This window comes from Solwaraspora sp. WMMD1047 (assembly GCF_029626155.1).
Taxonomy (GTDB): domain Bacteria; phylum Actinomycetota; class Actinomycetes; order Mycobacteriales; family Micromonosporaceae; genus WMMD1047.
In genome coordinates this window covers 3,081,991-3,137,500 of record NZ_JARUBL010000001.1, presented here as the reverse complement: position 1 = coordinate 3,137,500, position 55,510 = coordinate 3,081,991, and the positions used below count along the sequence as shown (strand labels likewise).

The window sequence follows — 55,510 nt, the reverse complement described above, 5'->3', positions numbered from 1 at the left end:
TCCAGCTCCTCGATCTCGCCGGCGCTGCGGAAACTGAAGTAGCGCAGGTACCGGCCGACGTCGCGGTCGTCGGCGTTGATCCAGAACTGGTAGAAGGCGTACGGGCTGGTCAGCTGGGGGTCCAGCCAGACGGCGCCGCCCTCGGTCTTGCCGAACTTCGTCCCGTCCGCCCGGGTCACCAGCGGCGTGACGAAGGCGTGCACCGGGCCGGCGCCGCGGCGTCGGACGTAGTCCACCCCGGCCGTGATGTTGCCCCACTGGTCGGATCCGCCGAACTGCAGCACGCAGCCGTACCGCCGGTGCAGCTCGAAGAAGTCGTTGGCCTGCAGCAGCTGGTAGCTGAACTCGGTGAAGCTGATTCCGCTCTCCAACCGGCTGCGCACCACGTCGCGGGCCAGCATCCGGTTGACCGGGAAGTGCTTACCGACGTCCCGGAGGAACTCCACCACCGACAGCTGCCCGGTCCAGTCGAGGTTGTTGACCGGGCGGGCGGCGTTCTTCCCGTGGAAGCTGACGAAGGGGGCGAGCTGTTCCCGGATCCGGTCGACCCAGCCGGCCACCACCTCCGGCGGGTTGAGCACCCGCTCCGCACTCTCCTTGGGGTCGCCGATCTGCCCGGTGGCCCCGCCGACCAGCAGCAACGGGCGCAGTCCGGCCTGTTGCAGGCGGCGGGCGGTCAGCACCTGCATGAGGTGGCCGACGTGCAGGCTCGGGCCGGTCGGATCGAAACCCACGTAGAACGTCGCCGGCTCGGCGAGCCGGCTGCGCAGCCCGTCGATGTCGGTGGAGTCCTGGATCAGGCCCCGCCACAACAGGTCGTCGATCAACGACGGCGGATGGGCGGCCGCCGGGGAAGGAATGCTGCTCTCGGTCACCACGGAATTCTCCCCCATCACCATCGACCGACCGCACCGGGTTTTCCCGCCCGCCGACCTGCGGGGGGTGTGCGGGCAGCAGGTGAGCGTCCGCGGGTGGGTAAGCTCGCCGATTGGATGATCATCGTGTGAGGGGGACGCCGGTGCAGACGCCCGACTTCACCGGCGGATTCGCCGGCCTGCTCGGTCTTCGCTTCGACGAGGCGAACGCCGACCGGGTGGTGATCAGATGGCGGTGCCGGCCCGACCTGCTCCAGCCGTACGGCCTTCTGCACGGCGGTGTCTACTGCGCGGTCGTCGAGACGGCGGCCAGCGTCGGTGCCACGCTCTGGCTCGGCGGGCGCGGGAACGTGGTGGGGGTGGCGAACCAGACCGACTTCCTCCGAGCCGTCCGCGACGGCGAGCTGACCGCCGTCGCCACCCCGGTGCAGCGGGGCCGCAGCCAGCAGCTCTGGCAGGTGGAGATCGCCGACGAGCGGGACCGGCTGGTGGCCCGGGGCCAGGTACGCCTGCAGAATCTCTCCTCGCCGCCCCGCCCAGCCAGACCGAAATAGATCAGCGACCGAACGCCCAGGAGCCGGTCGACCGCACCGTCAGGAGCCGGTCGACCGCACCGTCAGGAGCCGGTCGCGGCGTCCACGGCGGGTTCGCTGTTGCTGTCGCTGCGCTCCGCCGGCCGCAGCCGGATCGCCGTGATCGCGTGGTTCTGCACCTGGACCACCTCCAACGCCCAATCGTCGAGATGGACCCGCTCCCCCGGCCCCGAGGGGATCCGGCCGAGCTCGGTGAGCACCAGTCCGGCGACGGTGGTGTAGTCACCGCCCGGCCGGCCGGGCAGCTCGACGCCGATGTCGGTCAGGTCGTGCACCGGGAAGGTGCCGGGGAGCAGGAACGAGCCGTCCGGGTCGCGCCGGACCGCCCGCACGTCCCGGTCGGTCTCGTCGTAGATCTCACCGACGATCTCCTCCAGCACGTCCTCCATCGTGACGATGCCGTCGACCGCGCCGCGCTCGTCGACCACGAAGGCGATGTGCTGGCGTTCCGCCTTGAACTGCCGCAGCGCCTCCACCACCGGCAGCGAGTCGGGCAGCATCATCGGCGACCGCGCGCACTCGTCGACCGGCCGGTCGCCCGGCACCCCCACCAGGTCGCGCAGGTGCACCACCCCGACGGCGTCGTCGAGCAGCCCGTGCCGGACCACCGGCGCCCGGGAATGCCCCGACGCGGCCAACACGATCCGGGCGGCGTCGGCCGTGGTGCCGCTGTCCAGGGAGAAGACCTGCAGCCGGGGCACCAGCACCGCCCGCAGCCGGCGGTCGGCGATCTCCACCGCGCCGGCGATGATGGTCTGCTGCTCGACGGTCAGCCCGTGGTGGCCGGCGACGATGTCCCGCAGCTCGTCCGGGCTGATCTCGTCCCGCTGTGGTTTGGGATCCACCCCGACGAGCCGGACCGCCAGGTCGCTGGTGGCGCCGAGCGCCCAGACCGCCGGCCGGGAGAGGCTGGCCAGCAGGTCGAGCGGGCGGGCGACCACCAGCGCCCACCGCTCGGCCCGCTGCATGGCGATCCGCTTGGGTGCCAGTTCGCCGAAGACCAGCGTCACGAAGGTGAGGACGAGCGTCACCAGGATCACCGAGACCGGTTCGGCCGCCGTACCGAGCGGGCTCAGCAGCGGCGCCACCGGCCGGGCCAGGGAGACCGCCGCGGCCGCCGAGGCGAGGAAGCCGGCCAGGGTGATGCCGATCTGGATGGTGGCGAGGAACCGGTTGGGGTCCTTGGCCAGTCGGGCCAGCACCCGCCCCGAGCGGCTGGCGCGTTCGAGCCGTTGGAGCTGGCTCTCCCGCAACGACACCAGGGCCATCTCGCTGCCGGCGAAGGCGGCGTTGAGGACGACGAGCACGCCGACCAGGGCGAGTTGCGTCCAGTACGTCTGCACTTCCGGGTCTCCTCACAGCTGTCCGCCACCGGCCCGGACGACCGGTTCCAGCGGTACGCGGTGATGTGCCAACTTGCCCCACCACGGTCGGCGCCAATCCTGCCAGCGAGCGACACCGGGCGTCCCGGTAGCCTCGGTCGGGTGGCCGCCCGCTTCGACGTGCTCGTCTTCTCGCGCACCACGGGTTTCCGCCACGACAGCATTCCGGCCGGCATCGAGGCGGTCCGGGAGATCGGCGCGGCGGCCGGGTTCGGGGTCGACGCCACCGAGCATCCGGCCGCCCTCGCCGGGGGTGGTTTGGCACGGTACCGGGTGCTGGTGTTCCTGAACACCAACGGCACGGTGCTCGATCCGCCCGGTCGCCGCGCCGTCGAGGCGTACGTGCGCGGCGGCGGCGGCTTCGTGGGGGTGCACTCGGCGGCCGCCACCGAGTACGACTGGCCGTTCTACGGCCGGCTGGTCGGCGCGTACTTCGACCGGCACCCGGACGTGCAGCCGGCCGTGGTGCGGGTGGCCGACCCGGACCATCCGGCCACGGCGGGGCTGCCGGCGCGCTGGCGGCGGACCGACGAGTGGTACGACTTCCGGGCCGCCCCGGCGGCCGGCACCCGGGTGCTGCTGACCGTGGACGAGTCGACCTACCGCGGTGGTGGGATGGGCGCGGAGCATGCCATCGCCTGGTGCCACGAGTCGCTCGGCGGCCGGGCGTTCTACACCGGACTGGGTCACACCGTCGCCGGGTACTCAGATCCGGACTTCCGGGCCCATCTGGCCGGCGGTATCCGCTGGGTTGTCCGCCCCGGTTGATCGTTGCCGACCCTTTACATTCCTCACAGGAAGGCTTTGTAACGTCAGTTCGATGGGCTGGAAAGATCAATTCACCGTGCGCCTCGCCAGGTCGACCGGAGTGCAGGTCGTTCGACGCGACGGCCGACCGAAACTGATCAGGCGCCCCGAGCGACTCCTGCATCGGCCGGTTTTCATCTTCTCCTCCGTCCGGTCCGGCTCGACCCTGCTGCGGATGATGCTGAACAGCCACTCCGCGATCTACGCGCCGCACGAGCTGCACCTGGGCAAGCTGCGGGCCACCCTCAACGACCGGTACGTCCGGGAGAGCTTCGCCGAGCTGGGCTGGGACGAGAACGAACTGACCCATCTGCTCTGGGACCGGGCCCTGGACGCCGCGTTGCAGCGCAGCGGGAAGACCGTGCTGGTGGAGAAGACCCCGAACCACGTCTTCATGTGGAGCCGGATCGCCAGGTGTTGGACCGATGCCCGGTTCATCTTCCTGCTGCGGCATCCGGCTTCCGTCTTCGACTCGTGGGCGCGGGCCCGCCCCCAGCAGAGCGCCGAGGAGACCGCCGCCAGCGTGCTCAAGTACGGCCGCAGCGTGCAGGAGGCCCGCCAGATGCTGCCCGGCTGCACGGTCCGCTACGAGACCCTGGTCAGCGAACCCGAGGCGGAGACCCGCCGGATCTGCGAGTTTCTCGAGCTGGAGTGGGAGCCGGCGATGCTCGACTACGGCAGCAAGTCGCACGGCTCGATCAAGGCCGGGCTGGGTGACTGGACCGACCGGATCCGCACCGGCAAGGTGCAGGCCCCCCGCGAGGTGCCGGCCGTCGAGCTCACCCCCGAGTTGCGGGACCTGGCGACCAAGTGGGGCTACCCGCTGCCGGCCCGGCCCGCGACCCAGCCGCCGACCCAGCCCGGCCCGGCCGACTGACCACCAGCCGGGTCGCGACCGGACCGGAGCGGCTAACCGATCGGGAGGCGGCGTAGTCCGGCGCCGCCCCCGGTCACCTGGAACAGCTCCACCCGGTTGGCGCCCTCGACGAACAGCGGCTCGGTGATCAGCCCGGCGAAGCGCAGCCGCTCTTCCCGGTCGCGTCCGGCGAGCGCGACGGCGCCGATCCGTCCGTTCAGGGCGATCGCCACCGGGGTGTCCGGCGCGATCGTCTCCGGCAGCGACCCGTACGCCAGTGCCGGGAGGTCGCCGCCGGCCGGCCGCACGTCGGCGTACTCGGCGTGGTTCTCCAACGTCACCGTCGGCCCGCCGTCGGTGACCGGCAGCTCGTCGACCGCCCGCCCGATCAGGCTCAGCTCCGGGATGTCGGGCAGCACCGGCCGGGTGTCGGCGCCCTGCCGGACCGTGGCGAAGTGGGCCGGGTCGCGGATCGTGACGGTGTCGCCGGGTGCGTTGGCGAACCTCTTGTCGCCGGTGGTTCTCGGCGGACCCAGCGCCGATACGCCGTCCACCGGCCAGGGCAACCGCACCTGGGTGTGCTCGGCCACCGTCGGCACCAGGTCCACGTGCTCCCAGTTGCGGTCGTCGACCCGGCCGGCGCGCTGTCCGGGTTCCTTGACCAGCAGCGGCACCCAGGCCAGCTCGGCGGCGGCGCGCTGTTGCGGGTCGAGGGTCCGGGGCGGAGTTCCGTGGCTGAAGCTGACCCCGTGGTCGGAGGTGACGATGATCAGTGATTCGTCGTACTGGCCGGTGGCCCGCAGCGCGCGCATCGTCTCGCCGAGCAGGCGGTCGGTGTAGCCGACCTGTTGCAGGTGGCGTTGGTGCGCCAGCCGCGCCCACCAGCGGCCGTCGATCGGCAGTCCGCGCGGCCCCTGGTAGCGCTGCCCGGAGGGCAGGTAGGCCCAGGGCGAATGCGGCATCAGCAGGTGCAGGAAGCGCAGCGTCGGCTCGGTCGTCGGCCGCAGGCTGGCCAGGAACTCGGTGAACCGGGCCGGCTGACTGTCGCCCAGCCGGTTCATCCGGAACTCCGGTCCGACGTCGGGGTCCCGGTCACCCTCCCGGATGTCCTCGCCCAGCGTCCGCTCCTGGAAGGTGGCCATCGGGTCCCGGGTGCTCTCGTACGGCGAGGCGAGCTCGCCGAGGAGCGCGGCGCTCTCCCGCAGCATCGTGGTCACCCCACCGCGGGGTTGACCGGGCCGGCCGGCGCACCGCTCGGGCGGGCAGAGCTGGGTGATGTTCTCCCATGCCTCGATGCGGTAGGCGTCCCCGAGCAGGGTGAACAGGTTCTCCGGATGGCGCGAGAAGTGCGGCGCGACCGGTTCGGCGCCGGGATAGCGGCCGGTCAGCATCGCCGGTACCGCGAAGGTGGTGGTGCCGCCGACCGCGGTGGCGTTGCGGTACCACGTTGCCTCGTCGGCGAGCCGACCGAAGTTCGGCAGCCGCTCCCGGTCGATCTCGCCGGCGTCGTCGAGCAGCGACATCAGGGGCAGTTCGTCGAAGACCAGGATCACCACCGGCGGATGCGGACCCACCGACTGTCCCGCGGCGACCGACGCGCCGCCGGCCTGCAGCACCACCGGGGACGCCGCCGAGGTGAAGACGAAGAGCAGCCCGAAGACCAGCGGTCCGACCGAGGCGACCCGCAGCACCTGGCGCGGCACGCTGAACCGGGTGCAGCAGACCGCCAGCGCGGCGCCGGTCAGCGCGGCCAGCAGGGCCAGCGGGAGGCCGCGTACGCCGGTGGTGGCCTTGCCGACCTGGACGGCGAGGATCGCGAACAGGATGCCCAGCACGACCGCCTGCGCCGCCGAGCGGACCCGCCGGCCGGCCAGCCGGGCGGTGGCGCCGAGCCCCCACAGCACCAGCGCCGGGGTCAGCGTCACCGCCGCCACCAGCAGCAGGATGTCGCCCACGCCGGCGCGGTGGAAGATGAAGTAGTCCGGGCTGCGCCCGAAGACGTCCAGCAGCGGCTGGGTGACGGCCATCCCGCACAGGGCACTGATCTCCAGGAACGCGAGCAGCTCCCAGCGCAGCCGACCCCGGCCGGTGCCCCGGCCCGGTGACGGCTCGGGATCCGGCCGCGTCGAGTCGGGTGAATCGGTGGTCATCGGCTCAGCCACCGTTGAACTTCTATCACACTGACCTGCGGATCCGGCGGGGATCGCGAATCAGCGACGCGGTGGTCGCCATCGGCCGGTCGTCGGTGCCCGCCTGCGTACCATGCTGGCACGCGACAGTCGGCAGTGGAGGGCGCGGTGACCGGAATCGAGCTGGCCGGCCGGTTCTACCGGTCGGTGGTGGGGCCGTTGCTGGCCGGGCAGCCGCACGCGGCCGCCCTGCTGGGTCCCGGGTCCGAGGTGCTCGGGTACGACGACGAGGTCTCCACCGACCACGACTTCGGCCCCCGGCTGCAGCTGTTCCTGCCGCCCGGCACCGATCCCGACCCGGTCCGCGCGCTCCTGGACCGGTTGCCCGAGCGGTTCGACGGCTACCCGGTGACGTTCCCGGCCCGGGCGCCCGGCGCGGACGGCCCGCCGGGTCGGCCGGGGCACCGGGTGCTCGTCGACACGGCGCCGGACTACTTCACCGCCCGGCTGGGCGTCGATCCGGCCGCCGGGATGGCGCTGGCCGACTGGCTGCTCACCCCGACCCAGCAACTGGCCGCCCTGACCCGGGGCGCGGTCTTCCACGATCCGGCCGACGAACTCGGCGTCCGGCGCCGGGCGCTGCGGTGGTACCCGCCCGACGTCTGGCGGTACGCGCTGGCCGCCGGCTGGCTGCGCGTCGGACAGGCGGAGGCGTTCGTCGGCCGCACCGGCGGCACCGGCGACGACCTCGGCTCCCGGCTGCTGGCCGGCCGGATCGCCCGGGACCTGGTCCGGCTCTCCTTCCTGGTGGCCCGGGTGTGGGCGCCGTACGACAAGTGGTTGGGCCGGGCCTTCCGCGAGCTTGCCGTCGCGACGGCGCTCGATCCGCCGCTGCGCGCCGCGCTGGCCGCCGCCGACTGGCGGGAGCGGGAGGCGGCGCTCTGCGCCGCCGCGAGCGGGCTGGCCGCCGCCACCAACGAGCTCCGGCTGGCGGACCCGGTCGATCCCGCTCCCCGCCGCTTCCACGACCGTGACATCCGGGTGCTCGGCGCGGAGCGGTTCACCACCGCGCTCACCGGGTCGATCGTCGACCCGCAGGTGCGGGCGCTGCTGACCCGGCTCGGCGGGCGGCCCGACGGATCGGTGCCCGCGCTGCCGGGCACCATCGACCAGGCGGTCGACTCGGTCGACGTGCTCACCCACCCGGCGCGCTGCCGGGCGGCGGCCGGTCTGCTCGGCCTGCCCCTCGTCTGATCGGCCGCGGTCGATCATCATCGGTCGCTGACATGCAACGGTTCGGTCGCTTTCGACGTCCAATCGGGGACCACCAACTACCGTTGTGGCCATAACTCAAGGAGGCGTGATGCGCGGAAACCGGCAGATCATGACGGCTGTCCTGGTTTCGCTGCTGTTGGCCGGCTGCGCCGGGTCGGCCGACGACGGATCGGCGACGGCGACCCCGTCCGACGCTCCGGGCGCGGCCGACGCGGAACCGGTCGCCCTGATCGGCCTCTGGGCCGTCGAGGAGGCGGCCCAGGAGGAGGCGGGCGCGGTGCTACGCGTCGCTCCGACCGAATTGTCCCTGTGGCGCGACTGCGGCAACCTGTCCGGTTCCTGGCGGGCCGACACCGGCGGCCTGTTCGTCGCCGCCGTCTACGGCGCCAGCGGATGCGAGCTCGCCGAGGAGCCGACCCCGGCCTGGCTGCGCGAGGCCACCTCGTTCCGGACCGCCGGCGAGGACCGCCTGCTGCTCAACGTCCAGGGTGACGTGCTGGCCCGGCTGGCACCCGGCGGGAAGCCGGAGCCGGCTCCCGACATCCTGCCGGAGCAGGCCGAACCGCCGGTCGTCACCGACGAGGTACGCCGGGCGTTCGCCCCGCCCGCTCCGCTGCCGGCCGACCTCACCCCGCTGCCGGCCCCGGAGGCGCTGCTCGGCCGTTGGGTACCAGCCACCGGTCCGACCGGTGCACCGGACCCCGCGTTCGTGGAGCTGACCGCCGACGGCAGCTGGCGCGGTTCGGACGGCTGCAACGCCCTGGGCGGGCGCTGGGTCGCTGCGTCCGGCGGCCCGCTGCTGGCCACCAGCGGCGCGAGCACGCTTGTCGGCTGCGACAACGTGCCGATCGCGCAGTGGCTGTCGGAGGCGTCGCAGGCCGGCCTGGACGGGGACGTTCTGGTGCTGGTCGACGCCAAGGGCACCGAGCTCGGCCGGCTCAGGCCGGCCGGCTGACCGGTGTCCCCAGCCGCGGGCGGCACCGCGCCGCGGCGGGGGATCCTCCCCGGCCCCTGGCTGCCACCAGGTGGGACCGGCTCAGATCGGACGACGGATCAGCCGCGCCGCCACTTCTGGTTGGCCCCGCCGGTGCACTCCCAGATCGCCAGCCGGGCGCCGTCGGCGCTGTTCCAGCCCTGCACGTCGACGCACTTGTTGGCCTGCGGATTGACCAGGTCGCCCGCGCCGCTGAGGACGAACTGCTGGGCCGGGTTGCCGCTGCAGTTGGCGAGCTGCACGACCGCGCCGTTGGCGGTCGACCCCCAGGCGACGTCCATGCAGAGCCCGAGCGCCCGCACGGTGCCGTCCCCGGCGAACGTCCAGTTCTGGGCGTTGGTGCCGTTACAGGTCCACAGCTGCAGGTACTGTCCGTCGACGCCGTTGGAGTTGGGCACGTCGATGCACTTGTCGGCGTACCCGATCAGCCGGCTGGCGCCGCCGCCCCCGGTGGTGGTCAGCGACAGGCCGTAGGCGCCGAGGATCTCGTTGACCGGCTGGTAGACGGTGGTGCCGCCGGTGCTGCAGTTGCCGCCGGCCCCGGAGGTGACGCCCTGCGCCTGGTCACCGGCGAGGAACGAGCCGCCGGAGTCCCCCGGCTGGGCGCAGGCGGTGCTGCTGACCAGCCCGTAGACGTACGAACCGGAGTAGTTGACGGTCACGTCGCGGGCGGTGATGGTGCCGCAGCGCCAGCCCGTGGTGCGGCCGGACCGGCAGACCGAACTGCCGACGGCGGCTTCCCGCGACCCGGCCACGCTGGCTGTGCCGCCGCTGTAGTTGTTCACCACCGGCCGGGGCACCCAGTTGGCGTTGGTCTGCACCCAGGCGTAGTCGTTGCCGGGGAACGACGAGCCCCGGAAGGTGCCCTGGGCGACACCGCTGCCGGTGGTCGGGCTGCCGACCCCGCCGCAGTGGCCGGCCGTGACGAATCCACCGGCGACGGCGAACCCGACCGAGCAGAGCGTGTTGCCGTTGATGGTGTACTGGTCGCCGCCGCGCAGGTCGTAGACGGGTCGGTAGGCGTGCGGGGAGACCACGGCGCGCACCGATCCGGCCGGCACCCCGGCGGATTCGGCGAACTCACCGGCCGCGGCGGCGTCGGCGGCCTGGATCACCACGCTGTTGCTGGCCGGGTCGACGTACCAGGAGTGGATGGCGGGCCCGGCCTGGCCCGCGGACCGGGCGCCGGCGGCGGCCCGGCTGGCGGCGGCCGCGTGCCGGTCCAGGGTGGACTTGACCCGGGCCAGGTCGGCCTCGGGGCGGGTGACGAGCTGCGGTCGGGCGCCGGCCGCGCGGATCTGCGCGGTCCGCGCGGGGTCGGTCACCGCGACGACCAGGGTACGGCCGTCGGCGGCCAGCCAGGAGCCGCCGTACGCTCCGCCGAGTTCGGCGCGCAGGCGCCGTTCGGTCACCGGGGCGGCGGCCTCGGCGGCGAGCCGGGTGGCGACCTGGTCGGCGGTCAGTCCCAGGTCGCGGCGCAGGGCGGCGAGCTGGTCGGCGGGCAGTGCGGCGCCGGCGGTCGTCCGCCCGGTCGACGGGGGCTGCGGCGCGGGTTCCGCCGCCGCGGTGCCGGTGGGCACGGTGGTGAGGGTGGCGGCCACGAGCAGGCCGAGGGCGGCGCTCAGCGTTCGATTCATCCTTCGGTTCCTCCGGGAGGCGGGATGGTATCCAGACCGTGAGAGCGCTCTCTGAAAGGAGAGTTTACTAATAATCGATGGCCTGTCAACATCCACTTCGGTCTATGACGGACCTCCCGGCGTGCCGCGACCGCGGCCGGCGGCCCGGAAGGGCGGTGTTAAAGTCCCGCAGGTGACCGACGCTGACGTACATCTGGCGGCCCAACCGCGCCTCGACACCCTGGTGACCGAGTTCCCGACCGAGGCCCGGCGGCTGCGCACCGAGTACGCCGGGACGGCCTGGATCGGCGACCGCCCTGGCGACGAGACCGGGATGATGGGACCGCAGTACCAGCACCGGACCGTCGATTCCCGACTGTTCCTGCCGGACACCCACTGGTACGACATCGACGCCCTCGAGGACGTCGAGGTGCAGGTGACGGTCGGCATCCTCCAGGTGCCCGGCACCGGGCGCGGCACCCAGGGCCTGGTCGGCGCGATCGCCGAGCCGTCCGCCGACTTCTTCGAACACCCGGACGGCCTGCCGGGCGCCGGCGTCTGCCTGGACCTGCGCGGCGAGATCTGGTCCAACCTCGGCCTGAGCTACCGGATCACCGTGCTCTGCGCACCGACCGCCGTGCTCGGGGCGGGTGCGTCAGCCGACGACGCCACGGAGACCGACGCCTGACGCCGCCGCAACCGGACCGCCCACGGCGAAGGCGAACTGAACTCACGATGTGAAGTTCCGTGATTGCTTACCGCGATATAGTCGCGGATCGAAGTACTCTTCTCGCTGTGCGTTACTCCTGGACGGGCCGGTGGCGCACGCCCCTGGCCGGCGTACTGACACTGATGGTGCTGCTGACAACGGCCTGTGGGACGGCCGAACCATCCGGACCGGAGCAGCCCACCGCCGGCCGGCTGACCATCGACGCGGATACCCTCACCTCCGACCGCGCCCTCGCCCACCGGCTGAACGACTCGCTGACCTTCGTCGACCCGGTCACCGGCCAGCAGGAGGAGCAGCTCACCCTGGTCGAGCCCGAGGGAGTGACCGATGTCGAGGTTCGCGACGCGACGCTGCTGGACACCGAGTCGGAGACCCTGGCGGTCTTCTTCTACCAGGCCAATCATCCACCCGACGGGCTCAGCCCGCGGCGCAGCGAAGCGCGCCTGCAGGTGCACTCCCGGGCCACCGGCCAGCCGATCCACGACGCGGCGGTGCGGCTGCCGGCCGAGGTCGCCGACCGCGGCTGGTCCGGCGTCGAGCTGGTCGGCACCGATCCGCGGGGGTACGCGGCGTTCGGCCTGCGCAATCCCCGCCTCCCGGTCGACCACCCGCTGCTCGTCGTCGCCCTCCAGCCGCACCTGCGTGGCTGGACGGCGACGGACCGGGACTGCTGCGCCCGGGTCGCGGCGCTCGCGGTCGGTGCCGGGGTGCTACTGACCTCGCGCCTGACCTCCGCAGCGGTCGAGCTGCGTGGCTATGACGTCGCCACCGGCCGCCCGCTCTGGACCCACCGGTACGCCCACCGGGCGAAATCGGCCGACCACCCGCAGTGCGCGGTGCCCCGCGACGACACGTTCGTGGTGATGGGCCGGCACGTACCGCTGGTGGTCCGGGCCGACACCGGCGAGACCGTCGTGGCGCGGACCGGGAACACCTGCATGCAGGTGGACCCGCTGGGCTCCACCGCGGTGGCGACCGACGACGGCGTCGCCGGCTACGACCTGGCCGACGGCAGGCGGCTGTGGCACCTGCCGCCGGACCAGACCACGGCGCTGCGGCTACGGGTCCACTCGGTGTACCAGGACCGGGTCTACGTCAGCACCGAGACCGAGCGGCTGGTGCTCGACGCCCTGGCCGGTCGGGAGGTGGCCCGCGACTGGGAACTGGCCCCGTACCGGCGCCACGACGGCTGGTTCGCCGCGTACACCCCACTGCGCCTGACCGGGGTCGCCTACCCCGGCACCGGACCGACCCCGGAACCTGAACCGCCCCCCGGAGCCGGACCGACCGCCGGACCCTGACCGGCCCCAGCACCCTGACCGGCCTCCGGACCTCGGCCGGCTCCCGGACCCGGACCGGCCCGGCCGCGTCGCGGCGTGTGCCGGCGGTAGGCGCTGACGGTGGGGTCGCCGGCGATCCAGAACCGCCACGGCAGGTCGTGGGCGGCGGCGACGCCGACCCGCGGTCCCACCGCGATCTCCGCCGCGCCGACCGGCCGGGTCGGTGGGGTCAACCGCAGCGGACCGGTGCCGTCCACCATCGACGTGCCGTTCGCCTCCGGCCCCACTCCGAGCGCCGACCCGAGCCGGGCCGGCCCGCGCGCCAGATCCCGGTCGGCGACCCCGCCGCGTCGCAGCCGGGCCAACTCCAGCCCGTCGACCACCTGGCCGGCGCGCATCAGCACCGCCGCCGCCTCACCCACCCGGCCGCAGACGATGTTGAAGCACCAGTGCATCCCGAAGACGAAGTAGGCGTACGCGGAACCGGCCGGACCGAACATCACCCGGGCCCGCGGTGTCGGCCCGCGGTGCGCGTGCGACGCGGGATCCTCACCCGTGCCCGCGTACGCCTCGACCTCGGTCAGCCGGACCCGGACCCCGTCGCCGGCGACCTCCCACCCCAGCAGCGACCGCGCGGTGGCGGCGATGTCGGCGGCCGGCGCCCGCAGCCACGAGTAGTCCGAGTAGTCCACCCCGCCAGCAAACGCCGCCGCCGCCCGATCCACAACCTCGGTGCCCGCTGGCTACCCTGGCCCGATGCGGATGCCGAGACGGTACCGGCGGCGGTCGGCGCGGGTGCTGCTGATCGACCGCGCGGACCGGATCCTGCTGCTGCACAGCGGCTCGACCGAGCTCGGGTACTGCTGGCTGACCCCCGGCGGCGGGGTGAACCGGTGGGAGTCGGTACGCCGGGCCGCCGCCCGGGAACTGCGCGAGGAGATCGGCCTGGTGGTGCCCGCCCGGACGCTCGCGGGCCCGATCGCCAGCACCTCCGGGCACGCCGACCTCGGCTGGGCCCGAGGGCTGTTCCGCGACGACTTCTTCGTCCACCGCGTCGACGGCCACCGGGTCGACACCCGGCGGATGGAACAGCTGGAACGCAGCCACCACGCCGGGCACCGCTGGTGGAGCGTCGAGGAGCTGTCCGGTACCGCCGACACCGTCTACCCGCTCGGGCTGGTGCCCCTGCTCACCGAGGTGGTGGCCGGCCGGCTACCCGACCGGCCGGTCCAGCTGCCCTGGCACCACTGACCCGCGGCGGCGCCCGGGTGCTGCCCGGCCCGGCCGCCCGGGACCGCGCGCCGGGGAGCCGACCCACGGGACGCCGCGGCGCAAAATGGGTGGACCGACCGGTCCGGGCTGCGCAGGATGCGATCATGACCGATCTCCCCGACTGGTGGCTCGACGAGCAGGCGCACGCCGGCGCCGAACACCTGGACCCGGCGTACGTGACGGGCTACGAACGCAAGGCCGGCCATGACCCGGCGCCCGAGTTGGAGCTGCTGCGCCGGCACGGGTTGGCCGCGGACGCCACCCTGATCGATTACGGCGCCGGGACCGGCCGGTTCGCGCTGGCCGCCGCCGCGCACTGCGCCCGGGTCGTCGCCGTGGAGGTGTCGCCGGCGATGCTCGGCCAGCTCCGCGCCGCCGTGGCCCGCTCCGCCGCGACGAACGTCGAGGTCGCGCCGGCCGGCCTGCTGTCGTACCGGCACACCGGGCCGCCGGCCGACCTCGCCTACAGCCGGCACGCGCTGCACCAGATCCCGGACTTCTGGAAGGCGGTCGCGCTCACCCGGATCGCCGCGGCGCTGCGGCCGGGCGGGCTGTTCTACCTGCGCGACCTGGTCTACGACTTCGAGCCGGCCCAGGCCACCGAGCGGGTCGAGGCCTGGCTGGCCGGTGCATCACCGTCGGCCGCGACCGGTTGGACCAGAGAAGAGCTGGCCGAACACGTACGCGGCGAGCACAGCACGTTCAGCTGGCTGCTGGAGCCGATGCTGGAGCGGGCCGGCTTCACCATCATCGAGGCCGACCGCGCCGACTATCCGGGCGTCTACGCGGCATACCTCTGCGTACGCCGGTAGCCCGTCCGCGTACCCGGCGGGGGCCGTAGCCGAGCGGTGGCCCGCAACGCCCGGATCTCGCCTGCGCAGCCGGCCTACCATCATGATCGGAAGGACATCGGGCACGCCTCGACGGGTCAGGGCGTGCCGAATGTCCTTCCGATCATGGCCCCCGCACGGCGAGCCGGGCCGAGCCGGCGCCCGCCGGTGCGAGCGGTCAGGTCCCGGGGTCGGTGGCCCAGGCACGCCAGCCGGCGAGCGCCTCGGTGGCGGCGGCGAGCTGGTCGGCCACCGGACCGGGGCCGGTGGACCCGGCCGTGGTCCGGGCGGCCAGCGCCGAGCCGACCGAGAGCACCTCGCGCACCGACGGGTCGAGGTGGTCGCTGACCAGCCGCAGGTCGTCGTCGGAGACGTCGTCCAGCGCGCAGTCGCGGGCCACGCAGAGCGCCACCAGCCGGCCGGTGATCTCGTGCGCGTCGCGGAACGGCACGTTGCGCCGGACCAGCCAGTCCGCCACCTCGGTGGCCAGCGAGAAGCCGACCGGGGCGGCGGCGGCGAGCCGGTCCACCCGTACCGTCATGGTGGAGATCATCCCGGTCAGCGCCGGCAGCAGCAGTGCCAGCGTGTCCACCGCGTCGAAGGCCGGCTCCTTGTCCTCCTGCATGTCCCGGTCGTAGGTCAGCGGCAGCCCTTTGAGCATGGTCAGCACCGCCACCAGGCCGCCGACCAGCCGGCCGGACTTGCCTCGGGCCAGCTCGGCGATGTCCGCGTTCTTCTTCTGCGGCATGATCGACGAGCCGGTGGCGAAGGCGTCGTCCAGCTCCACCCAGCCGAACTGCTGCGAGGTCCAGAGCACCACCTCCTCGCCGAGCCGGGACAGGTGCACCCCGAGCAGGGCGGTGCAGAACAGGAACTCGGCCACGAAGTCCCGGTCGGCGACGGCGTCCATCGAGTTGGCGAACGACTCCCGGAAGCCCAGCTCCTTGGCGACCGCGCCGGGGTCCAGCGGCAGCGACGAGCCGGCCAGCGCGCCGGCGCCGAGCGGGCTGACCGCCGTCCGGTCGTCCCAGTCGCGCAGCCGCTCCAGGTCGCGCAGCAGCGGATGTACGTGGGCGAGCAGCCAGTGCCCGAAGGTGACCGGCTGGGCGTGCTGCAGGTGGGTCATCCCCGGCGCCGGGGTGTCCAGGTGCCGGCCGGCCTGCTCCACCAGCGCGGCGGCCAGCTCGGTCAGGTCCCGGGCCACCATCCGGGCGTGGTCGCGCAGGTAGAGCCGCAGGTCGGTGGCGACCTGGTCGTTACGGGACCGGCCCGCCCGCAGCTTGCCACCGAGGCTGCCGAGCCGCTCCAGCAGGCCGCGCTCCAGCGCGGTGTGCACGTCCTCGTCCTCGACGGTCGGCCGGAAGGTGCCGGTGCGGACCGCCGCCTCCAGGTCGTCCAGCGCGGCGAGCATCCGACCCAGCTCGTCCGGGTCGAGCAGGCCGGCGGCGGCCAGCACCCGGGCGTGCGCCCGGGAACCGGCCAGGTCGTACGGCGCGAGCCGCCAGTCGAACTGGACGCTCACCGAGAGCCGGGCCAGCGCCTCGGCGGGGCCGCCGGCGAACCGGCCACCCCACAGGCTGGTCCGGTTCGGTCCGCTGGTGTTCTCGGTCAGGCTGCGGTCGTCCACGCCCTCTATCTTGGTGGTCACTGCCGCGGGCCGGACAGCCGGGCGTCCCGGGCCGCCGCCATCTTGCTGGGCAGGCTCCACAACTGCACGAACCCCTTCGCCTGGGACTGGTCGAAGGTGTCGCCGGTGTCGTAGGTGGCCAGGCCGAAGTCGTAGAGGCTGGCCTCGGAGCGCCGGCCGGTGACGACCGCCCGGCCGCCGTGCAGGGTCAGCCGCACCTCGCCGGAGACGTGCCGCTGGGTGTCGTCGATGAACGCCTCCAGCGAACCCTTCAGCGGCGAGAACCACAGGCCGTCGTAGACCAGCTCGCCCCAGCGCTGGTCGACGCCCTTCTTGAACCGGGCCACGTCCCGCTCGACGGTGACGTTCTCCAGCTCCTGGTGGGCGGTGATCAGGGCGATCGCGCCGGGTGCCTCGTACACCTCGCGGCTCTTGATGCCGACCAGCCGGTCCTCGACCATGTCGAGCCGGCCGACCCCCTGGGCGCCCGCGCGCCGGTTCAGCTCCACGATCGCCTGGTACGGGGTGACCGTCTCGCCGTCGATCGCCACCGGTACGCCGCCGGCGAAGGTGATCACGACCTCGTCGGGGTCGCGCGGCTCGGCCGGGTTCGCGGTGTAGGAGTACAGCGCCTCGATCGGCGGGTTCCAGATGTCCTCCAGGAAGCCGGTCTCCACCGCGCGGCCCCACAGGTTCTGGTCGATCGAGTACGGCGACTTCGCCGTCACGTCGATCGGCAGGCCCTTCTCCTCCGCGTACGCGATCGCCTTGTCCCGGGTCCAGGCGAAGTCGCGGGCCGGCGCCACCACCTTCAGCTCAGGCGCGAGCGCGGCCAGCCCGGCCTCGAACCGGACCTGGTCGTTGCCCTTGCCGGTGCAGCCGTGCGACACGATCGTGCCCTTGTACTTCTTCGCCGCCGTCACCAGGTGCTTGACGATCAGCGGCCGGGACAGCGCCGACACCAGCGGGTAGCGGTCCATGTAGAGGGCGTTGGCCCGCACCGCCGGCAGGCAGTAGTCGGCGGCGAACTCCTCCCGGGCGTCGACCACCTCCGACTCCGCCGCGCCGCAGTCCAGCGCCCGCTGCCGGATCGCCGCCAGGTCCTCGCCGCCCTGCCCGACGTCGATCGCCACGGCGATCACCTCGGCGCCGGTCTGCTCGGCCAGGTACGGGATGGCCACGGAGGTGTCCAGCCCTCCGGAGTACGCCAGGACGACGCGCTCGGTCATGATGTGGTGCTCCCCTCAACGGTGTCAGATGAATCAAGCCGGTCGGCCCCGGCGGCCCAGCCGGCGAGCTTCTCCCCCAGCGCGGCGCCGCCGGTGGCCTCCCGGGCCACGACGAGAATGGTGTCGTCGCCGGCGATGGTGCCGACGACGTCGGGCAGGCCGGCCCGGTCGAGCGCGCTGGCCAAATAGTGCGCGGCGCCCGGCGGGGTGCGCAGCACGGCGATGTTGCCGCTGGCGTCGACGCCGGTGAGCAGCTCGTGCAGCAGCCGTTGCAGCCGCGCCGGGGCCTGCTCGGCGTCGCGCAGCGGGCGCTTGCCGTCCTCCGGGATCAGGTAGACGGCCGGCCCGTCGCCGCCGCGCACCTTCACCGCGCCCAGCTCCTCCAGGTCCCGCGACAGGGTGGCCTGGGTGACCTGGACGCCGTCGCCGGCCAGCAGCTCCGCCAGCTCGGTCTGCGAGCGGACCGCCTTGTCCCGGATCAGCTCGACGATGCGGGCGTGCCGGGCGGTGCGGGTCAGCGGCCCGGTCACCGCGGTGCTCCCCCGCCCGACCGCGCCAGCAACCAGGTCAGCAGCGCCTTCTGCGCGTGCAGCCGGTTCTCCGCCTGGTCGAAGACGGCGCTGTGCGGGCCGTCGAGCACCTCGTCGGTGATCTCCTCGCCCCGGTGGGCGGGCAGGCAGTGCAGCACGATCGCGCCGGTCGCGGCCCGCGCGACCAGGGCCTTGTTGACCTGGTACGGCCAGAACGGGGTGGCCCGGTCCAGCCCGTCGCCCTCCTGCCCCATCGACGTCCAGGTGTCGGTGGCGATCACGTCCACCCCGTCGGCCGCCTCGGCCGGGTCGCGCAGCACCCGTACCGACCCGCCGGTGTCGGCGGCGATGGCGGCCGCCCGCTCCACCACGGCCGGCGCCGGGTGGTGCCCGGCCGGCCCGGCGACCCGCACGTGCATGCCGGCGGTGGCGCCGGCCAGCAGGTAGGAGTGCGACATGTTGTTGGCGGCGTCGCCGACGAAGGCCAGCCGGCGCCCGGCGGTGCCGCCGAGGCGTTCCCGGATTGTCTGCAGGTCGGCCAGCAACTGGCAGGGGTGGAAGCCGTCGGTGAGCGCGTTGACCACCGGCACGCCGGCGCCGGCGGCCAGCTCGGCGATCCGTTCGTCGCCGTGGGTACGCAGCACGATCGCGGCGACGTAGCGGGACAGCACCCGGCCGGCGTCGAGCAGCGACTCGCCCCGGCCGAAGTGGGTGGCCTGGGTGTCCACCACGATCGGGTTGCCGCCGAGTTCGGCGATGCCGACGTCGAAGGAGAGCCGGGTCCGCAGGCTCTGCTTGTCGAAGAGCACGGCCACCGACCGGGGGCCGGCCAGCGGCCGGTGCCCGAACCGGTCGGCCTTCATCCGGTCCGCGAGGTCGAGCACCGCCGCCTGCTCGGCCGGGCTCAGGTCGTCGTCGCGCAGGAAGTGCCGGGTCACGACCGGACCTCCCCCGGCGCGGCGGCGTCCAGGGCGGCCGGCAGCGCGGCCAGGAAGGTGTCGACCTGGCCGGCGGTGAGGATCAGCGGCGGGGCGAGCCGCAGCACGCCGGGCTGCACCGGGTTGACCAGGATGCCGGCGTCGCGCAGCGCGCCGGCCACCGCCCCGGCGACCGGTTCGGCCAGGGCGATGCCGAGCAGCAGCCCGGCGCCGCGTACGTCGGCGACCAGCGGATGCCCGAGCGCCTCGACGCCGCGCCGGATCCGCTCGCCGATCCGCTTGACGTGGTCGAGCAGTCCCTCGCTGGCGATGGTGGAGACCACCGCCAGGGCCGCCGCGCAGCTGACCGGGTTGCCGCCGAAGGTGCTGCCGTGCAGGCCCGGGCCGAGCAGGTCGGCGGCCGGGCCGAAGGCCAGGCAGGCGCCGATTGGCAGCCCGCCGCCGAGCCCCTTGGCCAGGGTGATCACGTCCGGTTCGATGCCGTCGGCCTGGTGGGCGAACCAGTGGCCGGTGCGGCCGACGCCGGTCTGCACCTCGTCGAGCACCAGCAGCGCGCCGTGCGCGGCGGTGATCCGGCGGGCCTGGGCGAGGTAGCCGGCGGGCGGCACCACCACCCCGTTCTCGCCCTGGATCGGTTCCAGGATCACCATCGCGGTGGCATCGGTGACGGCCGCCGCCAAGGCTTCCACGTCGCCGTACGGGACGTGGGTGACCTCGCCGGGCAGGGGCCGGAACGGGTCGGCCTTGGTCGGCTGGCCGGTCAGTGCCAGGGCGCCCATGGTCCGGCCGTGGAAGCCGCCGTCGGTGGCCACGACGTGGCTGCGGCCGGTGCGCCGGGAGAGCTTGAACGCGGCCTCGTTGGCCTCCGCGCCGGAGTTGGCGAAGAACACCCGGCCGGGGCGGCCGACCAGGGCCAGCAGCAGTTCGGCCAGGGCCACCGGCGGCTCGGCGACGTAGAGGTTGGAGACGTGCCCGAGGGTGGCCACCTGCCGGGAGACGGCGGCGACCACGGCCGGGTGGGCGTGCCCGAGGGCGTTGACGGCGATCCCGCCGAGCAGGTCGAGGTACTCGCGGCCGGCCTCGTCGGTGACCACCGCCCCGGCGCCGCCGACCAGCGCCAGCGGCGGGGTTCCGTAGTTGTCCATCATGGCCTGCCGCCACCGGTCGACCAGCGTGGTCATGCCGCTCCCTCTTCCGTGCCGTCGCTTGCGGTGCTGTCGCTGGCGCTGCTGTCGCCGTTCGGGCTTCCCGGGGCGACCCTCTCCGGGACGACCATGGTGCCGAAGCCCTCGGAGGTGAAGACCTCCAGCAGGGTGGAGTGGGCGACCCGGCCGTCGACCACGTGCGCGGCCGGCACCCCGCCGCGCACCGCCCGCAGGCAGGCCTCCATCTTGGGCACCATGCCGGACTCCAGCCGGGGTAGCAACGCGGCGAGCCGGTCGGTGCCGATCTCGGAGATCAGGCTGCTGGTGTCGGGCCAGTCCGCGTACAGGCCGGGTACGTCGGTGAGCACGACCAGTTTGCGGGCCCGCAGTGCCACGGCGAGCGCGGCGGCGGCGGTGTCGGAGTTGAGGTTGTGCAGGACCCCGTCGACGTCGGGCGCCACCGTGGAGATGACCGGGATCCGGCCGGCGGCGATGATGTCGGCCACCGCCGAGGGGTTCACCGCGTCCACGTCGCCGACCAGGCCGATGTCGACCGGTGCGCCGTCGACGTAGGCGGGCCGGCGCACGGCCGTGAAGAGCCGGGCGTCCTCGCCGGAGAGCCCGACGGCGAACGGCCCGTGCTCGTTGATCAGGCCGACCAGTTCCCGACCGACCTGGCCGACCAGCACCATCCGGACGACGTCCATCGCCTCCGGGGTGGTGACCCGCAGCCCGCCCTTGAACTCGCTGGCGATGCCGAGCCGGCCGAGCATGGCCGAGATCTGCGGCCCGCCGCCGTGCACCACCACCGGCTTGAGGCCGGCGTAGCGCAGGAAGACCATGTCGGCGGCGAAGGCCCGCTGCAGCGCGGGGTCGACCATCGCGTTGCCGCCGTACTTGATCACGACGGTGGCGCCGTGGAAGTTCGCCAGCCAGGGCAGCGCCTCGATCAGGGTGGCCGCCTTGGCCTGGGCGGCGGTCAGGTCCCGGGTCAGCATCATCATGTCGAGTACGCCGAGTTCTCGTGCACGTACGCGTGTGACAGGTCGTTGGTCCAGATGGTGGCCGTCTCGGTGCCGGCGTGCAGGTCGATCCGGATGGCCACGTCCCGGGCGAGCAGGTCGACCTTGTGCCGGCTCTCGCCGGCGGTGCCGCCCTGGCAGACCCAGACCCCGTTCACCGCGATGTCGATGGCGTCCGGTTCGAAGACGGCGCCGGTGGTGCCGACGGCGGCCAGGATCCGGCCCCAGTTCGGGTCGTTGCCGAACAGGGCCGTCTTGACCAGGTTGTTGCGGGCCACCGCCCGGCCGACCTCGACCGCGTCGTCTTCGGTGTCGGCGCCGACCACTTCGATGGCGACCTGCTTGGTGGCGCCCTCCGCGTCGGCCACGAGCTGCTGGGCCAGGTCGTGGCAGGCCGCCGTCACGGCGGCGGTCAGCTCCTGCTGGGTCGGCTCGATCCCGGACGCGCCGCTGGCCAGCAGCAGCACGGTGTCGTTCGTGGAGAGGCAGCCGTCGGAGTCGACCCGTTCGAAGGTGACCCGGCTGGCCGCCCGCAGCGCCTCGGCCAGCGCGTCCGGTCCCGCGACCGCATCGGTGGTCAGCACGCTGAGCATGGTGGCCATCGCCGGCGCCAGCATCCCGGCACCCTTGGCCATCCCGCCGACCGTCCAGCCGGTGCCGGAAACCACGGTGGTCTTCGGCCGGGTGTCGGTGGTCATGATCGCTTCGGCGGCGGCCAGGCCGCCGTCGCGGGCCAGCCCGCGCACCGCCGACCGGACCCCGGGCAGCAGCTTCTCCATCGGCAGCCGCTCGCCGATCAGCCCGGTGGAGCAGATCGCCACCTCGCCGGCACCGAGCCGCAGCCGGGCGTTGGCGCCGGTCAGGGCGGCGGCGGTGTGTTCGGCGGTGGCGTGGGTGTCCTGGAAGCCGGCCGGGCCGGTGCCGGCGTTGGCGCCGCCGGAGTTGAGCAGCACCGCCCGCACCACGCCGCCCTTGACCACCTGCTGGGTCCAGAGCACCGGCGCGGCCTTGACCCGGTTGGCGGTGAAGACCCCGGCCGCGGTGGCGTCGGGTCCGTCGTTGACGACCAGGGCGATGTCGCGGGCACCGCCGGACTTGAGCCCGGCGGCGACTCCGGCGGCCCGGAATCCCCGCGGCGCGGTGACGGTCATGAGACTGCCTCCCGGGTCACGGTGGCGGCCGTCGCGGTGGCCGACGTGGCGGTGATGGTGGTGGCCGTCATGGCGCGGTCCCCCAGACCGACAGGCCGGCGGTCTCCGGCAGGCCGAGCATCAGGTTGGCGCACTGCACGGCCTGACCGGCGGCGCCCTTGCCGAGGTTGTCCAGCGCGCCGACCACGATCACCCGGCCGGAGTCGCGGTCGACGCCTGCCTGCAGGTGGCAGGAGTTCGACCCGGCGGTGGCGGCGGTGTGCGGCCAGGCGCCCTCGGGCAGCACGTGCACGAACGCCGCGTCGGCGTACGCGTCGGTCAGGACCGTGCGCGGGTCGGGGCCGGCGGCGGCCGGTCGGGCCGTGACGGTGGCGAGGATGCCGCGTGGCATCGGGGCGAGCACGGGGGTGAGTGACAGCGACGCGGCGCCGGTGGCCTGTTTGATCTCCGGCACGTGCTGGTGCGCGCCGACCTTGTAGGGGCTCAGGTCGCCCATCACCTCGCTGGCGAGCAGGTGCGCCTTGGCGGCCCGGCCGGCGCCGGAGGTGCCGGAGGCGGCCACCACGACGACGTCGTGCGGGTCGACGGCGCCGGCCGCGATGAGCGGGGCGAGCGCGAGGGTGATGGTGGCCGCGTAGCAGCCGGTGTTGGCCACCCGGGTGGAGCCGGCGATCGCGGCCCGCTGGCCGGGCAGCTCCGGCAGCCCGTAGGTCCAGGCGCCGGCGTGCGGGCCGCCGTAGTAGTCGCCCCAGGCGGCGGCGTCGCGCAGCCGGTGGTCGGCACCGAGGTCGACGACCCGGACGCTGTCGGGCAGGGCAGCCGCGAGGGCGCCGGACTCGCCGTGCGGCAGGGCCAGGAAGACCAGGTCCGCGTCGGCCAGGGCCGCCGGTTCGGTCCGGCCCAGCACCAGGTCGAGCCCGACCAGGTGCGGGTGTACGGCGACCAGCGGCTGGCCGGCCTGGCTGTGCGCGGTGGCGGCGACCAGGTCGAACTCGGGGTGCCCGGCGATCAGACGCAGCAGCTCGCCGCCCGCGTATCCACTGGCCCCGGCCACCGCAACCCGAATTCCCATACCCACCTCCGCATGTCTATGCAGCGAAGGCTATCAGCCTTCTCCTCCTCGACGCAATGCCATACAGGCGAGTGCATGATCTTGCAGAATGTCCCGTTCCGCCGCTCCGAACGGGAACGGGACCACCGTCCGGGCGACGCCGTCAGCCGGCGTCGATCATCCCGTGCTGGCGCTGGTACGTGCGCAACGCCACATCCCATGCCTCGGTGTACTCCGACGGGCCCATCCCCAGTTCGCCGTGCCCCTTCAGCGCGGACTGCAGGAGCGTGACCAGATCCGGCACCACCCGTTGCCGATCCCGGACGTACTCACCGAACACCTGCGCGAACCGCTTCCCGGTCAGCCGGGCCGCGTACGACGTCTCGGGGTCCTGCTCCAGACCGCGCAGCACCTCGCGCCAACGCCGGTCAGCTCCTCGGATCCCGGCGATGGCTGACGGATTCCGGAACGGGTGGCGGCGGCGGCACCGGCGACCGCGGCGGCTCGGGCTGGGCCGGATCACCGTCCGGGACCTGGACCGGCTCCGTCAGGTCGCCAGGCTCGACCCGCCGGAGTGAGCAGCGGGGCTCACCGGGTCGGTTCGAGAGCTGGCTGTCGCCTCCGGGCCCGGGTTCGGCTCGTGCCGACGAGGGCCACCTGACGACCACGGCACGGCGGCCAGGGCCGTGGCGATGACCGGCAGCGAGCCCCATACCAGGATCGGGTCCAGAATGTCCTCGCGGCCGGGCAGCAGAGCCACCCACAGGTAGAAGGTCGCCGTGTAGCAACTCGCCGCAAGCACGAAGGCCAGGCCCCAGCGCCGACCGAGCAGCAGCACGAAGGGGACCGGCCATAGCAGATACTGGGTTCCGAATCCGATGCTGACCGACAGGAAGAGCAGCAGCACGGCCGCCGTCATGGTGACGCCGTCCGCATGGCGGAACCACAGGATCGCACCGATCACCGCCACCGCAGTCACCGCTGTCCCGATCGGCTGATAGAAGTCGATCTTCGGACTGGTATAGCCGATTCCCTCGATCAGATCGGCGAGGTGGAGCAGGCCACCCCAGCCCCAACGCCCCACCAGCGATCGATACGACGAGAGCACCTCAACCGCGGCGGTCAGCGATTCGCCCAGCACCAGCGGAACACTCAGCAGGAATATCAGTGGCATCAGCCCGACGCCGAGCAGCACCTGCCACCACCGACGGATGGGCACCTCCCGGAGCACGCCCGGGAGGAGCACCACCGGCCAGGTCTTGCTGGCGATCGCCAGCCCGACAAGGACCCCGGACCAGAAGAGGCGACCGCGGCGGGCCACCAGAAGTCCGGCCACCCCCAGCGCCAGCGCCACCGGCTCCACCTGGCCGTGCACGGCGGTGACCAGCACCGCGACCGGACACACCGCGTACAACAGGGCGAACCGCCGGCCGTACTCCGCGCCGGCAAGCTTGGCGAGCAGCACGACGAGCACCAGATCGGCGAGGATCGGCGAGATCTTGGAGGCGGCCTCCCACGGAATGCCGGTGGAGATTTCGGCCGCGAACACGTACGGCATCAGCGGGAGGAAGTTCCACTGGAAGTCGGGCAGGTGGGTCACTGGGTCGTACCCGTCGAGGATCGCCTGTCCGGCATCGTGGAAGTAGACCGCCACATCCTTCGGCGTCCGACCGTAGGTCAACACGGCCGCGACCAGGCGGAGAGCCAACGCGACCAGCACCGCCAGCCAGAGCTTCGGACCCCACCTCCGCACCGCGGCTACGACGAACACCACCAGACACATCGCGGTCAGGACGATGAGCAGAAACCCCGGTGGCTGCCCGATCAGCGGTAGCGCGGGGGCAGGTGGCGACGCGAGCACCGCGACAGCTTGCCACACTGGTTCCGGTCCGGCGGACGTTGTCCGGCCCGACCGAGCACTCCGCTCCGCCTCCTATTCGGAGGTCGGCAACGTACCCGGCTGAAAACCCGGTTCTCCCGCAGTCCGGGTGACGCCCGGCCGGACGCCTGCGCGGTCTCCCGGCTGGAGTCGATCAGGTTGAACCATGCAGACGGGTGGCCGGTCACTTCCCGTGACCGGCCACCCGTCTGCGGCACCGCAGCCGGTCAGGCGCCGCGCAACACCGCGCCGAACCGGTCGGCAGCGACGGCGACCGCCGCGTCCCGGGCGGCCACCGCCTCCTCACCGGTGAGCGTCCGGTCCGGCGCCCGGAAGGTGAGGTTGTAGGCCAACGACCGGCGCCCCTCGCCGAGCTGCGCTGAGGCGTACACGTCGAAGAGCCGCACCGATTCCAGCAGGTCACCCGCGCCCTCGACCAGCGCACGCTCCACATCGGAGGCCGGCACCGACTCGTCCAGCACCAGCGCCACGTCGATCAGCGCCGGCGGGAAGCCGGAGACCCGGGGTGCCGGCACGACCGGCGCCGCCGGCACCGCGTCCAGGTCCAGCTCCATGGCACCGGTACGCCGGGGAAGCTCCAACCCGTCCAGGACCGCCGGATGCAGCTCCCCGGCGTGCCCGACCACCGCCCCGTCGACGAGCAGTTCGGCGCAGCGACCCGGGTGCCACGGCGCGTACCGCGCCGCCCGGACACTCACCCGCTCGGCCGGGATGCCGGCGGCGGCCAGCACCACCCGGCCGGCCTCGATGGCGTCCGCCCAGTCCGCCGGGCGCCCGGGTCCCCACCAGCCGGCCCGGTCGAGTTCCCCGGCGAGCACGGCGGCCACGTGCCGGGGCTGGTGCGGCACCACCGCGTCGGCGGCGGCGAACTCGGCCTCCGTAGGCCGGTCGGCCACCCCCATGACCGGCGGGCGACCGGCGCCCGGCCGCGGCCGGAACACCGCCCCGATCTCGTAGAGGGCCAGGTCCCGGTGCCCCCGGCCGATGTTGCGGCGCAGGATCGCCAGCAGCGGGCCGAGCAGCGTGGTGCGCAGCAGCGGTTCGGTGTCCGACAGCGGGTTGGCCACCCGCACCGCGGGCCGCCGGGGGTCGTCGGCGGGCACCCCGAGCCGATCCATCAGGTCTGGGCTGACGAACGGGTAGGCCAGCACCTCGACGTACCCCTGCTCGGACAGCGCCCGGGCGACGGCCCGGCGGCGCCGCTGCGAGGCCGTGAGGCCCCGCCCCGGGGGCGCCACCGGCAGCACCGACGGAATCTTGTCGTATCCGTCGAGCCGGACCACCTCCTCGACCAGGTCGGCCGGGTCGATCAGGTCGGGCCGCCAGGTCGGCGGGGTGACGGTCAGCCGGTCGCCGTCGGCGGTCACCGCGCAGCCGACGGTCTCCAGCAGCTCCACCACCCGCTGCGGCGGGTACGGCACCCCGGAGCGCCGCCCCGGCAGGTCGGCCGGGATGGTCACCGGTGCGGGCGCGCGGACGTGGTCCAGGTCGGTGATGCCGTCGTCGGCCACCCCGCCGCCGTGTTCGACGAGCAGCCGCACCGCCCGGTCGATGGCGACCAGCGCCAGCGCCGGGTCGACGCCGCGCTCCCAGCGCTTGGCGGCCTCGCTGAACAGCTTGTGCCGGCGGGCGGTGCGGCCCACCATCACCCGGTCCCAGTGCGCCGCCTCGAACAGCACGTTCGTGGTGCTGGCGATGACCTCGCTGGTCTCGCCGCCCATCACGGCGGCGAGCGAGATCGGCGCCCCGGCGTCGTCGCCGGCGACCGGGTTCGGCTGCCCGGCGTCGCAGATCACCATGTCCTCGGCGACCAGTTCCCGGGTCACTCCGTCCAGTGTGGTCAGCTTCTCCCCGGGCACCGCCCGGCGCACCACCAGCGGCCCGGCCAGCCGGTCCAGGTCGAAGGCGTGCATCGGCTGGCCCAGCTCCAGCATCAGGTAGTTGGTGATGTCCACCGGCAGCGAGATGACCCGGATGCCGGCCACGGTGAGCCGCCTCCGCAGCCACTGCGGGCTGGTCGCGGTCGGGTCGACCCCGCGCACCACCCGGGCCGCGAACCGGTCGCAGCCGACGGTGTCGCGGACCTCGATCGGGTACGCGGGCTCGGCCGTGGCACCCGGTGCCGGGGCGGCGCCGGGGTCGGTGAACGGCACCCCGAGGGCGTGCGACAGCTCCCGGGCCACCCCGCGCACCGACAGCGCGTAGCCCCGGTCCGGGGTGATCTCCATGTCCACGACGATGTCGTCCAGGCCGACCACCGGCCGGGCGTCGTCGCCCGGCCGGGCCGGCGTCTCCGGCGGCAGCACCAGGATGCCGGAGTGGTCGTCGCCGAGCCCCAGCTCCCGCACCGAGCAGATCATGCCGTTGGAGTTGTGGCCGTAGGTGCGCCGGGCGCCGATGGCGAAGCCGCCGGGCAGCACCCCGCCGGGCAGGATCACCACCACCTTGTCGCCGGGGGCGAAGTTGGTGGCCCCACAGACGATCTCCTGAAGCTCGCCGGTGCCGTTGGCGTCCCCGACGTCCACCCGGCAGAACCGGATCGGCTTCTTGAAACCGGTCAGCTCCTCGATCTCGCGGACCTCGCCGACCACCAGCGGGCCGGTGACGCTGTCCCGCAGGTCCACCACGGACTCGACCTCGATGCCCAGCCCGATCAGCGCCTGCTCCAGCGCCTCCGGGGTCAGGTCGGCGGGCAGCTCGACGTACTCGCGCAGCCAACTGACTGGTAGTCGCATGTCAGTTCCCCATTCCGAACGCCCGGCTGAACCGGACGTCGCCCTCGGCCATGTCCCGCATGTCGCTGACCCCGTGCCGGAACATCAGGGTCCGGTCGATCCCCATCCCGAACGCGAATCCGGAGTAGACCTCCGGGTCGATCCCGCAGGCCCGCAGCACCCGCGGGTTGACCATGCCGCAGCCGCCCCACTCGACCCAGCGCGGCCCGTCGCGGTGCTCCGGGAACCAGACGTCGAACTCGGCCGACGGCTCGGTGAACGGGAAGTAGTGCGGCCGCCACCGGGTCCGGGCCTGCTCCCCGAACATCGACCGGGCGAAGTGGTCGAGCGTGCCGCGCAGGTGCGCCATACTGATGCCCCGGTCGACCACCAGGCCCTCGACCTGGTGGAACACCGGGCTGTGGGTGGCGTCCAGCTCGTCGGTGCGATAAACCCGCCCGGGTACGACCACATAGATCGGCGGTTGCCGGGTCAGCATCGTGCGGGCCTGCACCGGCGAGGTGTGGGTACGCAGCACCAGCCCGGACCCGGTCTCCCCGCCGTCGGCCGCGGGGCCGCCGTCGGCCGCGGCGATGTGGAAGGTGTCCATCAGGCCGCGTGCCGGGTGGTCCGGTGGGATGTTCAGGGCGTCGAAGTTGGCCCACTCCAGCTCCACCTCGGGACCCTCGGCCACCTCGTAGCCCATCCCGACGAAGAGGTCGCTGATCTGCTCCATCAGGGTCGACAACGGGTGCCGGGCACCGCGCGGGCGGCGGTCGTACGGCAGGGTGACGTCGACCCGCTCCTGGGCCAGCACCCGCTCGGCGTGCTCGCGTTCCAGCGCCTCGCGGCGGGCGGCGTAGCCGGACTCGATCGCCCGGCGGGCCTCGTTGACCCGCTTGCCGGCGTCGGACTTGGCGGCCGGCGGCAGCGCGCCGATCTCCCGGCGGGCCAGCGACACCGGCGCCCGGTCGCCGAGGTGCTGATGGCGCAGGGCGGTGAGCGCGTCCGGGTCGGCGGCGGCGGCGAACGCCTTGCCGGCCGCCTCGACGGCGTCGTCGAGCGCCCGCTGGTCCAGCAGGGCGACCTGCTTGGGGTCGTACGGATCGTTGCGATAGCTCATGGCGTGCCTGTGCTCCCTCTCCTGGCGCCGGAGCCGTCCGGCGCCGGTCACACCGGCGGACCTCGGGCGCGGCACGGCGCGCGGCGGTCCCCGGCGGGCGAACAGAGTTTACGGAGGCGCGGCTGGGCCGCAGCCCGCCGGTGGGAGGTGCGCAGGGAATGGCTGCTCGATGGTCAGCCGTCGGCGACCTGGAAGGTCAGCCCTGCCGCCCGCCGACACCGGCGGGCTGGCTAAACAAGTGCCGGATGGCACTCATCACGGTGACTCCCTCGATCGCAGTGCTCTGGCAGAAGCGTACAGGCAGACGGCCGCGGCGGCAGCCAGGTTAAGGCTCTCGGCCCGGCCGTGCAGCGGCACCCGGACCCGCGCGTCGGCGAGCGCGGCCAGCTCGGCGGGGAGTCCGTGCGCCTCGGTGCCGAACAGCCAGCCGGTCGGACCGGTCAGGCCACCGCCGTCGAGGAGCGCGTCCAGGTCGGTCTCGCCGTACCCGGAGGCGGCCAGCACGGTGTGTCCGCGGGAACGTAGCGTCGCTACCACCTCGGCCGGGTCGGCGGCCCGGACCAGGTCGACGTGGAACAGGCTGCCGGCCGAGGCCCGCACGCACTTGCCGTTGTACGGGTCGACGGCGTCGCCGGCGAAGACCACCGCACCGGCACCGGCGGCGTCGGCGGTGCGCAGCACGGTACCGGCGTTGCCCGGGTCGCGGATGCCGGCGAGCACGGCCACCAGCGATGGCGCCCGGTCGAGCGCGGCGGCCAGCGGCACGTCGAGGTGCCGGCAGACCGCCACCAGCCCCTGCGGGGCCACCGTCTCGGCGAGCGCGGCCAGACCGTCGTCGGTGACGGCGGAGACCCGAACGTCCCGGTCGGCGGCGGCGGTGACGAGGTCGGCGTACCGCTGGAAGGCCGCCGGTGTGCCGAACAGCTCGACCACCGGGTGGTCCGGGTGGGCCAGCGCCTCCCGGACGGCCTGTGGTCCCTCGGCGAGGAACCGGCCGGTGCCGTCGCGGTCGCGGCGGCGGTGCAGCCGCCGGGCGGCGACGATCCGGGGGGTACGCGCGGTGAACAGCGCGGCGTCCGGGTCCCGCCCACGGTCGAGGCGCCCCACCTGCTGTCTGGACGGCATGTGGGACGCCTCGCGGGGTCGGTTCAGGCGGCCTGGGCGGACGCGCCCCCGGTGCCCTCGGCCGCGACGGCGGCCCGGGCCACCTCGACGATGGCCGCGAAGGCGGCCGCGTCGGTGACGGCGAGGTCGGCCAGGATCTTGCGGTCGACCTCGACTCCGGCGAGCCGGAGCCCCTGGATGAGCCGGTTGTAGGTCATCCCGTTCGCCCGGGCACCCGCGTTGATCCGGGTGATCCAGAGCTGCCGGAAGTCACCCTTGCGGTCGCGCCGGTCCCGGTAGGCGTACTGCATCGAGTGCAGCACCTGCTCCTTGGCCTTGCGGTACAGCCGGGAGCGCTGGCCCCGGTAGCCGCTGGCGTCATCCAGCAGCGAACGGCGCTTCTTCTGGGCATTCACAGCCCGCTTGACGCGTGCCATCTCAACTACTCCTTCAGGTCAAGTGGCTCGCGTCAGCGGCCCAGCAGCTTCTTGATTCGCTTGACGTCGGCCTTGGCGACCTCGGTCAGGCCGGTCAGCCTGCGGGTCCGGGTCGAGGCCTTCTTCTCAAGGTTGTGGCGCAACCCCGCCTGCTGGGACATGATCTTGCCGCGGCCGGTTACCCGGACCCGCTTTCCCATACCGGTGTGGCTCTTCATCTTCGGCATCTGTTGCGTCTCTCCCCTGTTACTCGCCGGCGGTCCCGGCGGGTTCGGCCCCGGCCTGCGGCGCCTCGGTGTCGGCGTCCCGCTCGCGCGACGGGCCGGCCTTCGCCGCCACGGCGGCGGCTGCGGCGGCCTTTGTCGCCCGGTGGGGCGCGAGCACCATGATCATGTTACGGCCGTCCTGCTTGGGGGCGGCCTCGACGTACCCCAGCTCCGAGATCTCCGATTCGAGCCGGCGCAGGAGCCGGTGGCCCAGCTCCGGTCGGCTCTGCTCCCGACCGCGGAACATGATGGTCACCTTGACCTTGTCGCCGGCCTTCAGGAACCGCACCACGTGACCCTTCTTGGTCTCGTAGTCGTGCGGGTCGATCTTCGGCCGGAGCTTCATCTCCTTGATGACGGTCTGTTGCTGGTTGCGCCGGGCTTCGCGCGCCTTGAGTGCGCTCTCGTACTTGAACTTGCCGAAGTCCATGAGCTTGCACACCGGCGGGCGTGCCAGTGGCGCAACCTCGACCAGGTCCAGGTCGACGTCCGCGGCCAGCTGCAGGGCGCGCTCCAGCGGGACGATGCCCACCTGCTCACCCTCAGGGCCGACCAGTCGGACCTCACGTGCCCGGATCTGCTCGTTCACGCGTGGTTCGACGCTGATGTGGCCTCCTCGTTGCGATCCTCACCGGCGACGCGTCAGCGTCACCGGTCCTGCCGCCGACCAGAAAGCAGAAGGCCCCGGCACACATGCCAGGGCCTGCTCGACCGGTCGTCGGGCGGCGGGTGCCGCACTGCCGGCCGCGGGATCGGCTCCCGTGGCCGGTGACCGGACCCGGCCGCCAACAGGGGCGACGCGGGTGGGAGCAGGCGCTCCGCTTCGTGACTGCCGAGTTCGTCGCGCGGGAGGCGTGACTAACCGACAGTGGTCGACTCGTCAAGACTACCAGGTGGGACGGCGCGGCGGGAAACGACCCGCCGGTCGGGAGCGGCCGGCGCCGCTCAGCTGTTGGCGGTGTGCAGGGCGCGCAGCGCCCGGACCCCGTCGACCGCCCGTTCCTTGTCGACCGCCTGCAGGGCCAGCAGCGGCACCAGCTCGTCGTCGTGCAGTTCGAGGCTGGCCCAGGCCGAGCCGCGGTCGAACCGGATCGCCCGGACCACCGCCCACGGCAGGTCGTAGGAGCCGATCACGTTGCGGACCCGGATCCCCTGGCTGTCGGCCTCCACCCGGGGTCGGGTGAAGAGCAGGATCAGGAACGCGCCGAGCAGACCGAGCCCGATCATGGCGGCCTGGTCACCCCGCTGGAACATCGCGCCGCTCTCGCCGGTCGGACCGCGTAGCGCGGTGCTGACCACCGTGAAGAGCACGACCAGCGCCGTCGCCAGCAGCCAGCAGGTCACCCGGATGCGGTACGGGCGCAGCCGGATGGGGGCGGTCTGGGTCACGTTCGTCACGCCAGCCAGTCTGCCATCCGGCTGCGCCGCTTGACACCGGGCCACACCTCGGATAGAAACCATCTGGTTATGGAAACGATTGGTTATGAAGAGAGGGAGTCGGCGCGGCTCGACGCGACCTTCGCGGCGCTGGCCGACCCGACCCGGCGGGCGATCCTGGCCCGGCTGGCGACCGGCGAGGCGACGGTTACCGAGCTGGCCGCGCCGTTCCGGATGAGTCAGCCGGCGATCTCCAAGCACCTGCGGGTGCTGGAGCGGGCCGGCCTGGTCACCCAGGCCCGCGACGCCCAGCGCCGCCCGCGTCGGCTGGCGGCCGCCCCGCTGCGGACCGCCGTCGCCTGGCTGGAGAACTACCGCCGCTACTGGGAGGAGAGCTACCAGCGCCTCGACACCCTGCTCGACGAACTGACCGCCGCCGAGGCCGGCGACAACTCCGCGGGTCGGTCGTGACCGGTGGCGGCGGGCTGACGGTGACCACGCCGTCCGCGACCGAGATCGTGCTGACCCGGTCCTTCGCCGCCGCCCGGCACCTGGTGTTCGCCGCGCTGACCCGGCCGGACCTGCTGCGCCGCTGGTACGGCGCCCAGGGCTGGAACCTGGTCGAGTGCGACGTCGATCTCCGCGAGGGCGGCCGGTGGCGGTTCGTCTCCGCCGGACCCGACGGCGACCGGATGACCCAGAGCGGCGTCTACCGGCAGATCCGACCCCCCGACCGGCTGGTCTACACCGAGGTCTTCGCCGACCAGTCGTACCCGGGAACCACGCTCATCACCCACGACCTCACCGAGTCGGCCGGGGTGACCACCCTGACCAGCACCATCCGCTACGCCACCAGCCAGGGCCGGGACACCGCCCTGCGATACCCGATGAAGCGCGGCGTCGCCGAGAGCTACCGCCGCCTCGACGCACTGCTGGAAACCACAGGAGAGTCATGAACTGGACCCTGGAAGTCGTCGTCGTGCCGGTCTCCGACATCGACCGCGCCAAGTCCTTCTACGCCGACCAGCTCGGCTTCGCCGTCGACCACGACACCCTCATCAACGACCAGACCCGGATCGTGCAGCTCACTCCCCCGGGCTCCGGCTGCTCGATCGTGATCGGCAGGGGCGCCGTCCCGGAGATGCCGCCCGGCTCGCTCAAGGGTCTGCAGTTGGTGGTCGCCGACATCCACCAGGCGCACGCCCAGCTCGTCGAGCGGGGCGTCGAAGTCAGCGACGTGACGGTGCTGGGCGAGAACCCCCGCCCCGTCGACCATCCGCTGGACAACGTCGGTTTCGTCTTCTTCGCCGACCCCGACGGCAACTCCTGGTCCGTCCAACAGATCTCCACCCGAGCGAGCTGACGCCGCACCCATGATCGTTAGTCGCTCACCGGTGGTCCCCCCGGCGGGCTCAGAGCACCGGTGAACGACTAACGATCATGGGACTGGCCGCCCCTGGCGCGCAGCCGCCGCAGCATGCGGGCGTCGTCGAAGCCCACCGCGCGGGCCGCGGCGTCGACCGTCGCGCCGTGGCCGATCAGGTGCTCGGCCCGCTCCAGGCGCAGCACCTGCTGGTAGCGCAGCGGGGTCAGGCCGGTGGCCCGGGTGAAGAACCGGGTCAGCGTCCGCTCGCTCACCCCGCCGACGGCCGCCAACTCGGCGAGCCGGAGCGGGTCGCCGAACCGGGCGTCGATCACGTCCTGCACCCGGTGCACCACGTCGCTGACGTGTGCCCGGTGTCGCAGCATCGCGCTGGCCTGCCGCTCGTCGCCGTTACGGCGGGCGTAGACCACCATCTCCCGGGCCACCCGGGCGGCCAGGCCCGGCCCGTGCGCGGTGGCGAGCAGGTGCAGCGCCAGGTCGATGCCGCTGGCGATGCCGGCGGAGGTGACCACCCGACCGTCGACGACGTAGAGGACGTCGGGAATCACCGTGGCGCCCGGAAACCGGTGCGCGAGGGTCTCCTGCAGGTCGTGGTGGGTGGTGCACCGCCGCCCGGCCAGCAACCCGGCCTCCCCCAGCGCGAACGCCCCGGCGCAGACGCTGGCGACGGTGCCGCCGGCCCGGTGGTGACCGGCGACCAGTCGCAGGGTCTCCGGCGCGAAGGCGGATCGTTGCGGTCCCGGCCGCCAACCGGGCACCACGACCAGGTCCGCCGCGGTCAACGCCGGCCACCGTAGGTCCGCCCGCAACGTCACCCCCTGGGTGCTGACCACCTCCTCCCGCTCCGCCACGTAGTGCAGCCGGTAGTCCAGCCCGAGGTCGGCGGCCGAGGAGAACGCCTGCGCCGGGCCGGCCAGATCCAACAGGTGCACCCCGGGTGCGAGCAGGAAGACGACCCGGGTCACCGCAGGGTCAGCTCGTCGACCGTGGCGATGGTGGCGAAGCGGCCGGCCAGGGCGTACTCGGTCCTGGCGATGATCTCGGCGGTGGTCAGCGTGCGCGGGTCGGCGAGGATCTCCTCGACGCTGCGGTCCGGCGGCGCGTCCCGGTGCGCGATCGGTTCGGTGGCGGTGGCGTCGATGGCGACGGTCACGGGGTAACCCAGGTCCGAGGCGAGCCGGGCGGTCGTTTCCACGCACTGCTCGGTGCGGATTCCGCACAGGGTCAGGTCGCGGATGCCGCGCTCGGTGAGCCACTGCTGCAGGTTGGTGGTGGTGAAGGCGTTGTGCGAGGTCTTGCGCAGCACCGGCTCCCCGTCCGCCGGTGCCAGCCCGTCGAGCAGCCGCACGAAGCCGCGCTCCGGGTCGAAGACGGTGCCGGTGCCCGGCTCGACGTGCAGCACCCAGACCACCGCATCGCCGGCGGCCCGGAACGCTTCGGTCAGCCGCCCCACCTGCTTGGCGATGTCCGGATTCGAGCTGACGGCCCAGCTCGGCCGCTGCAGAAATGACTCCTGGACGTCGATGACGACGAGCGCACGCTTCATGCTCACCATCCTGTCCCGTCCCGCCCGCCGCCGGCAGTCACCATCGGGCCGGGATGCGGACCGATCCGGTCAGCAGGCTCGCGGTCACCCGACGAAGGGTCGGAGCATCCCGCGGACCTCGGCGGCCGAGTCCGGGCGCTCCTGGGGCGTCTTGGCCAGCAGGCACCAGACCAGGTGGGTCAGGTCATCGGGCACGTCCGCGCGGCGGTCGGTGACCAGCGGAACCGGTTCCCTGAGGTGCCGGTGCAGCATCTCGATCGCGTTCTCGGCCCGGTACGGCGGCGCGCCGGTCAGCAGCTCGAACAGCACGCAGCCCAGCGAGTACAGGTCGGCCGCCGGGCCGACCGGGTCACCCTGCGCCTGCTCCGGGGCGAGGTAGGCCGGGGTGCCGAGCAGCCGCCCGGTGGTGGTCAGCCGGGACGCCTCGGCCGGCCCGAGCAGCGCGGCGACCCCGAAGTCGAGCACCTTGACCTGCCCGTCCGGGGTGACCATCACGTTCTGCGGCTTGAGGTCGCGGTGCACCAGCGAGGCGGCGTGGGCGACGGCCAGCACCGCGCAGATCTGGGCGGCGATCGAGGCGGCTGACGGCACCGGCAGCGGCGCCTCCTCGGCGATCAGGTCGGCCAGGTCTGCACCGGCCACCAGCTGCATGACCAGGAACAGGTCGTCGCCGTGTTCGCCGAGGTCGTGCACGGCCGGCACGCCGGGGTGGTCGAGCCGGGCGGTCGCCCACGCCTCGCGCCGGAACCGGGCGACGGCGGTCGCCCGGTCGCTCTCCGGCACCTCCAGCACCCGCAGGAACTTGATCGCCACCGGCCGGTCGAGCCGCCCGTCGTGGCCGGCCCAGACCTCACCCATGCCACCCCGGCCGATCGGATACGTCAGCGCGTACCGATCCCCGACCCGGTCGCCCGCCCGCAGCACCGGCCACCTCCCGTCCGGCTGGTCAGCTCGCCGGCCGCTGCACGAGCCGGCTGGTCAGGAACGGGCTCGGCGTGCCGTGCCAGGAGATCGCCAGCTCGTCGCGGGGCCGGGTCGCGGCCACGAAGAGCAGCGACCGGTCGCGCTGGCGCTCCCGCTGGTAGCGCTTCGGGTCGGTCTCCCGGTACCGGTTGATCATCTGTCGGGGCACCAGCCCGTCGCTGACCCCGGCGATGATCATGCGCTGATACTCCAGCCCCTTGAACCGGTGCATGGTGCCGATGTGGACGCCGTCGGGGCGTTGCGGCCCGTCCGGGCCGATCTCCACCACGGGTACGCCGTCGGCGGTCAGCCGCGCCGCCACGTCGGCCGCCAGCTCCTTCGTCGGTACGCAGACCGCGACCGACCCGTCGAGCGGGGTGCCCCAGGCGCGCAGCCGCTCGGCGATCAGGTCCCGTTCCCGCGCCCAGGTGGCCGCGCCCTGGAAGGTCGGCGGGCCGCCGCGCAGCAGCGAGCGGTAGCCGGCGAGGTTCTCCTCGCCGCCGTCGAGGTCGTCGTAGACCTCGCCGTGCATGATCTCCAGCGCGTCGGCGAGGATCTGCCGGGTGGTCCGGTAGCTGAGGGTGAGCCGGTGGGAGCGGCCCCGGATGTTGACCCCGAGGCTGCCCAGGGTCACGTGGTTGTCGTAGATGCGCTGGTGGGTGTCGCCGGTGAGAAACATGTCGTCCGGCCCGGCGGCGACCATCGCCCGCAGCATCTTCCAGTGCGCGGCGCTGAGGTCCTGCGCCTCGTCGACCACCACGTGCCGGTAGCGCGGCCGGTGTGATCCGCCGGAGGACTCCCCCGACCCACCGGCGCCGGCGGCGCTCGCGGCGCGCTCCATCTCCAGCCGGGCGGCCCGCTGGGCGACCTGCCGCCAGGTCCACAGCCCCTGGCCCTCCAGCCAGCTGGTGAACCGCTCGGTGACCTGCCAGATCCGGTCCCGCTCGGCGCGGCTGAGGCTGCGGCCCCGGTTGGGGCGGCGGGCCCGGAAATATTCGGTACGGGAGTTGAGCACCTGCCCGAGGATCACCTGGTTCCACTCGGCCGCGAGAAAGTCCGCGTCCCACTCGCCGGCGCCGGCACCAGCGGGGGCGCCGTGAACACCGGCCGCGCCGTGGCCACCGGTCGCCCCGGCGCCGGCGGCGGCCCCCGTCTCCACGAGGAAGGTCTCCCAGAGCTGGGCGACCCGGTTGTCGTCGACGACCCGCCGTCCGCCGGCGGCACCGGCCTCGGTCACCACCCGGCTGGCGAGCCGGTCGATGTTGACGATGTCGACCCGGGAGACCAGCGCCTCGCCGCCGAGCGCCAGCAGCCGGGTACGCAGATCCGCGGCGAGGTTGCGGTTGAAGGTGGTGAGCAGGACCGGCCGGTCGGTGCCCGGCGGTAGCCGACGGACGAGGTGGGCGACCCGGTGCAGGGCGACGATGGTCTTGCCGGTGCCCGGCCCGCCGCCGACCCGCACCGGCCCCCGGTAGCCGACCTTGTCGACGAGCTTGCGCTGGGTGGGATGCAGGAAGATCTGCCAGCGGTCGAAGGGTTGCCCGAGCATGGCCTGCAGCGCCTCGTCGTCGGAGGTGACGAGCGTGGCCGGACTCTCCAACGCGGTCCGGAAGTCCTCCGGGTCCACCGGCCCGGCCGCCCGCACCGGCGTGGTGACCTGCTCCAGGACGTGTTCGTAGGACCTGCCGTCGTAGAGGGCGAAGAGCACGTCGGTGGTGAGCTGCGGAGCCCGGTCCAGCAGCTCCAGCAGCTCCGCCTCGCCGGTCAGCTGGCGGATCTGCGGCAGCAGCGGCTCGGCCACCCCCAACTCGACGAGCTGGGCATCGGTGTACGCGTCGAAGAGCGGCTTGCCAACCGACACCGGCTCGGTCGAGACCGGCTCAACCGACGCCGGACCGGCGGGCGACGGACCGGCGGGCGTCACACCAGCCGGCGACACACCAGCCGGCGTCAGACCAGCCGGCGTCAGACCAGCCGGCGCCGGATCGGTGGGCGGCGTGACCCGGCCGACGATGCTGTCGCCGACCGGCGCCAGGTCGACCACCTCGATGCCGCCGGTGACCCGGTTGATCCGGTACGCGTACCGGTCGAGGTTGTCGTAGACCTCGCCCCGGTGCTTGACGGCGACGAGGAGGTAGTCCCGGTCGGCGATGTGCAGCAGCAGCGCCCGGTAGTCCCGGTTGATCCGGGCCGACATCAGCCGGGCGTCGCCGTTGAGCGACTTGAGGTGCAGGCCGGGGTTCTCCGGGTTGTTGCGGAACTTGTGCAGGAACTCGTAGACCGCGCCGATGTCGGCCCGGCTGAGCTTCATGACCTCCTTGTCGGCCCGGTCCAGCATCCGCAGGGTCGCTCCGGTGGTCATGAATCCTCTCCCCTGTCGGCGGTTCCAGCGTGGTCGCTCGCCCGGATGCGGGCCGCCAGGTCGGCTATCGACCAGTCACCGGCCCGGCGGGCCTGCCAGCCGGCCGCCGCGTACGCGCCGTCCCGGTCGGCGATCTCGGGATCGCCGGCCGCCCCGGTGAGCAGCACGGCGGTCCGCTGCTCGGGCCAGGCCAGCTCGGCCTGCCAGCCCTGGTCGCCGAGTTCGTAGCCGACGACCGGGGGCGGCAGGCCCTGGTCGGCGAGTTGCCGCACGAGCCGTTCCAGGGCGCTGTCGTCGGGGTCGAGGTAGTGCAGCACGTCGCGCCACGGCGAGTCCGCCTCGACCGGCACCGGTTCGTCGGCGGTCGGGTCGCCGGTGACGCCGAGCCAGGTCGCGGTCTCCTCGTCGAGCGGCAACGCCCGGCGGCCGGGCAGGATGCCGGTGCCCTCGGCGACCGCCAGCGACGCCGGGTCGAACCAGTCCAGTGTGGAGGTGGCGAGCTGCCCGGCGTCGCCGTCCCCGGCGGCCAGGAACTGGATGATGTTGCCCCAGGTCAGCCACGCCGCCCACCGGCCCCGGTGGGCCGGCTCCCGCACCCCGGCCGGCGAGTCGTCGATCAGGGTCAGCGCCGACCAGACCGGCTGGGGCACCCGCCCGTCGACGATCATCGTCACCGGGCAGCCGGCGTCGTCCACGGCGCGCGCCACGATGATCTTCCCGCCGGTGCCGGCCGGCAGCGGCCCGCCTCGCAGTGCCGCGAGCGCGGCCAGCCCGACCCCGGCGGAGTCCGCGACCGTGTTCTCCCGGGCCTGCTTGAAGAGTCCGAAGAGGACCGCCTCGGCCCGGCGCCGCCACCGGTCCAGGTCGGGCTCGGCCAGGAAGGACAGCAACTGGTCGACGGGGTTGGCCCAGACCGTCCGCTCCAGCTCCTCGGCGTCCCCGCCGGCCGGCATGGTCCGGTACCTGCCCCGGGCCGCCTGCCGGCTGACCCCGCCATACGGGGACCAGCGGCCCGGGTCCGGCCCGCCGGCCGCCGGCTCGGTGCCCCAGGTCCGCACGTCCTCCCAGGTGGCGGCGAAGACCAGGTAGTCGTGGGCGCGCAGCCGGGCGCGCTTCTCGGCGTCGTCGGCGAGCCGGTTGTACGGCGGCTGGCCGTGATATTTGAAGCCGTCGAGGTAGACGGCGACCTCCGGCGACGGCGCGTCCAGGCGTCTGAAGTGCACGTCGGGCCGGGTGCCCTTGATGGTGTTCTGCAGCTTCATCTGCCAGCGGGTCAGGTGGCGCCCGTCCGGGCCGGTGAAGGTCAGGTCGGCGACCCGGGCGCCGTCGTGGTCGGTGCGGCGTTCGATGCGCAGCCCGGAGCCGGGCCGCCCGGGGTGGGCCAGCAGCTTGTTGAGGAAGAGCAGCTCCAGCTCGCTCTCCACCTGCTGCAGCAGGGAGATCTCGTCGGTGCTGGTCGCGGTCCGGGTGTCCCAGCCGGCCAGCAGCCGGTCCAGCATGCCGAGCGCCTCGGCTCGGCTCATCAGCCCGAACTCCTCGTCCCGGGCGTAGCGCAGCAGGCAGCGGTGGCAGACCGGGCGGCCCTCGTGCTGGCACTCGCAGTCGGCGATGCGGGTCAGGGCCAGCTCCAGCACGGTCCGGAACTCGGCGGGCCGGGCGAGCCGGTGCAGGTAGCCGGTGCCCTGCGGCTGGGTGTCGTACACCACGACGAAGTTGCGGGTGCCCTCGCCGCCGACCTCCTGGCTACCGGCGTCGGGCATGGCGGCGAGCACCACCCGCAGGTGGGCCGGGTCGCCGCCATACTGGGCGGCGATGCCGAGCCGGACGGCGGCGGCGAAGGAGACCAGCCGTTCCCGGACGGCGGCGGTCACCGCCGGGATCAGGATGCGCAGCGCCTCGGTCTGCAGTTCGTGGGCGAGGATCAGGCCGACGTGAGCGGCCGGGCCGGCCGGCGAGCGGCGGTACGGGCACCACGGCCGGTGGTGCTCGGCCCCGGGCAGCACCGCCGAGCCGGAGGCGTGCGCGGCGAGTTCCTGGCTGACCGCCGGCTCCCCGTCGACGGTGGTGCCGCCGCAGGCGGTGCAGGTGTGGAACGGGTTGAGGCGTACCTCGTCGCCGGCGAACGGTTCGGCGGGCCGGTCGAACCGCTGGGCGCCGAGGTTGAAGTGCCGGATCATGGCCCGCCGGCTGTAGTCCACGCCGAAGGTCTGGCTGGCGTGCCGCCACGACTGTTCGACCTGGGCCGGGTCGATGTCGACCGCGACGGTGCCGGCGTACCAGCGGTGTTCCCGGTCGTCGCTGTCGTCGCGGATCCGGGCGTCGTCGCGTTTGTCCCGGCTGAGCACCCGGGTCGGCTGGAGCACGTTGAACAGCCGCCCGTGGTCGGCGATGCCGGTGTCCCGGCAGCGCGGGCACTCGGCGATCGGCTCGACGGCCGGGCGGGTGCGGACGTAGCCGCACCTGGCGCAGATCCGCCACTGCCGGTACGCGGGCCGGTCGGCGGTGCCGACGTCGAGCCCGGAGATCTCGTGCCGGTAGCCGCGTACGTAGTAGTTGTTGCCGGGGGCGAGTTCGTGCAGCGCCTGCCGGGCGGGCCGGTCGTACTCGCGTAGTTCGGTGTGGAACCGGCGGTCTCCGTCGGCGCCGCGCTCCTCCCAGGTGAGGGTGGCCTCCAGGGCGGTGCGGCTGTCGATCAGCGCGTAGTTGGGCAGCAGGCCCAGCTCGACCAGGGTGGCGTGGGCGGCGGCGGAGCTGACCTCGGTGAGCCGGCGGCGAACGGCCCGCGCCTCGGCCTTGAGCATCCGCAGTTCGCGGGCGTGGTCGGGGTCGGTGCCGACCAGCCCGCCGCTGGCCTTGTCGATCTCGGCCAGCCGGCCGCGCAGGTCGGCCAGCCGGGCCTCCCAGGCGTGCCCGGCCTCGGTGACCCGGCCGGCGATCCCGGTGCGGGCGAAGTCGCGCAGCTCGTCGGCGGCGGCGGGCAGCACCTTGTCGCCGAAGAGGGCCAGGAACTCCCCCACCAGCCGGTCGCCGTCGCGGCGGGCGGCGTCGGCGAGCCCGGGCAGCCAGCCGCCGCGGCCGAAGAGCACGTGGGCGCGGCGGGGCAGCGGCAGTACGCCGGGCAACCGGTTGCGGGCGGCCAGGTCGATCAGGTGGGCCAGGTACTGCCGGCGCAGGATCTCCACGGCGGAGAGGAAGCAGCCGGGCGGCACGATCTGCCCGGCGATCATGTCGCGCGGCTCGGTGAGGTAGTAGCGGTCCCGTTCGGTGCGGCCGATCAGGGTGAGCACGAACGCGTTGCCGCTGCGGCGGCCGGCGCGGCCGGCCCGCTGCACGTAGTTGGCCGGCCCGTGCGGCAGCGAGGCGAGCACCACGGCGGAGAGGGCGCCGATGTCGATGCCCATCTCCAGCGTCGGGGTGCAGGAGAGCACGTTCGGGTCGGTGTAGCGGTCGCCGTCGCGGAACTGCCGCTCGACGGTTTCCCGCTGGGCGCGGGTGAGCATGCCGGTGTGTTCGCCGGTGACCACCCGGAACACCGGGCGTTCCAGGTAGAGCCGGCGGTAGTAGTCGTCCGGCGCGGTCTCGTCGGGGGCGGCGCGCAGCCGGCCGGGGCAGCGGTACTGCCGGCACGGCTGGCCGGTCCAGTCGTCGACCCGGTCGGGGTGTTCGGTCTGCTGCCAGTGGCAGGTGTCGCAGCCGATCCCGGCGACGACGGCCGCCGGGTCGGTCAGCCGGGTGACCCGTAGGTGGCCGGGGAGCAGCCCGTACACGGTGTTGCCGTCGTCGCAGGTGTCGGCGGCGACGATGTGGTCGGCGGCCAGGGCGGGCAGCAGCCGGCTGAGGTAGCCGGCCGCGTCGCCCGGCTCCAGGCCGAGGCAGCGGCTGGTCCAGTCCTGGTACCAGTTGCCGCGGGCGGCGATCGCGTCGAACTCGGAGCGGGACTTCGGGGTGGCCAGCAGGAAGGCCGGCGCGGACAGTCCGCGCGGGAAGGCGGGCATGCCGGGTGGGCGGCCACCCCAGATCTGCCACCGGGCGCCGCCGCGCCGCAGGTACGGCCGCAGCCACTCGTGGTAGACCGCCCCCCGGGTCCGCAGCCGTTCCAGCAGCCCGCGCAGGAAGGCGAGGTAGCGGGCGTCGTCCGGTGGCGGGTCGCTGAGCTGCGCGGTGCCGGTGCGGTGCACGTCCCGGCAGATCGCGGCGGCGCGCGCCGGGTCTTCGAGCGCGACCTCGACGGCGACGCTGCGGGTCAGTTCCAGGGTGCGGCCCTGCCGGGCGCGCAGCCCGGTCTCCATCACGGCGGCGAAGACGAGCCGTTCGCTGATCAGCGTCCAGGTCTCGCGTTCGCCGGTGTGCTCGCCGGCCAGCAGGCCGTCGACGCCGGGCTGGTCGTGCAGGTCGGGTGGGACCACACTGGACAGCACCGCCCGGTCGGCGGCGGCCTTGACCATGCCTGCGAGCAGTTCGTCGAGCCCGACCGGCTCGCCGGGCCGGAGCTGGTCGGCGAGCAGCGAGCGCAGCGAGAAGCCGTACGAGCGGTTGGCGACGAAGCCGGCGCGGTGCGCGGCGTCCTGGACGGAGTCGTTGAACAGCAGCGTCTTGGCCTCGTCGGCGCCCAGTTCGCCGCCGGTGAAGAGCTGGGTGATGGCCACCGAGGCGAGGGTGGCCAGGCCGGCGCCGAGGAAGCGGATGCCGTGGTCCAGTTGGCAGGAGGGGCAGCGGTCCTTCTCGGCGGCGTCGACGCCGGTCAGGTCGCCGAGCACGATCACCGTGTCATCGGTCGTCTCCCGGTCGCGGTCCGGGTCGAGGGGGCGGACCCGGGTGCCGTACTCCAGCACCAGCAGGCCGCGGGTGCGGCGGCGTACCTCGTCGTCGGTGGCGGCGATGAAGGCCCGGACGCGCCGCTTGTCGCGGCCCACGCTGGCCCGGTAGACCTTGTCGGGGTCGGTCTCCAGCTCCTGCGGGTCGCGTTCCGGGGACATCGCCGCCCAGCCGGACCGGCCGCAGTGCCGGCAGTAGATGGCGGGCAGCAGCTGGTGGCGGGCGTCGGCGACGACGGCGTCGAGGTCGGAGGTGGAGAACTCCAGTTGGCGGCGCGGTTCGCCGTACCAGCCGAACATGGTCTGCCGGGAGACGCCGCGCAGCAGTCGGGAGACCGCCCGTACCCAGAGGTGGGTTTCGATGTTGAGCAGGGGTCGGCCGGGGTCGTCGGGATTCTGGGCGAGCGAGAGCAGGCCGACGAAGCGGGCCAGCGCGCGGGCGGTGATCTCCGGCCGGGTCTTCATGGCGCTGCCCCAGCCGGTGGCGTTCTTGCGGGGCAGCACGTCGATGACCTCGCCGAGGGTGCGCGGCCGGGGTCCGAGGGCGTCGAGCACCGCCTTGGTCAGCGGGTGCCGGCGCAGCAGCGCGCCGAGCCGGACCGGGTCGTCGGCGCAGCGCTCACCGAGCAGCAGCTCGGCAGCGTCGTCGGACCCGGTGGCGGCGGCCAGCTCCTCGGGGCTGGGCAGCGGCAGGTTGAAGTCCTGCCGGGCGACGAACTCGGCCGGCTCGTAGCGGTCCTCGCCGACCACCGAGGCGTCGTCGAAGGCGACCCCGAAGACCTGCTCGGCGACCTCCCGGATGGCGGTGCGCCCGTCCCGGCCGCCGCCCTCGCCGAGGGTCGCGGAGGTGGCCACCGGGCAGATCGGCCCGAGCGGCCGGTCCGGCCGGGCCAGCCCGAGCGCGGCGGCGAGCCGCCGCAGCAGCATCGCCACGTCGGTACCCTGCGCGCCGTCGTAGCTGTGAAACTCGTCAAGCACCACGTACGCCGGGTCGGCGCCCTCCCACAGCGGCAGGTCGTCGGCGCGTTGCAGCAGCAGGTCGAGCATCTTGTAGTTGGTGATCAGGATGTCCGGCGGGGTGCGGCGCATCTCGGAGCGCCGCACCAGCACCCGCGGCGGCTCCTCGGCGGCCACGTCGCCGATGTAGAGCCCGGCGGTGACCTGGCTCAGCGCCGGGTCGGCCAGCAGGTCGTCGATCCGGTTGGTCTGGTCGGTGGCGAGCGCGTTCATCGGGTAGAGCAGGATCGCCTTGATCCCGGTCCGGCCCCGGGCGCGCTCGCGGCGGCAGTGGTCGAGCACCGGGATCAGGAACGACTCGGTCTTGCCGGAGCCGGTGCCGGTGGTGATCAGCGTCGGTTCGGCCGCCCCGTCCCGGGTCGAGAGCCGGCGGAAGGCCCGCGCCTGGTGCAGGTAGGGCGTGAAGCCGGCCGGCGCCCAGTCCAGGTCTGCCCGCCAGTCACCGGACGCGGGCCGGAACGGGGTCCGGATCCGCAGGTACGGCCCGCGGAAGATGCCCTGCTCGGGGTGGGACAGGAAGCGTTCCAGCCCGTCGCGGACCCCGTCCTCGCTCAGCCCGAACGTGGTCGCGAGGTACTGCGTCAGGGTCGAACGCAGGGTCTCGGCGGCGATGGTCGGCCTCATGACGCGGTCACCGCAGCATGCTACTGCGATCACCCGAGGTGTCTGAACGGCCGTCAGGCCGGAGCCACCAGGCCGGCCCGGTAGGCGAGGACCACCGCCTGGGCGCGGTCCCGGGCGCCGATCTTGGCGAGTACCCGCTTCACGTGGGTCTTCGCGGTCGACTCCGCGATGACGAGCAGCTCGGCGATCTCCTCGTTCGAGTACCCCTCGGCGACCAGCCGCAGCACCTGGATCTCCCGAGGGGTCAGCCCGGACAACCGGCCGGCGGCCTCGGTGCTGACCGTGGACCCGACCGGGGATCGCCGGACGAAGTGCTCCACCAGGTCGCGGGTGACCGACGGGTCCAGCAGGGTGTCCCCGGCGGCCACCGTCCGCACCGCGTCCACGAGCCGTTCCGGCGAGGCCCGTTTGAGCAGGAAGCCGCTGGCGCCCGCGCGCAGCGCACCCCACACGTACTCGTCGTGGCGGAACGTGGAGAGCACCAGCACCCGGGTCGGCAGGCCGGCGGCGACGATCCGGCGGGTGGCCTCGATGCCGTCGACGCCCGGCATCCGGACGTCCATCAGCACGACGTCCGGGTTGAGCGACCGGCACTGTTCGACCGCCCGCAGGCCGTCGGCCGCCTCGCCGACCACGTCGATGCCGTCCGCGGCATCGAGCACCACGTCAAGGCCGGCCCGCAGCAGCGCGTCGTCGTCGGCCAGCAGCACCCGTACGGTCATGGCAGGAAAAGCACCGCCCGGACCCGGAAACCACCGGTGGCACCCGGGCCGTGTTCCAGCCGGCCGCCGAAGAGGGCGGCCCGCTCGGCGATCCCCAGCAGCCCGCGGCCGGGCTGGTAGCCGGGTTCCGGGCCCCGCCCGTCGTCGCAGATCTCCAGTTCCAGGCGTCGCGGGTCGCGACCGACCCGGACCCGGGCGGCGCCCGCCTGCCCGTGCCGCAGCGCGTTGGTGAGGGCTTCCTGCACGATCCGGTACGCCGACAGGTCGAGGCTGCCCGGCAGCGGCGGGCCGGCCGGGTCGACCCGCAGCGACACCGTCATGCCCGCCCGGGTCATCCGCTGGGCGAGGCGCGGCAGCTCGGCGAGGCCGGGCGGGGCGGGTGCCGTCTCGTCACCGTCGCGGAGGGTGCCGAGCATCAGGTCCAGCTCGTCGAGGGCCTCCCGGCCGGTCTGCTCCACGCCCCGCAGTATGTCCCGGGCCTGCTCCGGCGCGCGGTCCAGGACCACCCGGGCCGCGCCGACCCGCACCAGCATGACGTTGACCGTGTGACCGACCAGGTCGTGCAGCTCCCGGGCGATCCGGGTCCGCTCGCTGGCGACCGCCGCCCGGCGCAGCCGTCGCCGCGCCGCCGCCTGCCGCTCCCGCCGCCGAGCACTGCCGTAGCCGGCCCCCCACGCCAGCAGCCACACGAACACCACCCCGGCCGGCGCCGACCAGGGTGCCGGCACGTTACTGAAGTACGCCAGCACCGCCGGCAGGACGAGCACCGGCCCCCACAGTGCCCGCCGCCCGGTGCCGTACAGGCCCAGGGAGTAGAGCCCGATCAGGTTCACGTAGGGCGCCACCGGGTCGGCCTGCACCCACAGCGCCTCGGCCGACAGCGCCACCGACCCCGACAGGTATCCGGCCAGTGGGACCCGGCGCCGCACGGCGAGGGATCCGGCGATCACCACGGAGAGTGCCAACGCGACGGGCAGCTTCCCGCCGAGGGCCGGCGCCACGGCGATCCGTTGCCCGACAAGCGCCGTCAACGCGACGCCGGCCAGCGCGAGGTCGACCGCCGGCACCCGCGGCAGGGAAACGGCCACCCGGCTACCTCACCACAACGTCCCGGCGCAGGTCGATGAGGAGCAACGCGAGGTTGGCGGTGGCGGTCGCGCCGACGATCGTGGTCGCCAGGGCGGCGACGTCCTCGACGGCGTGGAACCCGAACCAGCCGCCGAGCAGCGAACCGGCCAGTGCCGCCGCCAGGCCGGCCCACCGGGTCCCGCGACTGGCGTCCCGGTGGACCCAGGCCACGAAGGTGGCGAGCCCGGCGGCGATGCCGACGGAGAGCACCACCAGCCACCGGCCGCCGACGAACAGTCCTGGCCACCTGCCGGAGCCGATCAGTACCGCGACTGACCAGCCGCCCAGGCCGACGACCACCGGGGCGAGGCAACGCAGCCAGCCGCTGGCCCGCGTTCCGAGCCGGCCCCGGCGGCGTACCCGCCGCGCCATCCCGCCGAGCAGCACGACGGCGGCCAGGCCGAGGCCGGCCAGGGTGCCGAACAGGATCCGCGCGATGGTGGGGAGGCTGACGGATTCGATGTCGAAGTCGACCGGGCGGGTCCGGTAGCGGGAGTCGTCCACCGCGCCGTTTTCGAGGTACGCGGTCAGCAACCGGGTGCTGGCGTCGGGCTGGTAGCTCCAGAAGTCGGTGGTGTGCCCGAGTTCGGCCAGGATGACCTGCCGCCCGTTCGGCAGCGCGGGCAGCAGTTCGTCGGTGGCGAGCCGTGGCGGGGTCGAGAAGTCGACCGTGCCACCGACCAGGAGGGTCTCGACCTCGGTCGGCCGCACCCGCCGGTAGTCCACATAGTCCGGGCTCGCCGGCCACGCCCCGGTGAGCCGGCCGCCGCCCCACAGGAAGTCGGTGGCGGCGTTGCCGAGAACCGAGCCGGGGTCGCCGCCGGCCGCGTAGTGGGCGTCGACGGCCCCGGCGTCGATGATTCCGGAGGCGGCGAACTCGCCCCAGACGAACGCGCCCGGGAAGATCACGCTGGTCAGCAGCGAGGTGGCCCAGAGCCCGCTCGGGTCGCCGCCGGCGGCGGCCAGCCAGGCGTCGAACATGGTCGGCGCGTTCAGCGGGGCCGCCGCCCCGGTGGTGTGGAACAGGCCGAACAGGGTTCCCGCCCGGACGTTGCCCGCCTTGATCGGCAGGAACAGCCAGCGGTCGGGTGGATCACCGGCGGTGACGGCCATGGTGGCGGCGAGGTCGTCGGTGCGGGCGGCGCAGCCGTCGTCGCGGGCGCAGAGCGCGGCATAGTGGTCGAGCTGGTCGTCGGTGATCGCCGGATCCCACCAGAAGTGGCCCGGCGGGTTGACCGCGATCATCACCGATCGGCGGATCGAGTCCGGGTACCGCCACGCGTAGATCATCGCGGTCCGGGTTCCCGCGCTCTCGCTAAGCAGGTGGATCCGCTGGTAGCCGAGGGCCTGCCGGGCCGCCTCGAGATCGTCGACCCGCTGCGGCAACGAGTAGCCGTCGAGGTCGATGCCCGCACCGGCCAGCCGGCGGGCGCAGGTGGCGAACGCCTCCGCGTACCGGCGCGTCGATTCCTCGCCGGTGAGGTCGGCCGACCGCCGCAGCGCCGACTCGACCTCCGGGCAGTCGAGCACCGTCGAACCGTCGACGCCGCGGTAGCCGACCAGGACCACATCGTGGCGGTCGACCAGGCGGCTCGCCTCCGCGAACCTCATGTTCGTCTCGCCGGGGCCGCCCTCCAGTCGGAAGATCGGCTCGGCCGGTTCCGCGCCGGTGGCTCGGATCCGGATGACCGGCAGCGCGATCAGGTCGGATCCGGGGTCCCGCCGGTTCTCCGGGACCACCAGGGTGCCGCACTCCGCGTCGAGGCTGCCCGCCTCGGTGTCGTAGGTGCAGCCCGTCATGGTGAGATCTCCGGCCCGGGCGCCGTCGGGCACGGTCGGGCCGGTGCCGTCGGGCAGGCTGAGATACCCGAGGCCCAGCGCCGTCAGCCCGATCGCGACCAGGGCGGCCACCCGGGCCCGGGTGAGGACTGCTCGGGTGAAGACCGATCGTTGCGCCATGGCCGGCACGCTACGGCGGGGCCGGTCGGCCGGCGTCCCTCCAGCGGGGTCGCTCTGGTTACCCCTGTCGGGGTAGCCGGCCCCCGTACCGGCTCAGGGGTCGGCCAGTTCGACGGTGACGGTGGTCGGGTCGCCGGCTTCGAGGGCTTCGGCGTTGCGGACGGCGCGTTTGACCGGCAGGACGTAGCTACCCTGGGCGCTGTCGGGGAAGATCGACGTTGACCAGGAGGTGGCGCCGATGGTGGCCCGCACCCGGACGGAGCCGAATCCGCGGCGCGGGCCGCGGGCGGCGGCCTGCTCGCGGATCTCCTCGGACGCGTCGGCCGGCAGGGTGACGAAGGTCCAGCTCTCGTCGCGGCGGGCGGACCAGAGCCACAGTTCGGCGTCGAAGGTGACGATCACCTGGTCAGGGTGCCACGAGGGAAGGGACGACGTGACATCGGATTCGGCGACCCCCCGGGACGTGGTCCGCGCGGCCGGCGAGTGGGCCGGCGAACACCTGCGCGACGCGGGCTTCGAGTGGTTGCCGCGGCAGCTCACCCTGCGTCGCAGCGTCGGGACCCTCCGGCAGGAGATCATCCTGGAGCCGAGTTCGCGCAACCGGTCGGGCGGCCCGATCCGGGTGCTCACCACGCTCGCCCTGTCCGACCCGGCGCTGCGTCGCTGGCGCCGGGCCAACCCGGACCGGGTCACCCGCGACGACGACCACATCTGCGGGCACTATCTCGGCTACGCCTGCGGTGACAACCACGCCCGGGGCGAGCTGGATCTGCGCAGCCCGTCCGCCCGACCGGGCCAGTTGACGGCCTGGCTGGCGCTGATCCGGCAATACGCGCTGCCGTGGTTCGAGGAGGCCACCGATCCCGACCGGGTGACCGGATCGCGGGCGGCCGACTGGACCGCGTCGCCGGCCGCGATCGTGGAATGGCTGGCCAGCGTCGGGCGTACGGACCTCGTGCCGGGCTTCGTGGCACGGTACGTGCATCGCCATCGCGGCTGGAAGGGCGGGGTACGGCGTGGAGCGGCGCTGGCTGTCGAGGGCGGACGCCCCGGGCCGGTCGCGGACTGGCCGCTGGAGCTGGGCTGGGTCGCCGCCCGGGTGGGCGCCGACGACCTCCCACCGGGGCGCTGATCCGGACGATTGCGGACGCTACTGAGTTTCCTCTGACATTTCTTCGTCAGACTTCCTCAGCAAGCGGCGCGGTAGGCGACGGCCGCCGCAACCGACAGCCGCTCACCCACCGATCCACTGGGGAGGCCCAATGTCGCGATCGACCCCTCGTATCCTCCGAATGGCCCTCGGCCTGGTCAGCGCGGTCGCGCTGGCGCTGACAATCAGCCCGCCGGCCGCCGCCACCGCCGGCCCTGCCACACCCGCTCCGACCTGGGAATTGATCGACTTCCCGCAGCGCGCCTGCCTGGCCGCCAACCAGCCCCAGTTCACCTACTTCTGGTTCAGCGTGCGGGGGACGTGGTCGACCCCGCTCGAGGTCGGTGCCGAGGATCTGCCGCCCGGCACGACCACCCTCAGCCTGCCGCACCCGCCGATCCCGCCCGGGTCGAGCGAGGGCGGGAGCCCGCTCACCCTGGTCACGATGAACCTGCCGGCGCTCGATTTCGGCGATCACGTGTGGTACATGACCGCCTCGGACGGGGTGGTGACGCAGCGGGTCCCGATCACCATCAGGGCGCAGGAGCGCTGGGGGTGCCCGGTCTGGTAGCCGCCCGGGACCCGTTGCCGTGCGCTACCGGGGGCGGGTCGGCAATCGACCGTGCTGAGCCAGCTCAGCCCGGATCACTTCGCAGAGCGTGGGAGCTGCTGAGTTCCCGTCACCTTACCCACCGATCTACCAAGGAGGCCCAATGTCGCGATCGACCCCTCGTATCCTCCGAATGGCCCTCGGCCTGGTCAGCGCGGTCGCGCTGGCGCTGACAATCAGCTCACCGGCCGCCGCGGTCGGCCCCACCACCCCGGCTCCGACCTGGGAGTTGGTGGACTTCGGGCAGCGCGCCTGCATCGAGGCGAACTCCCCCCTCTTCACCTACTTCTGGTTCAGCATCGAGGGAGAGTGGTCGACGCCGATGCAGGTCGGCGCCGAGGAGTTGCCGGCGGGCACCAGCACCCTGTCGTACCCGCCGCTTCCGCCCGGGTCGAGCAGCGGCACGAGCCCGCTCTGGCTCTTCGCGCTGACCCTGCCGGCGCTCGACTACGGCGAGTACCGGTGGTACCTGACGGCCTCCGACGGGGTCGAGACGCAGCGTGTCCCGATCATCATCAAGGCCCAGGAGCGCTGGGGATGCTCGGCCTGATGGCCGGGTGAGCGTCCCGGGCGGTGGCGTGGTGATCGCCGCCGCCCGGAACGCAACGCCCGCGCCGCCGGGGGCCGGGGTGGCAATCCACCCTGCTATGCCGCCGGTTGTTCGAGGATTTCCTTGATGCCGTGGGCGAGTTCACGGTGGACCTGCCGGGCCTTGCCGAACCCGTACGGAAACAGCAGCGTGGGCGACTCGTAGTCGATCCGTACGTCGATGTGGGTCGTCCCGTCACCCTCGGAGCGGAACCGGGCGTGATTGGTGAGGGTGGTCGCCGGCTTCTGGCGGGCGACCGTGACCACCTCGTCGGCCGTGACCTTGACGACGTCGGCCCGGTAGGTGATGAGGAATCCCAGCGGACCGAGCCGCAGCCGGGAGGTGACGGCCACGCTGCGGATGGTGCCGGGTCCGGGTTCGAGTTCGGCGACCCGGATGGCGAGCGGGTGCCGGGAGGTCAGCCTCGGTATGTCGGCCAGCAGCGCGACCGCGTCCCCGATCTCGCAGCGCGCCCTGATGTCGTACCGGAAGGTTCCTTTTCGCACGGCCAGCGGCTCCTCGGATGGCGGCGTCGCGACGTAGCGTAGGGCTCTCGCCGCGATGGCGGCGATGCGGGTGACCCGTGGGCCGACGCCGGTGTGCCCGGACCGCGGGGGAGGCGGTCCGGGCACACCGGGATCGGGGGCAGGGCGGTTCAGATCAGCCAGCGGTTCTTCTGGACGAAGGGGAGCTTGGCCCAGAGGCGGCCGAGGCCCCAGGTGTGGCCGGCGTACGCGGCGGCGAGGGCGACCAGGACGATCGCGTACACGATGTGGTAGTCGATGAGCGGGTTGGTCGAGCCGGCGGGCTCGCCGCTGGCGGTGAAGCGGTCGAGTGGGAACTCGGCCAGCCACATGAAGACCATCATCAGCGCACCCGAGCCGGCGGCGATCCGCAGGCCGACCCCGGCGATCAGGGCGACGCCGATGGCGGCCAGGCCGACCATGAACAGGGTGTTGGCCCACCAGGTGCCGGCGATCGAGTGGAAGAAGCCCTGCAGCGGGCCGACCTCGACCGAGGAGAGGAAGCCCTTGGTCGGCGAGCCGCCGTTGACCCAGGCCCGCTCGGCCGGGGTGGCGAACCCGAACCCGAAGGTCTTGTCGAGGAACGCCCACAGGAAGACGAACCCGGTGGAGATCCGCAGCACGGCCATGATCCGGGCGGCGGTGGTGGTCAGCATGGCGCCCGGCAGTTCAGCCTGCTCCAGGGGCCGTTCGATGGAACGCTTGGTGATCTGCTTGGTGGTCATTGCCGCCTCCGCGACTCGCTGCTCTCTTTGACGGGATCAGCTTCTCCCGCGAGGCGGCGCCGGCACCCGGGGCGGAACACCCGAGAGACCCGGGACCAAGGTCCCGACCTGAGCGGGCCGGTTGTTACCGTCCGTCGGGTGGACCTGCCACGAGCAGGCGCAGGCCGAGCTCGGCCGCGTCGAGGTCGACCAGGTCGCGGTTGCGGTCGGCCCAGCGGCCCGAGGCGAGGTCGTCCCGGAGCCGGCCCACCGCCCGCCGCTCGACCGCCGGCCCGACCTTGGCCCACACCGACACGCCCTGGCGTACCTGATCGTCAAGGTACGCCTCGGGCCGGCGCCAGTACGCCTCGAAGAGCCCGTCGGCGCAGTCCCACGGGATCGGCACCTGCTCCACCCGGGCCCCGATCGCCCCGGCCAGCTCGGTCAGCGACGGCCGACCGGCGAGCAGCAGCCCGGCGACCTCGGGCAGGTAGTCGCGGGTCAGCCAGAACCGCCGGTGCCACCCGGCGGCGCTGGAGTCGTGCGTGAGCACCACCACCCGCCGGGCCACCCGCCGCAGCTCGCGCAGCCCGGCGACCGGGTCCGGCCAGTGGTGCAGGGTGGAGACCGCCATCGCCGCGTCGAACGACCGGTCCGCGAACGGCAGGCGTTCCGCGGTGGCGGCGACGCACCGCGCCGCCCCCGCCGGACGCTGCGCCCGCATCAACGCCGACGGCTCCACCGCCACAACGTCCCGGTCGGCCGGCTCGTAGGACCCGGTGCCGGCCCCGACGTTCAACACCGTCCGCGCGTCACCGAGCGCCGCCCAGATCCGCGCCGCGATCCTCGGCTCGGTCCGCCGCGTCACGGTGTAGGTCGCCCCGATCGTGTCGTACAACATGCCGCCACCCTCTTCCGGTTCGTTCTGGGTACGCGCTCAGCCCTCGACGAAGGCCGAGTCCGTCGACCCGGCATGTGACCATGATGGCGTGATCGTCGTGGAGTTCGATGCCCCCGTGGATCAGCCGGAGCAGGTGACCGGGTTCGAGCTGGGGCACGTCACCCTGCGCTGGGACGGTGGGGTGCACAGTTCCCGCCAGCTCGGCTCCCGAGGGTTGCTGATGGTGTACCCGGCCGCCACGGACCTCCTCGACGGCGTCGTGACCCTGTTGGCGCATCCGGACGCCAGCTACGTGTTCACCGGCGCCGCCAGCGGCTGGGGTTTCGCCATCCGCCGTACCCGCCGTGGCGGTCTGCGGTTGAGCACCCCCGCCGGCAGGCCGCTGTGTCAGACCTCCGAGGCCGACTACGCGGTCGCGGTCTGGCGCGGCACCCAGCGGTTGTTGACGGCCGGCACGCCGGTCGACGGCGGACCCTCGGCCGACCTGCGGGCCGCCCTCACCGCCTTCCCTCCCGCCTACCGGCGCTGACCCACGTCAACGAACCACGTTGTCGCACCCCTGTGATGGGGTGACCGGCATGGGAGTTCTCTATGACTACTTCAGGGCTGCGGATGACGGCGCGGCGATCGCCCTCATGGACGATCTCGTCGGCGGCCCGTCCGCCTTGGCCGACAACGGCGGGGACATCGACGTCGTCGATCTCAAGGGTCTCGATTTCACGGTCATTCTCGGTCAGCTCGTGGCCTTGGCCCGCGGTGTTCCCTGGCACGCCGGCCTCGTCGGCAACAATCTCATCTGGAGCGGCGACGACGGGGAAGGTCCGTGGCTGCTCAGCCTCGACGACGCCACCCGGGACACCCTCGCCTCGATCGACGACAGCAGACTGCCGGAGCTGTCGACCCAGTGGGGCCAGATCGAAGAGCTGTCCAGCTCCGGCCCACCGCCCAAGAGCGAGGTTCGCGGGATCATCGAGCTGATCGCCGGCCTCGCCAAGCGGGCCCGCCACGCAGGTGACCACCTCTACTGCTGGTGCAGCCTGTAGGCATCTGCTCGGTCTGGAACCACGAAGCCAGGGCACCTGAACGGACGGGCGAGGCGGTGTCGGCGGCACCGTCCCCCGTCTGTCAAGGCCACACATACATCGTCACGTCGGTCGGCCGGGCATCAGGAGGAAGCCAGGCCGGCAGGGTGTGCCGGCTCGCGGCCGGTGGGTACCGATCGGTTTCGCTCTCGGGTAGCGCGGCTTCGAGGTCGGCCCAGTTGGCGCGGTCGACGAACCATCCCCCGACCAGGTTGCCCTCGGCGGACCGAAACACCATGCCGTAGTTGGGTTCCTCGAACTCGGAACCGGGGTTGTCCACCGTGAACGACACGAAGTCCCACTTGTCGTTCCCGTCCTGTCGCAGCTTCAACTCGTCGACCCGCGCGGGCAGCAGCACGGACGGCGCCGTCGGCTCCCCGACCACGTACAGCACGATTCGCGCGACGCGCTCAGCCTCGTCCGCGTCGACCTGGCGGATGTCGCCCAGCTCGACCGCATCGCCCGCTGGCAGATACGCCCAGCCCGCGGCGAGGATCGCCGACCAGTCGCGCTGCTCGGTCGACCGCCATCCCCGCCCGGTCTCATCCACGAAGCGGTAGCGCACGTGGATCCTCATCGGTTGGTCCGTCACGTTCCGGAACACCGCCGCAGCACCGACGATGCGCCTCGTGGCGTCGCCGTCCGGCACCGGAAAGGTCGCGAAGCCGCGCTCCTCGACCGCGACTCCCTCGGCGATGTCATCGCTCAACACCGGCTCGGTTGACATCGCGGTGGGGCTCGGTTGCCCGCGTGGGTCGTCTCCTCCGGGCGGAGTGGTGCATCCCGCGATCACCAGCATGGCCGCCATGATCCCGGCTGCGCCCAGCGCGGCAGGGAGGACGCGTCGCCGTGACAGTCGCCGGGTTGGCTTCAACGTTCCCTGTCCTTGTACTTCTGATAGAGCTCGTGTCGCAGCTGAGTATGCGCCCATCGATAGTCCTGCCGGAGGACCCAGATCTGCGGTTCGTGGCCCCCACAGGCCGGGGAACTCGCGCTCCAGGTCGTTCTTCTGAAACTGCACCTGCTGGCCGCCGAAGTTCTCGCTGAGCAGCGAGAACGTCTCATCCCATCGGCCGTCGAACTCGCCGGTCGACGGCAACCGCCAGACCATGCCCGCCGCCCCCTCCGGCCAATCCTGGGGTACGCAGCCAGCGTTCACGCGGGGGGTCAGGCCGCGA

51 protein-coding genes and 3 pseudogenes (2 of these 54 running past the window's edge) are annotated in these 55,510 nt (G+C 73.3%); 18 read left to right on the top strand and 36 right to left on the bottom strand.

Annotation, left to right across the window (positions count from 1 at the left end; genetic code table 11):
- Positions 1-875, bottom strand: the 5' portion of a protein-coding gene (gene tyrS / locus O7627_RS14550; RefSeq protein WP_278094041.1) for a tyrosine--tRNA ligase. It extends 418 nt beyond the left edge of the window; the window shows 875 of its 1,293 coding nt (coding positions 1-875); its start codon is at positions 873-875; its stop codon lies off the left edge, out of view.
- Between the two features lie 143 nt (positions 876-1,018).
- Here tyrS and O7627_RS14545 point away from each other — a divergent pair, with 143 nt between their 5' ends.
- Positions 1,019-1,429 carry a PaaI family thioesterase gene (locus tag O7627_RS14545; RefSeq protein WP_278098285.1) on the top strand — a complete coding sequence of 137 codons (411 nt, stop codon included), beginning with the start codon at positions 1,019-1,021 and terminating at the stop codon, positions 1,427-1,429.
- Between the two features lie 62 nt (positions 1,430-1,491).
- On the opposite strand, the gene O7627_RS14540 is transcribed toward O7627_RS14545, so the two are convergent.
- Complete coding sequence (locus O7627_RS14540) at positions 1,492-2,811, bottom strand: hemolysin family protein (protein WP_278094040.1); 1,320 nt, start codon at positions 2,809-2,811, stop codon at positions 1,492-1,494.
- Positions 2,812-2,952: 141 nt separating this feature from the next.
- Here O7627_RS14540 and O7627_RS14535 point away from each other — a divergent pair, with 141 nt between their 5' ends.
- Entirely contained in the window at positions 2,953-3,618 is a 666-nt protein-coding gene (locus O7627_RS14535) for a ThuA domain-containing protein (protein WP_278094039.1), read from the top strand.
- 52 nt (positions 3,619-3,670) lie between these two features.
- Entirely contained in the window at positions 3,671-4,534 is an 864-nt protein-coding gene (locus O7627_RS14530) for a sulfotransferase (protein WP_278094038.1), read from the top strand.
- 32 nt (positions 4,535-4,566) lie between these two features.
- Here O7627_RS14530 and O7627_RS14525 read toward each other — a convergent pair whose 3' ends face one another.
- A complete protein-coding gene (locus tag O7627_RS14525) occupies positions 4,567-6,663 on the bottom strand; it encodes a sulfatase-like hydrolase/transferase (protein WP_278094037.1) in 2,097 nt (698 codons plus the stop codon).
- 147 nt (positions 6,664-6,810) lie between these two features.
- Here O7627_RS14525 and O7627_RS14520 point away from each other — a divergent pair, with 147 nt between their 5' ends.
- Positions 6,811-7,896: a DUF4037 domain-containing protein gene (locus tag O7627_RS14520; protein ID WP_278094036.1), complete on the top strand. Its 1,086-nt coding sequence runs from the start codon at positions 6,811-6,813 to the stop codon at positions 7,894-7,896.
- A gap of 109 nt (positions 7,897-8,005) precedes the next feature.
- Complete coding sequence (locus O7627_RS14515) at positions 8,006-8,872, top strand: META domain-containing protein (RefSeq protein WP_278094035.1); 867 nt, start codon at positions 8,006-8,008, stop codon at positions 8,870-8,872.
- Between the two features lie 98 nt (positions 8,873-8,970).
- Here the strand turns inward: O7627_RS14515 and O7627_RS14510 are convergent, their stop codons facing one another.
- Positions 8,971-10,548 (bottom strand): ricin-type beta-trefoil lectin domain protein, encoded by a 1,578-nt coding sequence (locus O7627_RS14510; protein ID WP_278094034.1) that lies wholly within the window; start codon positions 10,546-10,548, stop codon positions 8,971-8,973.
- Positions 10,549-10,720: 172 nt separating this feature from the next.
- Here O7627_RS14510 and O7627_RS14505 point away from each other — a divergent pair, with 172 nt between their 5' ends.
- Positions 10,721-11,215 (top strand): hypothetical protein, encoded by a 495-nt coding sequence (locus O7627_RS14505; protein WP_278094033.1) that lies wholly within the window; start codon positions 10,721-10,723, stop codon positions 11,213-11,215.
- Between the two features lie 107 nt (positions 11,216-11,322).
- Positions 11,323-12,558: a PQQ-binding-like beta-propeller repeat protein gene (locus tag O7627_RS14500; protein WP_278094032.1), complete on the top strand. Its 1,236-nt coding sequence runs from the start codon at positions 11,323-11,325 to the stop codon at positions 12,556-12,558.
- A 65-nt stretch (positions 12,559-12,623) separates the two neighbouring features.
- On the opposite strand, the pseudogene O7627_RS14495 reads toward O7627_RS14500, so the two are convergent.
- Positions 12,624-13,229, bottom strand: a pseudogene (locus O7627_RS14495) (DNA-3-methyladenine glycosylase); the annotation flags it as partial.
- Positions 13,230-13,293: 64 nt separating this feature from the next.
- Between O7627_RS14495 and O7627_RS14490 the strand changes: the two are divergent.
- On the top strand, positions 13,294-13,788 hold the full coding sequence (locus tag O7627_RS14490; RefSeq protein ID WP_278094031.1) for an NUDIX domain-containing protein: 495 nt from the start codon (positions 13,294-13,296) through the stop codon (positions 13,786-13,788).
- Positions 13,789-13,913: 125 nt separating this feature from the next.
- Positions 13,914-14,621 (top strand): class I SAM-dependent methyltransferase, encoded by a 708-nt coding sequence (locus tag O7627_RS14485; protein WP_278094030.1) that lies wholly within the window; start codon positions 13,914-13,916, stop codon positions 14,619-14,621.
- Between the two features lie 196 nt (positions 14,622-14,817).
- Here the strand turns inward: O7627_RS14485 and argH are convergent, their stop codons facing one another.
- The 9 genes and pseudogenes from argH to O7627_RS14440 all read right to left on the bottom strand — a co-directional run bounded on the left by argH (position 14,818) and on the right by O7627_RS14440 (position 23,744).
- The gene (gene argH / locus O7627_RS14480) at positions 14,818-16,275 is read right to left on the bottom strand and encodes an argininosuccinate lyase (protein ID WP_278098284.1); all 1,458 of its coding nucleotides are present in this window, start codon (positions 16,273-16,275) and stop codon (positions 14,818-14,820) included.
- Between the two features lie 8 nt (positions 16,276-16,283).
- Positions 16,284-17,495: an argininosuccinate synthase gene (locus O7627_RS14475; protein ID WP_278094029.1), complete on the bottom strand. Its 1,212-nt coding sequence runs from the start codon at positions 17,493-17,495 to the stop codon at positions 16,284-16,286.
- Positions 17,492-18,025 carry an arginine repressor gene (locus tag O7627_RS14470; protein WP_278094028.1) on the bottom strand — a complete coding sequence of 178 codons (534 nt, stop codon included), beginning with the start codon at positions 18,023-18,025 and terminating at the stop codon, positions 17,492-17,494. The genes O7627_RS14475 and O7627_RS14470 overlap by 4 nt, the downstream gene beginning before the upstream one ends.
- Positions 18,022-18,963 carry an ornithine carbamoyltransferase gene (argF, locus tag O7627_RS14465; RefSeq protein ID WP_278094027.1) on the bottom strand — a complete coding sequence of 314 codons (942 nt, stop codon included), beginning with the start codon at positions 18,961-18,963 and terminating at the stop codon, positions 18,022-18,024. The genes O7627_RS14470 and argF overlap by 4 nt, the downstream gene beginning before the upstream one ends.
- A pseudogene (locus O7627_RS14460) lies at positions 18,920-20,144 on the bottom strand (acetylornithine transaminase); the annotation flags it as partial. The pseudogene O7627_RS14460 and the gene argF, both read right to left, overlap by 44 nt.
- Positions 20,141-21,109, bottom strand: a complete 969-nt coding sequence (gene argB, locus O7627_RS14455; RefSeq protein WP_278098283.1) for an acetylglutamate kinase — start codon at positions 21,107-21,109, stop codon at positions 20,141-20,143. The gene argB and the pseudogene O7627_RS14460, both read right to left, overlap by 4 nt.
- Positions 21,109-22,281 carry a bifunctional glutamate N-acetyltransferase/amino-acid acetyltransferase ArgJ gene (argJ, locus tag O7627_RS14450; protein WP_278094025.1) on the bottom strand — a complete coding sequence of 391 codons (1,173 nt, stop codon included), beginning with the start codon at positions 22,279-22,281 and terminating at the stop codon, positions 21,109-21,111. The genes argB and argJ overlap by 1 nt, the downstream gene beginning before the upstream one ends.
- Positions 22,282-22,348: 67 nt before the next feature.
- Entirely contained in the window at positions 22,349-23,353 is a 1,005-nt protein-coding gene (gene argC, locus O7627_RS14445; protein WP_278094024.1) for an N-acetyl-gamma-glutamyl-phosphate reductase, read from the bottom strand.
- Positions 23,354-23,495: 142 nt separating this feature from the next.
- A complete protein-coding gene (locus O7627_RS14440; RefSeq protein ID WP_278094023.1) occupies positions 23,496-23,744 on the bottom strand; it encodes a hypothetical protein in 249 nt (82 codons plus the stop codon).
- Between the two features lie 37 nt (positions 23,745-23,781).
- On the opposite strand from O7627_RS14440, the gene O7627_RS14435 reads away from it, so the two are divergent.
- Positions 23,782-23,910: a hypothetical protein gene (locus O7627_RS14435; protein WP_278094022.1), complete on the top strand. Its 129-nt coding sequence runs from the start codon at positions 23,782-23,784 to the stop codon at positions 23,908-23,910.
- Here the strand turns inward: O7627_RS14435 and O7627_RS14430 are convergent.
- From O7627_RS14430 to O7627_RS14395, 8 genes are all read right to left on the bottom strand, one after another.
- A complete protein-coding gene (locus tag O7627_RS14430; RefSeq protein WP_278094021.1) occupies positions 23,880-25,193 on the bottom strand; it encodes a glycosyltransferase family 87 protein in 1,314 nt (437 codons plus the stop codon). The genes O7627_RS14435 and O7627_RS14430 overlap by 31 nt on opposite strands.
- A gap of 245 nt (positions 25,194-25,438) precedes the next feature.
- Positions 25,439-27,967: a phenylalanine--tRNA ligase subunit beta gene (gene pheT / locus O7627_RS14425; RefSeq protein WP_278094020.1), complete on the bottom strand. Its 2,529-nt coding sequence runs from the start codon at positions 27,965-27,967 to the stop codon at positions 25,439-25,441.
- Position 27,968: 1 nt separating this feature from the next.
- The gene (gene pheS / locus O7627_RS14420; protein ID WP_278094019.1) at positions 27,969-29,069 is read right to left on the bottom strand and encodes a phenylalanine--tRNA ligase subunit alpha; all 1,101 of its coding nucleotides are present in this window, start codon (positions 29,067-29,069) and stop codon (positions 27,969-27,971) included.
- A gap of 255 nt (positions 29,070-29,324) precedes the next feature.
- Positions 29,325-30,194, bottom strand: a complete 870-nt coding sequence (locus tag O7627_RS14415; RefSeq protein WP_278094018.1) for an RNA methyltransferase — start codon at positions 30,192-30,194, stop codon at positions 29,325-29,327.
- Positions 30,195-30,217: 23 nt separating this feature from the next.
- Positions 30,218-30,610: a 50S ribosomal protein L20 gene (rplT, locus tag O7627_RS14410; RefSeq protein WP_278094017.1), complete on the bottom strand. Its 393-nt coding sequence runs from the start codon at positions 30,608-30,610 to the stop codon at positions 30,218-30,220.
- A 32-nt stretch (positions 30,611-30,642) separates the two neighbouring features.
- Positions 30,643-30,837 carry a 50S ribosomal protein L35 gene (gene rpmI, locus O7627_RS14405; RefSeq protein WP_278094016.1) on the bottom strand — a complete coding sequence of 65 codons (195 nt, stop codon included), beginning with the start codon at positions 30,835-30,837 and terminating at the stop codon, positions 30,643-30,645.
- A 19-nt stretch (positions 30,838-30,856) separates the two neighbouring features.
- Positions 30,857-31,465 carry a translation initiation factor IF-3 gene (gene infC, locus O7627_RS14400; protein ID WP_278094015.1) on the bottom strand — a complete coding sequence of 203 codons (609 nt, stop codon included), beginning with the start codon at positions 31,463-31,465 and terminating at the stop codon, positions 30,857-30,859.
- A gap of 356 nt (positions 31,466-31,821) precedes the next feature.
- Positions 31,822-32,265, bottom strand: coding sequence for a PH domain-containing protein (locus O7627_RS14395; RefSeq protein ID WP_278098282.1), 444 nt, complete (start codon positions 32,263-32,265; stop codon positions 31,822-31,824).
- A gap of 78 nt (positions 32,266-32,343) precedes the next feature.
- On the opposite strand from O7627_RS14395, the gene O7627_RS14390 reads away from it, so the two are divergent.
- The 3 genes from O7627_RS14390 to O7627_RS14380 are packed head-to-tail and all read left to right on the top strand — an operon-like array spanning position 32,344 to position 33,616.
- Complete coding sequence (locus tag O7627_RS14390; RefSeq protein WP_278094014.1) at positions 32,344-32,724, top strand: metalloregulator ArsR/SmtB family transcription factor; 381 nt, start codon at positions 32,344-32,346, stop codon at positions 32,722-32,724.
- A 14-nt stretch (positions 32,725-32,738) separates the two neighbouring features.
- On the top strand, positions 32,739-33,209 hold the full coding sequence (locus O7627_RS14385; protein WP_278098281.1) for an SRPBCC family protein: 471 nt from the start codon (positions 32,739-32,741) through the stop codon (positions 33,207-33,209).
- Positions 33,206-33,616 carry a VOC family protein gene (locus O7627_RS14380; RefSeq protein ID WP_278094013.1) on the top strand — a complete coding sequence of 137 codons (411 nt, stop codon included), beginning with the start codon at positions 33,206-33,208 and terminating at the stop codon, positions 33,614-33,616. Before O7627_RS14385 ends, O7627_RS14380 begins: the two co-directional genes overlap by 4 nt.
- Before the next feature lie 68 nt (positions 33,617-33,684).
- On the opposite strand, the gene O7627_RS14375 is transcribed toward O7627_RS14380, so the two are convergent.
- From O7627_RS14375 to O7627_RS14335, 9 genes are all read right to left on the bottom strand, one after another.
- Positions 33,685-34,602: a DJ-1/PfpI family protein gene (locus tag O7627_RS14375; RefSeq protein WP_278094012.1), complete on the bottom strand. Its 918-nt coding sequence runs from the start codon at positions 34,600-34,602 to the stop codon at positions 33,685-33,687.
- Positions 34,599-35,183 (bottom strand): isochorismatase family protein, encoded by a 585-nt coding sequence (locus O7627_RS14370; RefSeq protein ID WP_278094011.1) that lies wholly within the window; start codon positions 35,181-35,183, stop codon positions 34,599-34,601. The genes O7627_RS14375 and O7627_RS14370 overlap by 4 nt, the downstream gene beginning before the upstream one ends.
- Before the next feature lie 84 nt (positions 35,184-35,267).
- Positions 35,268-36,107, bottom strand: a complete 840-nt coding sequence (locus tag O7627_RS14365) for a serine/threonine-protein kinase (protein ID WP_278094010.1) — start codon at positions 36,105-36,107, stop codon at positions 35,268-35,270.
- Between the two features lie 22 nt (positions 36,108-36,129).
- Positions 36,130-38,508: a UvrD-helicase domain-containing protein gene (locus O7627_RS14360; RefSeq protein ID WP_278094009.1), complete on the bottom strand. Its 2,379-nt coding sequence runs from the start codon at positions 38,506-38,508 to the stop codon at positions 36,130-36,132.
- A complete protein-coding gene (locus O7627_RS14355) occupies positions 38,505-44,963 on the bottom strand; it encodes a DEAD/DEAH box helicase (RefSeq protein ID WP_278094008.1) in 6,459 nt (2,152 codons plus the stop codon). The genes O7627_RS14360 and O7627_RS14355 overlap by 4 nt, the downstream gene beginning before the upstream one ends.
- Positions 44,964-45,016: 53 nt before the next feature.
- Positions 45,017-45,685: a response regulator transcription factor gene (locus O7627_RS14350; RefSeq protein WP_278094007.1), complete on the bottom strand. Its 669-nt coding sequence runs from the start codon at positions 45,683-45,685 to the stop codon at positions 45,017-45,019.
- A complete protein-coding gene (locus O7627_RS14345; protein WP_278094006.1) occupies positions 45,682-46,773 on the bottom strand; it encodes a sensor histidine kinase in 1,092 nt (363 codons plus the stop codon). Before O7627_RS14345 ends, O7627_RS14350 begins: the two co-directional genes overlap by 4 nt.
- Positions 46,774-46,777: 4 nt before the next feature.
- Complete coding sequence (locus tag O7627_RS14340) at positions 46,778-48,772, bottom strand: alpha/beta fold hydrolase (RefSeq protein WP_278094005.1); 1,995 nt, start codon at positions 48,770-48,772, stop codon at positions 46,778-46,780.
- Between the two features lie 93 nt (positions 48,773-48,865).
- Complete coding sequence (locus tag O7627_RS14335; RefSeq protein ID WP_278094004.1) at positions 48,866-49,174, bottom strand: DUF1905 domain-containing protein; 309 nt, start codon at positions 49,172-49,174, stop codon at positions 48,866-48,868.
- 31 nt (positions 49,175-49,205) lie between these two features.
- On the opposite strand from O7627_RS14335, the gene O7627_RS14330 reads away from it, so the two are divergent.
- The 3 genes from O7627_RS14330 to O7627_RS14320 all read left to right on the top strand — a co-directional run bounded on the left by O7627_RS14330 (position 49,206) and on the right by O7627_RS14320 (position 51,082).
- Positions 49,206-49,904 (top strand): hypothetical protein, encoded by a 699-nt coding sequence (locus O7627_RS14330; RefSeq protein ID WP_278094003.1) that lies wholly within the window; start codon positions 49,206-49,208, stop codon positions 49,902-49,904.
- Positions 49,905-50,064: 160 nt separating this feature from the next.
- The gene (locus O7627_RS14325; RefSeq protein WP_278094002.1) at positions 50,065-50,493 is read left to right on the top strand and encodes a DUF5980 family protein; all 429 of its coding nucleotides are present in this window, start codon (positions 50,065-50,067) and stop codon (positions 50,491-50,493) included.
- A gap of 172 nt (positions 50,494-50,665) precedes the next feature.
- On the top strand, positions 50,666-51,082 hold the full coding sequence (locus tag O7627_RS14320; RefSeq protein ID WP_278094001.1) for a DUF5980 family protein: 417 nt from the start codon (positions 50,666-50,668) through the stop codon (positions 51,080-51,082).
- Between the two features lie 95 nt (positions 51,083-51,177).
- Here the strand turns inward: O7627_RS14320 and O7627_RS14315 are convergent, their stop codons facing one another.
- From O7627_RS14315 to O7627_RS14305, 3 genes and pseudogenes are all read right to left on the bottom strand, one after another.
- On the bottom strand, positions 51,178-51,627 hold the full coding sequence (locus O7627_RS14315) for an SRPBCC family protein (RefSeq protein WP_278094000.1): 450 nt from the start codon (positions 51,625-51,627) through the stop codon (positions 51,178-51,180).
- 149 nt (positions 51,628-51,776) lie between these two features.
- Complete coding sequence (locus O7627_RS14310; protein WP_278093999.1) at positions 51,777-52,370, bottom strand: DoxX family membrane protein; 594 nt, start codon at positions 52,368-52,370, stop codon at positions 51,777-51,779.
- A 124-nt stretch (positions 52,371-52,494) separates the two neighbouring features.
- Positions 52,495-53,247, bottom strand: a pseudogene (locus O7627_RS14305) (class I SAM-dependent methyltransferase); the annotation flags it as partial.
- 91 nt (positions 53,248-53,338) lie between these two features.
- On the opposite strand from O7627_RS14305, the gene O7627_RS14300 reads away from it, so the two are divergent.
- Together O7627_RS14300 and O7627_RS14295 are read left to right on the top strand one after the other, a co-directional pair.
- Positions 53,339-53,779, top strand: coding sequence for a hypothetical protein (locus tag O7627_RS14300; RefSeq protein ID WP_278093998.1), 441 nt, complete (start codon positions 53,339-53,341; stop codon positions 53,777-53,779).
- Between the two features lie 40 nt (positions 53,780-53,819).
- On the top strand, positions 53,820-54,293 hold the full coding sequence (locus O7627_RS14295; RefSeq protein WP_278093997.1) for a hypothetical protein: 474 nt from the start codon (positions 53,820-53,822) through the stop codon (positions 54,291-54,293).
- Positions 54,294-54,375: 82 nt separating this feature from the next.
- Here O7627_RS14295 and O7627_RS14290 read toward each other — a convergent pair whose 3' ends face one another.
- Together O7627_RS14290 and O7627_RS14285 are read right to left on the bottom strand one after the other, a co-directional pair.
- Positions 54,376-55,443 carry a hypothetical protein gene (locus tag O7627_RS14290; protein WP_278093996.1) on the bottom strand — a complete coding sequence of 356 codons (1,068 nt, stop codon included), beginning with the start codon at positions 55,441-55,443 and terminating at the stop codon, positions 54,376-54,378.
- 56 nt (positions 55,444-55,499) lie between these two features.
- Positions 55,500-55,510, bottom strand: partial view of a helix-turn-helix transcriptional regulator gene (locus O7627_RS14285; protein ID WP_278093995.1) — the end only. It continues 508 nt past the right edge of the window; 11 of the gene's 519 nt are visible here — the last part of the coding sequence; the start codon falls outside the window, past its right edge; its stop codon occupies positions 55,500-55,502.

Excerpts from the sequence above, each read along its gene's own strand:
- O7627_RS14530 (WP_278094038.1), top strand. The coding sequence starts at position 3,671 with ATGGGCTGGAAAGATCAATTCACCGTGCGCCTCGCCAGGTCGACCGGA.
- O7627_RS14525 (WP_278094037.1), bottom strand. The coding sequence starts at position 6,663 with ATGACCACCGATTCACCCGACTCGACGCGGCCGGATCCCGAGCCGTCA.
- O7627_RS14515 (WP_278094035.1), top strand. The coding sequence starts at position 8,006 with ATGCGCGGAAACCGGCAGATCATGACGGCTGTCCTGGTTTCGCTGCTG.
- O7627_RS14510 (WP_278094034.1), bottom strand. The coding sequence starts at position 10,548 with ATGAATCGAACGCTGAGCGCCGCCCTCGGCCTGCTCGTGGCCGCCACC.
- O7627_RS14490 (WP_278094031.1), top strand. The coding sequence starts at position 13,294 with ATGCGGATGCCGAGACGGTACCGGCGGCGGTCGGCGCGGGTGCTGCTG.
- O7627_RS14485 (WP_278094030.1), top strand. The coding sequence starts at position 13,914 with ATGACCGATCTCCCCGACTGGTGGCTCGACGAGCAGGCGCACGCCGGC.
- O7627_RS14475 (WP_278094029.1), bottom strand. The coding sequence starts at position 17,495 with ATGACCGAGCGCGTCGTCCTGGCGTACTCCGGAGGGCTGGACACCTCC.
- argB (WP_278098283.1), bottom strand. The coding sequence starts at position 21,109 with ATGATGCTGACCCGGGACCTGACCGCCGCCCAGGCCAAGGCGGCCACC.
- argJ (WP_278094025.1), bottom strand. The coding sequence starts at position 22,281 with ATGACCGTCACCGCGCCGCGGGGATTCCGGGCCGCCGGAGTCGCCGCC.
- argC (WP_278094024.1), bottom strand. The coding sequence starts at position 23,353 with ATGGGAATTCGGGTTGCGGTGGCCGGGGCCAGTGGATACGCGGGCGGC.
- O7627_RS14435 (WP_278094022.1), top strand. The coding sequence starts at position 23,782 with ATGGCTGACGGATTCCGGAACGGGTGGCGGCGGCGGCACCGGCGACCG.
- pheT (WP_278094020.1), bottom strand. The coding sequence starts at position 27,967 with ATGCGACTACCAGTCAGTTGGCTGCGCGAGTACGTCGAGCTGCCCGCC.
- pheS (WP_278094019.1), bottom strand. The coding sequence starts at position 29,069 with ATGAGCTATCGCAACGATCCGTACGACCCCAAGCAGGTCGCCCTGCTG.
- O7627_RS14415 (WP_278094018.1), bottom strand. The coding sequence starts at position 30,194 with ATGCCGTCCAGACAGCAGGTGGGGCGCCTCGACCGTGGGCGGGACCCG.
- rplT (WP_278094017.1), bottom strand. The coding sequence starts at position 30,610 with ATGGCACGCGTCAAGCGGGCTGTGAATGCCCAGAAGAAGCGCCGTTCG.
- rpmI (WP_278094016.1), bottom strand. The coding sequence starts at position 30,837 with ATGCCGAAGATGAAGAGCCACACCGGTATGGGAAAGCGGGTCCGGGTA.
- O7627_RS14390 (WP_278094014.1), top strand. The coding sequence starts at position 32,344 with ATGGAAACGATTGGTTATGAAGAGAGGGAGTCGGCGCGGCTCGACGCG.
- O7627_RS14380 (WP_278094013.1), top strand. The coding sequence starts at position 33,206 with ATGAACTGGACCCTGGAAGTCGTCGTCGTGCCGGTCTCCGACATCGAC.
- O7627_RS14370 (WP_278094011.1), bottom strand. The coding sequence starts at position 35,183 with ATGAAGCGTGCGCTCGTCGTCATCGACGTCCAGGAGTCATTTCTGCAG.
- O7627_RS14360 (WP_278094009.1), bottom strand. The coding sequence starts at position 38,508 with ATGACCACCGGAGCGACCCTGCGGATGCTGGACCGGGCCGACAAGGAG.
- O7627_RS14355 (WP_278094008.1), bottom strand. The coding sequence starts at position 44,963 with ATGAGGCCGACCATCGCCGCCGAGACCCTGCGTTCGACCCTGACGCAG.
- O7627_RS14350 (WP_278094007.1), bottom strand. The coding sequence starts at position 45,685 with ATGACCGTACGGGTGCTGCTGGCCGACGACGACGCGCTGCTGCGGGCC.
- O7627_RS14340 (WP_278094005.1), bottom strand. The coding sequence starts at position 48,772 with ATGGCGCAACGATCGGTCTTCACCCGAGCAGTCCTCACCCGGGCCCGG.
- O7627_RS14325 (WP_278094002.1), top strand. The coding sequence starts at position 50,065 with ATGGCCCTCGGCCTGGTCAGCGCGGTCGCGCTGGCGCTGACAATCAGC.
- O7627_RS14320 (WP_278094001.1), top strand. The coding sequence starts at position 50,666 with ATGGCCCTCGGCCTGGTCAGCGCGGTCGCGCTGGCGCTGACAATCAGC.
- O7627_RS14310 (WP_278093999.1), bottom strand. The coding sequence starts at position 52,370 with ATGACCACCAAGCAGATCACCAAGCGTTCCATCGAACGGCCCCTGGAG.
- O7627_RS14290 (WP_278093996.1), bottom strand. The coding sequence starts at position 55,443 with ATGGTCTGGCGGTTGCCGTCGACCGGCGAGTTCGACGGCCGATGGGAT.